Origin of the sequence: Pseudodesulfovibrio aespoeensis Aspo-2 (genome assembly GCF_000176915.2) — a bacterium.
Classification (GTDB): domain Bacteria; phylum Desulfobacterota; class Desulfovibrionia; order Desulfovibrionales; family Desulfovibrionaceae; genus Pseudodesulfovibrio; species Pseudodesulfovibrio aespoeensis.
Map to the genome: position 1 here is coordinate 3,425,997 of NC_014844.1, position 56,769 is coordinate 3,482,765.

General features: G+C 62.7%; 51 protein-coding genes, 2 tRNA genes and 1 pseudogene (1 of these 54 cut by a window edge). 24 read left to right on the forward strand and 30 right to left on the reverse strand.

Translation table 11 applies throughout. The features are described 5' to 3' along the window. On the reverse strand, window positions 1-213 hold the 5' end (the start) of the coding sequence (locus DAES_RS15860) for a DegT/DnrJ/EryC1/StrS family aminotransferase (protein WP_013516058.1). The gene continues 936 nt to the left of window position 1, outside the view; 213 of the gene's 1,149 nt are visible here — the first part of the coding sequence; the start codon lies at window positions 211-213; its stop codon lies off the left edge, out of view. Window positions 214-222: 9 nt separating this feature from the next. Next, on the reverse strand, window positions 223-840 hold the full coding sequence (locus tag DAES_RS15865) for an acetyltransferase (RefSeq protein WP_013516059.1): 618 nt from the start codon (window positions 838-840) through the stop codon (window positions 223-225). Between the two features lie 241 nt (window positions 841-1,081). Here DAES_RS15865 and DAES_RS15870 point away from each other — a divergent pair, with 241 nt between their 5' ends. Genes DAES_RS15870 through DAES_RS15880 form a run of 3 tightly spaced genes read left to right on the forward strand, consistent with a single transcriptional unit; the run spans window position 1,082 to window position 3,568 of the window. Further along, entirely contained in the window at window positions 1,082-2,008 is a 927-nt protein-coding gene (locus DAES_RS15870) for an ACP S-malonyltransferase (protein ID WP_013516060.1), read from the forward strand. A 16-nt stretch (window positions 2,009-2,024) separates the two neighbouring features. Further along, window positions 2,025-2,843, forward strand: a complete 819-nt coding sequence (gene aroE / locus DAES_RS15875) for a shikimate dehydrogenase (protein ID WP_013516061.1) — start codon at window positions 2,025-2,027, stop codon at window positions 2,841-2,843. A gap of 59 nt (window positions 2,844-2,902) precedes the next feature. After that, a complete protein-coding gene (locus DAES_RS15880) occupies window positions 2,903-3,568 on the forward strand; it encodes a peptidylprolyl isomerase (protein ID WP_013516062.1) in 666 nt (221 codons plus the stop codon). A gap of 60 nt (window positions 3,569-3,628) precedes the next feature. Here DAES_RS15880 and DAES_RS15885 read toward each other — a convergent pair whose 3' ends face one another. The 3 genes from DAES_RS15885 to DAES_RS15895 are packed head-to-tail and all read right to left on the reverse strand — an operon-like array spanning window position 3,629 to window position 6,773. Further along, the gene (locus DAES_RS15885; protein ID WP_013516063.1) at window positions 3,629-4,498 is read right to left on the reverse strand and encodes an HDOD domain-containing protein; all 870 of its coding nucleotides are present in this window, start codon (window positions 4,496-4,498) and stop codon (window positions 3,629-3,631) included. Then, window positions 4,495-4,971: a chemotaxis protein CheD gene (locus tag DAES_RS15890; RefSeq protein WP_013516064.1), complete on the reverse strand. Its 477-nt coding sequence runs from the start codon at window positions 4,969-4,971 to the stop codon at window positions 4,495-4,497. The genes DAES_RS15885 and DAES_RS15890 overlap by 4 nt, the downstream gene beginning before the upstream one ends. 35 nt (window positions 4,972-5,006) lie before the next feature. After that, window positions 5,007-6,773 carry an ABC transporter ATP-binding protein gene (locus tag DAES_RS15895; protein WP_013516065.1) on the reverse strand — a complete coding sequence of 589 codons (1,767 nt, stop codon included), beginning with the start codon at window positions 6,771-6,773 and terminating at the stop codon, window positions 5,007-5,009. A gap of 137 nt (window positions 6,774-6,910) precedes the next feature. Between DAES_RS15895 and DAES_RS15900 the strand changes: the two genes are divergently transcribed. From DAES_RS15900 to DAES_RS18075, 10 genes are all read left to right on the forward strand, one after another. After that, a complete protein-coding gene (locus DAES_RS15900; protein WP_013516066.1) occupies window positions 6,911-7,690 on the forward strand; it encodes a metallophosphoesterase family protein in 780 nt (259 codons plus the stop codon). Window positions 7,691-7,972: 282 nt separating this feature from the next. Continuing rightward, the gene (locus DAES_RS15905) at window positions 7,973-9,817 is read left to right on the forward strand and encodes an N-acetylmuramoyl-L-alanine amidase (RefSeq protein ID WP_013516067.1); all 1,845 of its coding nucleotides are present in this window, start codon (window positions 7,973-7,975) and stop codon (window positions 9,815-9,817) included. 249 nt (window positions 9,818-10,066) lie between these two features. Then, the gene (locus DAES_RS15910; RefSeq protein WP_013516068.1) at window positions 10,067-10,939 is read left to right on the forward strand and encodes a methylenetetrahydrofolate reductase; all 873 of its coding nucleotides are present in this window, start codon (window positions 10,067-10,069) and stop codon (window positions 10,937-10,939) included. Window positions 10,940-10,965: 26 nt separating this feature from the next. Beyond that, window positions 10,966-11,697, forward strand: a complete 732-nt coding sequence (locus DAES_RS15915; protein ID WP_013516069.1) for a metallophosphoesterase family protein — start codon at window positions 10,966-10,968, stop codon at window positions 11,695-11,697. 283 nt (window positions 11,698-11,980) lie between these two features. Beyond that, window positions 11,981-12,304: a c-type cytochrome gene (locus DAES_RS15920; protein WP_013516071.1), complete on the forward strand. Its 324-nt coding sequence runs from the start codon at window positions 11,981-11,983 to the stop codon at window positions 12,302-12,304. Window positions 12,305-12,449: 145 nt separating this feature from the next. Beyond that, entirely contained in the window at window positions 12,450-14,654 is a 2,205-nt protein-coding gene (locus tag DAES_RS15925; protein ID WP_013516072.1) for a molybdopterin-dependent oxidoreductase, read from the forward strand. After that, window positions 14,654-15,418 carry a 4Fe-4S dicluster domain-containing protein gene (locus tag DAES_RS15930; protein WP_013516073.1) on the forward strand — a complete coding sequence of 255 codons (765 nt, stop codon included), beginning with the start codon at window positions 14,654-14,656 and terminating at the stop codon, window positions 15,416-15,418. The genes DAES_RS15925 and DAES_RS15930 overlap by 1 nt, the downstream gene beginning before the upstream one ends. Next, window positions 15,411-16,127 carry a formate dehydrogenase subunit gamma gene (locus DAES_RS15935; RefSeq protein WP_013516074.1) on the forward strand — a complete coding sequence of 239 codons (717 nt, stop codon included), beginning with the start codon at window positions 15,411-15,413 and terminating at the stop codon, window positions 16,125-16,127. The genes DAES_RS15930 and DAES_RS15935 overlap by 8 nt, the downstream gene beginning before the upstream one ends. Before the next feature lie 95 nt (window positions 16,128-16,222). After that, window positions 16,223-17,320 carry a rhodanese-like domain-containing protein gene (locus DAES_RS15940; RefSeq protein WP_013516075.1) on the forward strand — a complete coding sequence of 366 codons (1,098 nt, stop codon included), beginning with the start codon at window positions 16,223-16,225 and terminating at the stop codon, window positions 17,318-17,320. Window positions 17,321-17,423: 103 nt separating this feature from the next. Beyond that, the gene (locus DAES_RS18075) at window positions 17,424-18,446 is read left to right on the forward strand and encodes a rhodanese-like domain-containing protein (protein ID WP_271121197.1); all 1,023 of its coding nucleotides are present in this window, start codon (window positions 17,424-17,426) and stop codon (window positions 18,444-18,446) included. Here DAES_RS18075 and DAES_RS17095 read toward each other — a convergent pair. Continuing rightward, window positions 18,443-19,096, reverse strand: coding sequence for a TorD/DmsD family molecular chaperone (locus DAES_RS17095; RefSeq protein WP_013516078.1), 654 nt, complete (start codon window positions 19,094-19,096; stop codon window positions 18,443-18,445). The two genes, DAES_RS18075 and DAES_RS17095, sit on opposite strands and share 4 nt — an antisense overlap. Before the next feature lie 151 nt (window positions 19,097-19,247). Here DAES_RS17095 and DAES_RS15960 point away from each other — a divergent pair, with 151 nt between their 5' ends. Further along, complete coding sequence (locus DAES_RS15960; protein ID WP_013516079.1) at window positions 19,248-19,559, forward strand: metal-sensitive transcriptional regulator; 312 nt, start codon at window positions 19,248-19,250, stop codon at window positions 19,557-19,559. Window positions 19,560-19,565: 6 nt separating this feature from the next. Here the strand turns inward: DAES_RS15960 and era are convergent, their stop codons facing one another. After that, on the reverse strand, window positions 19,566-20,474 hold the full coding sequence (gene era / locus DAES_RS15965) for a GTPase Era (RefSeq protein WP_013516080.1): 909 nt from the start codon (window positions 20,472-20,474) through the stop codon (window positions 19,566-19,568). A gap of 297 nt (window positions 20,475-20,771) precedes the next feature. Between era and DAES_RS18005 the strand changes: the two genes are divergently transcribed. Then, a complete protein-coding gene (locus tag DAES_RS18005) occupies window positions 20,772-23,507 on the forward strand; it encodes a S8 family serine peptidase (RefSeq protein WP_013516081.1) in 2,736 nt (911 codons plus the stop codon). Window positions 23,508-23,547: 40 nt separating this feature from the next. Here DAES_RS18005 and DAES_RS15980 read toward each other — a convergent pair whose 3' ends face one another. The 4 genes from DAES_RS15980 to DAES_RS15995 all read right to left on the reverse strand — a co-directional run bounded on the left by DAES_RS15980 (window position 23,548) and on the right by DAES_RS15995 (window position 26,246). Next, entirely contained in the window at window positions 23,548-24,939 is a 1,392-nt protein-coding gene (locus DAES_RS15980; protein ID WP_013516082.1) for a peptidase U32 family protein, read from the reverse strand. Window positions 24,940-25,123: 184 nt separating this feature from the next. Next, on the reverse strand, window positions 25,124-25,489 hold the full coding sequence (locus DAES_RS15985) for an Hsp20/alpha crystallin family protein (RefSeq protein ID WP_013516083.1): 366 nt from the start codon (window positions 25,487-25,489) through the stop codon (window positions 25,124-25,126). A gap of 13 nt (window positions 25,490-25,502) precedes the next feature. Then, window positions 25,503-25,916 carry an Hsp20/alpha crystallin family protein gene (locus DAES_RS15990; RefSeq protein WP_013516084.1) on the reverse strand — a complete coding sequence of 138 codons (414 nt, stop codon included), beginning with the start codon at window positions 25,914-25,916 and terminating at the stop codon, window positions 25,503-25,505. Between the two features lie 135 nt (window positions 25,917-26,051). Further along, a complete protein-coding gene (locus DAES_RS15995; protein ID WP_013516085.1) occupies window positions 26,052-26,246 on the reverse strand; it encodes a Trm112 family protein in 195 nt (64 codons plus the stop codon). A 139-nt stretch (window positions 26,247-26,385) separates the two neighbouring features. Between DAES_RS15995 and DAES_RS16000 the strand changes: the two genes are divergently transcribed. Further along, window positions 26,386-27,246: a PHP domain-containing protein gene (locus DAES_RS16000; RefSeq protein ID WP_013516086.1), complete on the forward strand. Its 861-nt coding sequence runs from the start codon at window positions 26,386-26,388 to the stop codon at window positions 27,244-27,246. A 614-nt stretch (window positions 27,247-27,860) separates the two neighbouring features. On the opposite strand, the gene DAES_RS16005 is transcribed toward DAES_RS16000, so the two are convergent. The 9 genes from DAES_RS16005 to DAES_RS16045 form a co-directional block, all read right to left on the reverse strand. After that, the gene (locus DAES_RS16005) at window positions 27,861-29,186 is read right to left on the reverse strand and encodes an HD domain-containing protein (RefSeq protein ID WP_013516087.1); all 1,326 of its coding nucleotides are present in this window, start codon (window positions 29,184-29,186) and stop codon (window positions 27,861-27,863) included. A 69-nt stretch (window positions 29,187-29,255) separates the two neighbouring features. Continuing rightward, window positions 29,256-30,539 (reverse strand): dihydroorotase, encoded by a 1,284-nt coding sequence (locus DAES_RS16010; protein WP_013516088.1) that lies wholly within the window; start codon window positions 30,537-30,539, stop codon window positions 29,256-29,258. Window positions 30,540-30,648: 109 nt separating this feature from the next. Continuing rightward, complete coding sequence (locus DAES_RS16015; RefSeq protein WP_013516089.1) at window positions 30,649-31,578, reverse strand: aspartate carbamoyltransferase catalytic subunit; 930 nt, start codon at window positions 31,576-31,578, stop codon at window positions 30,649-30,651. Then, window positions 31,575-32,732: an amidohydrolase family protein gene (locus DAES_RS16020; protein ID WP_013516090.1), complete on the reverse strand. Its 1,158-nt coding sequence runs from the start codon at window positions 32,730-32,732 to the stop codon at window positions 31,575-31,577. Before DAES_RS16020 ends, DAES_RS16015 begins: the two co-directional genes overlap by 4 nt. A gap of 164 nt (window positions 32,733-32,896) precedes the next feature. Beyond that, complete coding sequence (locus tag DAES_RS17100; protein WP_013516091.1) at window positions 32,897-33,760, reverse strand: hypothetical protein; 864 nt, start codon at window positions 33,758-33,760, stop codon at window positions 32,897-32,899. Between the two features lie 77 nt (window positions 33,761-33,837). Beyond that, the gene (locus DAES_RS16030; RefSeq protein ID WP_013516092.1) at window positions 33,838-34,038 is read right to left on the reverse strand and encodes a heavy-metal-associated domain-containing protein; all 201 of its coding nucleotides are present in this window, start codon (window positions 34,036-34,038) and stop codon (window positions 33,838-33,840) included. A 60-nt stretch (window positions 34,039-34,098) separates the two neighbouring features. Further along, the gene (locus DAES_RS16035) at window positions 34,099-34,761 is read right to left on the reverse strand and encodes a response regulator (RefSeq protein WP_013516093.1); all 663 of its coding nucleotides are present in this window, start codon (window positions 34,759-34,761) and stop codon (window positions 34,099-34,101) included. A 2-nt stretch (window positions 34,762-34,763) separates the two neighbouring features. Further along, the gene (locus DAES_RS17105) at window positions 34,764-37,553 is read right to left on the reverse strand and encodes a PAS domain S-box protein (protein ID WP_013516094.1); all 2,790 of its coding nucleotides are present in this window, start codon (window positions 37,551-37,553) and stop codon (window positions 34,764-34,766) included. Between the two features lie 180 nt (window positions 37,554-37,733). Further along, window positions 37,734-39,380 (reverse strand): alpha/beta hydrolase family protein, encoded by a 1,647-nt coding sequence (locus DAES_RS16045; RefSeq protein ID WP_013516095.1) that lies wholly within the window; start codon window positions 39,378-39,380, stop codon window positions 37,734-37,736. A 366-nt stretch (window positions 39,381-39,746) separates the two neighbouring features. Between DAES_RS16045 and DAES_RS16050 the strand changes: the two genes are divergently transcribed. After that, window positions 39,747-40,424 carry a CBS and ACT domain-containing protein gene (locus DAES_RS16050; protein ID WP_013516096.1) on the forward strand — a complete coding sequence of 226 codons (678 nt, stop codon included), beginning with the start codon at window positions 39,747-39,749 and terminating at the stop codon, window positions 40,422-40,424. Between the two features lie 69 nt (window positions 40,425-40,493). On the opposite strand, the gene DAES_RS16055 is transcribed toward DAES_RS16050, so the two are convergent. After that, the gene (locus DAES_RS16055; RefSeq protein ID WP_013516097.1) at window positions 40,494-40,862 is read right to left on the reverse strand and encodes a response regulator; all 369 of its coding nucleotides are present in this window, start codon (window positions 40,860-40,862) and stop codon (window positions 40,494-40,496) included. A gap of 34 nt (window positions 40,863-40,896) precedes the next feature. Beyond that, the gene (locus DAES_RS16060; protein WP_236608426.1) at window positions 40,897-41,868 is read right to left on the reverse strand and encodes a response regulator; all 972 of its coding nucleotides are present in this window, start codon (window positions 41,866-41,868) and stop codon (window positions 40,897-40,899) included. Between DAES_RS16060 and DAES_RS16065 the strand changes: the two genes are divergently transcribed. The 3 genes from DAES_RS16065 to DAES_RS16075 all read left to right on the forward strand — a co-directional run bounded on the left by DAES_RS16065 (window position 41,846) and on the right by DAES_RS16075 (window position 44,919). Further along, the gene (locus DAES_RS16065; RefSeq protein WP_013513076.1) at window positions 41,846-42,496 is read left to right on the forward strand and encodes an IS1595 family transposase; all 651 of its coding nucleotides are present in this window, start codon (window positions 41,846-41,848) and stop codon (window positions 42,494-42,496) included. The two genes, DAES_RS16060 and DAES_RS16065, sit on opposite strands and share 23 nt — an antisense overlap. Window positions 42,497-43,032: 536 nt before the next feature. Then, the gene (locus DAES_RS16070; protein WP_013516098.1) at window positions 43,033-43,329 is read left to right on the forward strand and encodes a hypothetical protein; all 297 of its coding nucleotides are present in this window, start codon (window positions 43,033-43,035) and stop codon (window positions 43,327-43,329) included. 522 nt (window positions 43,330-43,851) lie between these two features. Further along, window positions 43,852-44,919, forward strand: a complete 1,068-nt coding sequence (locus DAES_RS16075; protein WP_013516099.1) for a tyrosine-type recombinase/integrase — start codon at window positions 43,852-43,854, stop codon at window positions 44,917-44,919. Window positions 44,920-45,092: 173 nt separating this feature from the next. Here DAES_RS16075 and DAES_RS16080 read toward each other — a convergent pair whose 3' ends face one another. The 4 genes from DAES_RS16080 to DAES_RS16095 are packed head-to-tail and all read right to left on the reverse strand — an operon-like array spanning window position 45,093 to window position 48,239. Further along, on the reverse strand, window positions 45,093-45,650 hold the full coding sequence (locus DAES_RS16080; RefSeq protein WP_013516100.1) for an acyloxyacyl hydrolase: 558 nt from the start codon (window positions 45,648-45,650) through the stop codon (window positions 45,093-45,095). 56 nt (window positions 45,651-45,706) lie between these two features. Then, complete coding sequence (locus DAES_RS16085; protein WP_013516101.1) at window positions 45,707-46,201, reverse strand: hypothetical protein; 495 nt, start codon at window positions 46,199-46,201, stop codon at window positions 45,707-45,709. After that, the gene (locus DAES_RS16090; RefSeq protein WP_013516102.1) at window positions 46,202-47,488 is read right to left on the reverse strand and encodes a ChaN family lipoprotein; all 1,287 of its coding nucleotides are present in this window, start codon (window positions 47,486-47,488) and stop codon (window positions 46,202-46,204) included. It lies immediately after the preceding gene. A gap of 7 nt (window positions 47,489-47,495) precedes the next feature. After that, window positions 47,496-48,239, reverse strand: a complete 744-nt coding sequence (locus DAES_RS16095) for a DUF429 domain-containing protein (protein ID WP_013516103.1) — start codon at window positions 48,237-48,239, stop codon at window positions 47,496-47,498. Between the two features lie 146 nt (window positions 48,240-48,385). Here DAES_RS16095 and DAES_RS16100 point away from each other — a divergent pair, with 146 nt between their 5' ends. After that, a complete protein-coding gene (locus DAES_RS16100; RefSeq protein WP_013513773.1) occupies window positions 48,386-49,453 on the forward strand; it encodes an IS110 family RNA-guided transposase in 1,068 nt (355 codons plus the stop codon). A 219-nt stretch (window positions 49,454-49,672) separates the two neighbouring features. On the opposite strand, the gene DAES_RS16105 is transcribed toward DAES_RS16100, so the two are convergent. Beyond that, complete coding sequence (locus tag DAES_RS16105) at window positions 49,673-50,938, reverse strand: phenylacetate--CoA ligase family protein (RefSeq protein WP_013516104.1); 1,266 nt, start codon at window positions 50,936-50,938, stop codon at window positions 49,673-49,675. A gap of 192 nt (window positions 50,939-51,130) precedes the next feature. Here DAES_RS16105 and DAES_RS16110 point away from each other — a divergent pair. Next, a tRNA-Lys gene (locus DAES_RS16110) sits at window positions 51,131-51,206 on the forward strand. A gap of 7 nt (window positions 51,207-51,213) precedes the next feature. Continuing rightward, window positions 51,214-51,289 (forward strand) — tRNA-Glu (locus tag DAES_RS16115). Window positions 51,290-52,269: 980 nt separating this feature from the next. Here DAES_RS16115 and DAES_RS16120 read toward each other — a convergent pair. Further along, window positions 52,270-53,280 carry a tyrosine-type recombinase/integrase gene (locus DAES_RS16120; RefSeq protein WP_013516106.1) on the reverse strand — a complete coding sequence of 337 codons (1,011 nt, stop codon included), beginning with the start codon at window positions 53,278-53,280 and terminating at the stop codon, window positions 52,270-52,272. Window positions 53,281-53,563: 283 nt separating this feature from the next. Further along, window positions 53,564-54,328: a hypothetical protein gene (locus tag DAES_RS17720; RefSeq protein ID WP_013516107.1), complete on the reverse strand. Its 765-nt coding sequence runs from the start codon at window positions 54,326-54,328 to the stop codon at window positions 53,564-53,566. A 172-nt stretch (window positions 54,329-54,500) separates the two neighbouring features. Here DAES_RS17720 and DAES_RS17725 point away from each other — a divergent pair, with 172 nt between their 5' ends. Continuing rightward, on the forward strand, window positions 54,501-55,598 hold the full coding sequence (locus DAES_RS17725; RefSeq protein ID WP_013516108.1) for a hypothetical protein: 1,098 nt from the start codon (window positions 54,501-54,503) through the stop codon (window positions 55,596-55,598). A 63-nt stretch (window positions 55,599-55,661) separates the two neighbouring features. Here the strand turns inward: DAES_RS17725 and DAES_RS16130 are convergent. Beyond that, window positions 55,662-56,737: pseudogene (locus tag DAES_RS16130) on the reverse strand (IS3 family transposase); the annotation flags it as partial. Window positions 56,738-56,769 lie beyond the last annotated feature (32 nt).

Genomic DNA, 56,769 nt, shown 5'->3' on the forward strand with positions numbered 1-56,769 from the left:
GAGCAGGCGCAGCCCCAGATGGATGGCCGCCGTGCCGCTGGACACGGCCACACAATGGGCATGGCCGGTCAGCCTGGAGCACCCGGCCTCGAACTCGGCCAGCTGCGGCCCCAGGGGCGCGATGAAGTTGGACTCGAACGCCTGATGCACGAAACCGAGTTCCGAACCGCCCATGTGGGGCGGGGAGAGATATATTCTGTCGTTGGTCGCCATAGTGTCCTGCTAGGTTCTTTCGCGGGCCGGAACGCCGACCACGGATCTGCCTGCGCCCACGTCGCGGATGACCGCGGCTCCGGCACCCACCACGACCCACTGGCCCAAGGTCACGCCCGGAATGACGCACGCGCCAATGCCGATGAACGCGCCATTGCCCACGGTCACCCCGCCCGCCAGGTTCACGCCCGGCGCGATGTGCACGTGATCGCCCAGCACGCAGTGGTGGTCCACGGTGCAGCCGGTGTTGAGAATGGTGTTGCGCCCGATGGTCGCGCCCGGATTGACCACCACGCCCGCACAGACCATGCAGCCCGGCCCCATGGCCACACCCGGCGCAATGACCGCCGAGGGATGGATGGCCGACACCAGGGTCTCGCCCTGGGCTGTCAGCCTCTCGGCCACCTCCATGCGCACCCGGTTGTCGCCGATGGCCACCACCACCCCGTCATGCGCGATGGTCGCGATGGCGGCTTCATCCCCCAAGCGGGGCAAACCCACAAGATCGACCTGACCCGGCGGGGGTTCCGGGGCGATATAGCCGAGGACGGACACGCCCGCGCACGCCGCAAGAATGTCGGCCACAACAGAGGCATGTCCGCCGCCGCCGAGAATCAACACTTTCATGGCTGTCGCCGTTGCGTCCTGCGGGCACGCTGGATTGTCTTGATTTTCAAAGGTGTATCCATCCCCATCTCCTACCCCGTTGTGATTTTTACTGTCAACCCACAGCGTCACACCGCTTTCTGGAACAGGCCCGCCTTGACGCGTCTTGCCTGGCCGGGATATCCCGGTTGCCAGCGGATGATCCGGTCGACCCAGCCAGTTGGGCATGCGGGTCACCCTCGTCCACCACAAGGAGACGACAATGAACAGGACAGCGATACTTTTTCCGGGGCAGGGCTCCCAGGAGCAGGGCATGGGCCGCGATGTGGCCGAGAGCCGCGACGAGGCCATGGACCTGTGGCTTTTTGCCGAGCGGGAGTCCGGGCTTCCACTGCGTGAAATCTACTGGGACGGCGGCAGTGGCGACATGGCCGACACCCGCGCCCTGCAACCGGCCCTGACCGTGGTCAACCTCTCCCTGTGGCTGGCCGCCAGGGACCGGCTGACCCCGGTGGCCGCAGCCGGGCACAGCCTGGGCGAATTCGCGGCCCTGGCTGCCAGCGGCGCGCTGGACGGACGCGACGCCATCCGGGCCGTCTGCCTGCGCGGCAGGCTCATGGCCGAGGCCGGGGGCGAGGGCCACGGCATGGCCGCCGTGGTCAAGCTCGACCAGACCGAGGTGGAGCGGATCGTGGACCAGGCCGCCAGCGACACGGGCCGGGAGCTGCGCATCGCCAACTACAATTCGCCCGGCCAGTTCGTCATCAGCGGCGAGCGCGAGCCGCTGGAGGCCGCGGCCGCGCTGGTCAAAGAGGCCAAGGGACGGGCCATCCCCTTGGCCGTGTCCGGCGCGTTCCACAGCCCGCTCATCCGCGAGGCCGCCGACGAGTTCGCCGCCTTTCTGGCCGGACTGACCTGGAAAAGCCCGACCTTTCTGGTTCACCACAACGCCACGGCCCTGCCCGAGCCGGACCCGGCAGGCATCGCCCTGGTCATGCAGCGGCAGATGACATCCTCGGTCCTCTGGATCCAGACCATCCAAACCATGTGGCTGGCCGGGGTGCGCCACTTTGCCGAGGTCGGCCCCAAGAACGTCCTGACCAAGCTGCTCGCGCCCAATCTCAAGGACATGACCGAGGCATGGACCTCGACCACCATCGGCAGCCTGGAACAGGCCGCATCCCTGTGAGCCGGGAGACGCGACCGTGACCGCCCGATACGGCATCATCGGCTGGCCCCTGGGCCACACCATGAGCCCGACCCTGCACAACTGGGGGTTCGGCCAGATCGGCCTCGACGCCGTGTACAAGGCATGGCCCCTGGAGCCGGAAGGCGTGGCCGACTTCATCCGCCGCGTGCGAACCGAGCCGATCATGGGCGCAAGCGTGACCATCCCCCACAAGCGGGCGGTCATGCCGCTTCTGGACCGGCTGACCGACCGCGCCAGGACCGTGGGCGCGGTCAACACCCTGTACTGGGACGGCGATCAGCTCTGCGGCGAGAACACTGACGTGACCGGCCTCGTGGCCCCGCTCAGGCAGCTGGGCCAGCTGCCCGGATCGGCCCTGGTCCTGGGCGCGGGCGGCGCGGCCAGGGCCGCGGTTATCGGATTCCGGGAGCTCGGCGTCCCGGACATCAGGATCGCCAACCGCACGCCGGACAAGGCGCGCGCAATCGCCAGCGAGCTTTCGGTGCGCGCCGTGGCCTGGGAGGCGCGCATGGACCAGGGCGCGGGCATCGTCTGCAACACCACGCCCCTTGGCATGTCCGGCGATCTGGCACAGGCCACCCCGTGGGACGCGGACCGGTTCGAGCCGGGCATGATCGCCTACGACATCGTCTACAACCCCCTGCGCACCCGTTTCCTGCGCGAGGCCGGGGCCGCCGGGTGCCGGACCGTGTCGGGTCTGGAGATGTTCCTGCACCAGGGGCTGGCCCAGTTCCAGCTGTGGACCGGCCATGCCCTGGACGAGGGAGGGGCCAGGGAACTCCTGCTTGCCATTCTCGACAGGCCGGACCGTTGATTTGACGGGCGGTTTTGGGTAGGCTCTGCTTTCAAAAGACAAGAAAAAGGTGATTACCCATGAGAAAAATCGAGATTTTTATCGGCACACTGCTCCTGACCTGTCTGCTCGGCCTGCCCTGGGGCACGGCCTGGGCCCAGGGTGGAGGCCCCAACCCGGTGGTGGTCTTTGACACGAGCATGGGGCGGTTCATGGTCATGCTCTACCCGGGCGAGGCCCCGGAGACGGTCAAGAATTTCCTGCGCTATGTGGACGAGGGCTTCTACGACGGCACCCTCTTCCACCGCGTGGTCACGGACAAGGACTTCAAGCGCAACAACGTGGCCGGGCACAACCCCATCCCCTACAACATCATCCAGGGCGGCGGCTTCGAGATGGGCATGCGCATGAAACAGACCCACCCGCCCATCGCCAACGAGGCGATCAAGGCCATGGTCAACCAGAAGGGCACCATTGCCATGGCCCGCGGCAATGCCCCGGACTCGGCCACGGCCCAGTTCTTCATCAACATCAAGGACAACCCCTCCTTTGACTACAAGACGATCCCGGACCGCATTGATCCGGACAAGGTCATCATCAAGGAAGGCTACTGCGCCTTTGGCAGGGTGATCAGGGGGATGGACGTGGTCGAGGAGATCAGCCAGGTGGAGACCGCCACCCTGGCCCCGCACGAGAACGTGCCCGTCAAGCCGGTGGTCATCATCAAGGCCTACAGGCCGCAATAGTCCGACCGACAGTCAGGTTGCCAAGACCGGGAGGGTGTCCGCCTTCCCGGTCTTTTACATTCACACGGGGCAGGCATCCTCGGCGCACTCAAGGAACAGGCTCCAGACCGTGCGCAGTTCGACCACGACATTGGCGCTGACCCTGTCCACTATCTCCGCCGTCAGCCCGAGGCGCTGGATGACGGCTGCGGACGGGACGTAGTTGAGACCGTCCACGCCGAGCCCCACGCCGATCATCTTGGCCAGGGCATTGCCGATGTGGACCAGATCGAGGACCACGCCCGGCTCCGGAGATTCGTCGGGCCGCAGGTGGTGGCAGACGACCTCGGTGATATCAAGAGGCAATCCCCAGGACTGGAGCAGGATGCCGCCCAACTCGGCGTGGTTGATGCCGAGCACGGCGTCCTCGGCCTGGTCGAAGCTCAGCCCTTGCTCCATGGCCAGGGCCAGGATGGGTTTGGCATTAATTTTTACATAGGTGCCCAGCAGGATCTTGCCGATGCCCGAGAGCAGCCCGGCGGTGAAGGTGTGCTCCGGAGCGTCCAGGCCGAGCACCCGGCCCAGCTCCCTGGCCGCCATGGCCACGGCCACCGAATGTTGCAGGTGCATGCTCGGCGCCAAATCGTAGCCGTCGATCCTGTGCACAAAGGAGGGGGCCACGCCCGTGGAGATGATGAACTGGAGCACCTGCAGGGTGCCCAGACGGCGGATGGCCTCGCGGGCCGTGAGCATGGGCTTGCCGCCGCCGAAGAAGGAGGCGTTGACGATCTTGAGCAGGTTTGCTGTCAGGCCGGGATCATGCTCGATGATCAGGGCCAGTTCCGCCATGTCCGCGTCCGGGTCGCACAGCATTGCCGCCGCCTTGGTGGCGCAGCAGGGGATGGCGACGACCCGCGAGACTGTGGACAGAATCTCTTCGCGTCTGGTCATATGTCTTTCTCCTCTCCCAGGGAACGGACCACAACACGGCCCGTATCCAGATGCAAAAACATGGTTCGGGGAATGGTGCCGCCGACATTGGAGGCGGACAGGGTGACAGAGTTGCGGTCGAGCAGCTTGTCCAGGGCTTCGAAGTTGCGCGCCCCGGTGTTGAAGAGGTTGTCACCGCGCATGTTTGCTCCCCCGGCGGCCTTGAAGATGATGCGCCGCTTCTCGGCCCCCCGGTCCATGAGCTTGCGGACCATCATGGCCACCCCGGTGTTGACGAACATGTAGGGGTTGGCGCGCGCCTTGTCCCTGGCCGCCCCGGCGTGGGGGAGCAGGCAATGGACCATCGCGCCTATGCCGGCCTTGGGGTCGTAGACCGTGACGCCAAGGCAGGAGCCCAGGGAATAGGTGACAATGACGTCCTCCCGGTCCGCCGAGAGCTTCATGTCGGATATGTTGACGATATGCAGGGCCATGTTTGGTCCAGGCGCTCACAGGCGCGCGGCAGGGCCTACCGGATGGAGTCGTCGAACTGCATCTGGTAGAGACGGTTATAGAGCGGGCAGGATGCGAGCAGATCCTTGTGGGAGCCCGTGGCAACGACTTTGCCCTGTTCCATGACCACGATGACATCGGCGGTGAAAATGGTGGACAGCCGGTGCGCGATGACCAGGGAGGTGCGGCCCTGCATCAGGTTTTCCAACGCGTCCTGGACCACCCGCTCGGATTCGGTGTCCAGCGCGCTGGTGGCTTCGTCGAGGATGAGCAGGGAGGGATTCTTCATGATGGCCCGGGCAATGGTCAGCCGCTGCTTCTGGCCGCCGGAGATCTTGACCCCGCCCTCGCCCACCACGGTGTCATAGCCTTGGGGCATGGCCATGATGAAGTCATGGGCATAGGCGCTGCGGGCCGCGCACTCCACCTCTTCCATCGCATACTCGTCGCGGGCATAGGCGATGTTCTCGCGCATGGACAGGTTGAAGAGAAAGGTGTCCTGGGAGACGAGCCCAAGGCCCCGGCGCAGGCTGTTCAGGGTGTAGTCGCCAAGGGGCGTCCCGTTGAGCAGGATGCGCCCCTGCTGGGGGTCGTAGAAGCGGGGGATGAGGTTGACCAGCGTGGTCTTGCCCGAGCCGCTGGGGCCGACGATGGCCACGCGCTGCCCGGCCTTGATGGTCAGGGACACCCCGTTGATGGCGGGCGACGCTGTGCCGGGGTAGGAAAAGTGGATATCCTCGAGCCGCAACTCGTCAAAGGTGCCGTCAAAGACGACGTCCCCCTCGTCCTCGACCTGAATCTCCGGGGAGTCGAAGATGTCGAAGACCCGCTCCGCGCCGGCCAGACCGGCCTGGATCTGGTGGTTGGACATGTTGATCTTCTTGATCGGCTCGTAGAGCTGGACCAGACAGAGCAGGAAGGCGGTCAGGTCGCCAGGGGTGATGATGCCCTCCACCACGCGGCTGCCGCCGACCCATAGAACCGTGGCCCCGGCCCCGGCAGCCACTAAATCCATGACCCGTGACGAGCTCTCGTTGTAGAAAATCTGCCGGATGACGATCTTGGTCAGTTTTTCGTTTTCCACGTTGAAGCGCAGCCCCTCGCGCACCTCGTTGGCAAAGGCCTTGATCACCTTGATGCCCGAGAACCCCTCTTCAAGGATGACGTTGACCCCGGACAGTTCGGCCTGGATCTTGCGCCCGTACTTGCGCACCTTTTTTCCGAAAAAGACGATGGGGTACAGGGCCAGGGGCATGACCACCAGACTCCAGAAGGCCAGGGAGGCGTCGAGATAGATGACCGTGCCGATCAGGCCGATGAGGGTGAATATCTGGCGCACGAACATGATGATGCTCGGCAGGCTCTGGCGCACGGCCACCACGTCGTTGATGATCCGGCTCATGAGCATGCCTATCTCGCTCTCGGCGAAAAACGGCATGGGCAGGCGCACGATCTTGTTGAACAGGTCGCGGCGCATGTCTTTGAGCACCAGGATGCCGGTGGCGTTCATGATGTATGTCTGGACGAACTGGAACACGCCCTTGAGAACGATCAGGATGACAAAGCCGAAGATGCACATTTTGAGCACGCTCAAGTCTTTGGCCACCAACACGTCGTCGGTGACGTATTTGGTCAGCCAGGCCAGGGCCGGGGCGATGGGCGCGTAGAGGAGCATGGCGATGACGGCGAAAACCACCCGCCCCTTGTAGGGGGCGAAATAGCCGATGCTGCGCTTGAGCAGGTGGGCATTCCCGAGATAATGCAGGTTGGTGGAACGGGCCAAGGCGTCTCCTCGTGGCGTTGGATGCAAGGCTTGGCGAAACGGATGCGCCGCCACGCTTCCTTTATATCTTTGATGACCGCGAGTAAAGCCCTGCCGCAGGACTTGCGCCCGGGCCGTTTTTTTCCGACAATGCAATCATGAGCATGCCTGAAAGCGGACAATACCCCCTGGCCGTGCTGGCCGATATCCACGGCAATGCCGACGCCCTGGCAGCGGTGCTGCTGGACGCGAGGCAACGCGGCGCGGTCCGGTTCGTCAACCTGGGCGACACCTTCTACGGCCCGCTCGACCCTGCCGAAACATGGCGGATGCTGCGGGCCATGCCCATGGAGGCCGTGCTCGGCAACCAGGACCGCATCCTGCTCGACCCGGACGGGCCCATGGCCGGGATGCCCGCCTTCCGGGCCGCGCGTGAGGCACTGGGCGGCGAGGGGCTGGCCTGGCTGGCCGCGCTCCCGGCCACGCTGGTCACGGCCACCACGCGGGTCACGGACAGGAGCATCTTCCTGTGCCACGGCACGCCCGCCAGCGACACCGCCTACCTGCTGGAGGACGTGGCCACCGGAAGGCCGGTGCAGCGCGACAGGGTAGCCATCGAGACCGACCTGACCCTTGTCCCGCCCGGCTGCACCCTGGTCCTGGCCGGACACAGCCACCACCAGGGCATGGCAGTGTGCGGGCGGATCACGGTGGTCAATCCCGGCAGCGTCGGCCTGCCCGCCTACGACGACGATGCACCGCCCCACGCCATGGCCTCGGGCTCGCCACACGCCCGGTACGCTCTGCTGTCGCCCTCGCCCTCAGGCTGGGACGTGCTGCTAACGGCTGTGCCTTACGACTGGGAGCGCGCTGCCCGACTGGCGCAGGCCAATGGCCGCAGCGACTGGGCGCGCTGGCTGGCGACTGGCCTGGCCTGACCCTTCCGGAAGCGCGAAAGCCTCTTCATCCCACCGGGATTTCAGACGGTTACGGCAATCCAGGAGACCAACGACTGGCACCATGTCCACGCTGCGCCGGGTGTGGGTGGGCAACCGGCGACCGGCACGATGCCGTTTTTTCCACAGAAACCGCATTCTTCTCTGGACTTTTTTTAGATTTTTCTGAAAACTACCAAAACACTGTGGTTCCCAAGCCCCTTCAGCGCATTCAGAAACGTGCACGCTGCGGGTGGACAGATACCGCCGCCACGGTCAGGACTTATGATACCGCGTTTTGGCAGACACACTCTTTTCCTTTTGCCCGCACTGCTGGTGCTGGCCGCGATTTTGGCGTGGCCGTCTTCGGGCGTGGCCGCTTCGGCCTCGTCCCTGTTCACCCTGGGCCATGCCGAGTTCCACACCCTGATCAAGGATCCGCGCAAGGCCAAGTACCGGGCCAACTGGGAAAAGGTGGAGCAGCGGTTCAGCCAATGCCTGCGGGCAGACCCTGACGGGCCGAACGCACCCAAGGCCCTCTACTACATAGGCCGCGTCCACGAGGAGCTTGGGGTGCAAAGCGGCTCCGGTGCCGACTTTCGCCGCGCCATAGATTACTTTGGCCGGGTGGTCAGCCGCTATCCCCGCCACGGATGGGCCGACGACTGCCTGTACCGCCGCGCCGACATCAATGCCCGACGGCTCAAGGAGACCGAGGCCGCGCGCCTCGATCTGGCCAGGATACTGGTGGAATACCCGCGCTCGGACATGTACGCCAAGGCCGATGCCGCCCTGCGCAAGCTCGGCGGATATGACAAGGCCGTGGCCAAGATGTCTGGCAAGTCGGTGCAGAAATCCCTGGACGAGGTGGCCCGCCGGGTGGCGGAAACGCCCCAGCCGGCCAAGCCGGAAACCGTCGTCGACGCCGACGGGGACAAGCGCATCGTACCCAGCGACCCGTCCGGCCTCGCCCACCTCGACATGGTCCGCTACCGCTCCAGCGACGAATACACCCGCGTGGTGCTCGAACTCGACAGCCGGGTCACCTACCGCTATCAGGTGCTCGACCCCAACCCCGAAGTGGGGCGGCCCCACCGGCTCTACATAGACCTCCAGAACTCGCGGCTGGGCCACGATGTGACTGCGGCCACCACGGTCTCCGACGGCATCCTGCGCTCCATCCGCACCGGCCAGTACGACAAGGACACTACCCGCGTGGTTCTCGATTTCCTGTCCATGCAGGAATACAAGGTCTTTCCCCTGGACAATCCCTTCCGCATTGTCGTCGATGTCTACTCGCCCGATCCGGAAGCGGCCCAGGCCCAGGCCGAGGCCAAGGCGGCCAGGGCGGTGCAAAAGGCCCAGGCCAAAAAGGGCACCACCAAGATATCCTATCGCACGCCGAGCGGCAGCAAGCAGATGGTCGGCGACCTGCTGGAGCAGCTCGGGCTCACGGTCAGGACCATCATGATCGACCCCGGCCACGGCGGCAAGGACCCCGGAGCCGTGGCCAACGGCCTCAAGGAAAAGGACATCAACCTGCGCTTTTCCTTCATCCTCGGCAAGATGCTGGAGGAAAAGGGCTTTGCCGTGCATTACACCCGGACCACGGACATTTTCATCCCCCTTGAACAGCGCACGGCCATGGCCAACGTCAAGAAGGCGGACCTCTTCCTCTCCATCCACTGCAACGCCAACCACAGCGCCAAGGTCAGCGGCATCGAGACCTACAGCCTCAACCTGGCCAAGACCAACGATGCGGTGCGCATCGCGGCCCGGGAAAACGCCGTGGACCCGCGCGCCATCTCCGACCTCCAGTTCATCCTCACGGACCTGATGGTCAACTCCAAGATCAAGGAAAGCCGCGATCTGGCCACGGACGTGCAGGACAACACCCTGGCCCATGTGCGCCGCAAGTGGCAGGTCAAAAGCAACGGCGTGCGCGAGGCCCCCTTCTACGTGCTCATGGGTGCCAAGATGCCGTCCATCCTCGTGGAGATCGGCTACATCACCAACAAGAACGAGGCCAAGCTGCTCAAGTCCGACCCCTACCTGGAATATCTGGCCAGGGGCGTGGTGGACGGCGTGATGGCCTACAAGGGCAAGATCGAACGCTACGCCATGCGCTGAGCCGCCATACTGCATGCCACCTTCATCAGGCCGCTCCCCACGAGCGGCTTTTTTCGTGGCCGATCTCTAAAAACACAGCCGCCCATCTGGCCCGCACAGGGCGCACGCCGAGCCCGTACCCCTTCGCCATCCTTCTCCCGGTTTCTGGCCCGGCTTGTCTCTTGACACTTGGCCGAGGACGCTGTAGCCATACATCAATATATCCGTATATGAGGATTTAGTGATTTATTGCCACCCAAGGAGGGCGTCGTGCGTATTCCCGATCTGATCGGTTCCCTGTCCAGGCCGTTTGTCTCCATCGAGCTGCTGCCGCCGCGCCGCGAGGCGGAGCTGGCCGGGTTCGGCCAGGCGGTGCAGGCCCTCAAGGGCATGAAGCCGCTGTTCGCGGCCGTGACCTGTGGTGCGGGCGGGCGCGGGGCCGTTGGCACCCTGGAGACGGCGCGCGACCTGGCCGAGGACCACGGGTTCACGGTCATGCCGCACCTGACCTGTGTGCATGTGCCGCCCGCGGCCCTGCCCGGCCAGTTGGACGCGCTGCGTACCTGCGGCATCCGGAACGTGCTGGCCGTGCGCGGCGATTTTCCGGCAGGCATGGAGCCTGTGTCCAAGGGCTTCCGCCACGCCTCGGATCTGGTGGCCAGGGTGCGCCAGCTGGCCCCGGACATGGCCGTGGGCGTGGCCGCCTACCCGGACGGCCACCCGGATTCGCGCTCCATCCTCGAAGACATCGGGTTCCTGCGCTTCAAGCTCGACCAGGGCGCGAGCTTTGCCGTGACCCAGCTCTTCTTCGACAACCGCCGCTATTTCGACATGGTGGACCGGCTGGCTGCCATGGGCTGCACCAAGCCGATCATCCCGAGCATCCTGCCCATCCGCAGCCTGGGCCAGATCAAGCGGGTCATGGAGCTGTGCGACGCGCCCGTGCCGGGCACACTGCTGGCCGACATCGAGGCAGCCCACGCCAAGGATGGCGACGCGGGCGTGCGCCGGTATGGCGTGGCCCAGGCCGCGTCCCAACTGTCCGAGCTGCTGGAGCAGGGCGCGCCGGGTGTCCACCTCTATCCCTTCAACCGGGCCGACATGTGCCTGGAGGTGGTACAGCGGGCCGGGCTGTTGCCCTGAACCGGGCATGCGTATATCGTGGGTGCATGCCGCGCCTCGCCATCATGTCCGACCCCCACGCCAATCTGGAGGCGTTGACCCAGGTGCTGCACGACATCGCCGGGCAGGGCGCGGATGAGACTTACTGCCTGGGCGACGCCATCGGCTACGGCCCACAGCCCCAGGAATGCTGCGACCTGCTGCGCGAGGCCCAAGTGACAACGCTCATGGGCAACCACGAGCAGGGGCTGATCAACATCCACTACCTGCGGGACTTCAACCAGCCCGCTGCCGACGCCCTGCGCCGCACCCGCGAGATGCTCGACGAGGCCACCTATCACTGGCTCGTCTCGCGGCCCAAGGCCCTGGTGGCCCACGGTTGCCGCATGGTCCACGGCACCCCGCCCGACTCGATCACGGAATACATCTGGAAACACGAGACGGCCATGGATGCGGTCTTTTCCCGGTATCCCGAGGCTGTCTGCTTTGTGGGCCACACCCACGACCTGATGCGCTTCACCCATGGGGTTGGCGTCGGGGCCAGCCGCAAGTTGCCGCTGTTGCCGGGCGAGACTGCCCTTGAGCCGGGCCTGCGCCACCTGATCAACGTGGGTGCAGTGGGCCAGCCCCGGGACGGCGACAACCGCGCCAAATACGTGCTCCACGACACCGACGCCAGAACCGTGACCCTGCGCCGCGTCCCCTACGACATCGCCAGGACCGCCGCGCTGATCGCGGCCAGGGGCTTTTCCAAGGCCTTTGCCGACAGGCTCTGGTAACGATACCCCCCAGGGGGTATCACCGAAGACTCAAAAAAATTGACGACCTCCGTGACAGGCGTGCTCATGTGCGCCTGTTTTCTTTTCTATTATGGCTGGTTATAAATCATACCTCCGGCGTCGATTTATTTGCCAACCCCCTTGACACCTATACCCGGTATGGGTATGTATTGAGCAAAGGAAACCATTCCGGGCGAAGTTATAATAGCCCCGGCCCGGCTGGGTGGTATGTGTTTGATGGTGGGGCTGCATTTTGTTGAACAACCTGATCACTGGAGGGAATATGAACCGCACAGCAATGACGATAGTCGCGTCCGCCCTGGTCGTTATGATGACCGTGTCCATGGCCTTTGCCCTGGGCGACGGCAATGGCCGCAAGGGCAAGTTTCTCTACCGCAAGAACTGCCGCTCCTGTCACGACGGGAAGAGCGCGGCGGACCTGAGCCCGGCGGACCGGACCCAGGCCGAGTGGAAGGCCACCTTTGCCGACATGGGCAAGATCAAGTGCAGCGACGGCTGGACCATCAGCAAGGAAGAGCTCAACGACATCTACACCTACCTGTACGAGTACGCCAAGGATTCTCCGTCCCCGGCCAAGTGCAGCTAAGACACCCCGCCCGCGACGCCGCTTTTTGTGCGGCGCGCTGACAACGGCCATGCCGTCCCCGCCTCGCCCCCCGGGGCGGGGACGGCAGCCAAAAAAGGCGAACCGCGTCGCTGTCGCGACCCCTACGCCAGGAGGCAGATCCCCAATGCCGGACTCCACCACCACGCTCTCCCGCCGCGACTTCTTCAAGGCCTCCGGCCTGATGGCGGCTGCCGCCGTGGGCGGCCCGGCCCTGCTGGGCGGCCTGCGCAAGGCCCATGCAGCCACCATGACCCCTTCCATGGCTCCGGCCCGGGACTCGAAGTTCTCGGTCTGCGACATGTGCTTCAACAAGTGCGGGCTGATCGCCCGCGTCGAGAACGGCGTGGTCGCCAAACTCGATCCCAACCCCAAGTTTCTCAAGTCGCGCGGCATGTTGTGTGCGCGCGGCAATGCGGGCATCAGCCACGTCTATGACCCGGACCGGCTCAAGCACCCCCTGCTGCGCAAGGGCGAGCGGGGCGAGGGCAAGTGGCAGCGCATCCCGTGGGACGAGGCCCTGGACATGGCCGCCCAGAAGATGGCCGAGGTGCGCGAAAAGTACCTGCCCTGCGGCCACCTCTTCTCAGCCGGGACCGACATGCACTCCCTGTTCGTGGGGCGGCTGGCCGAGGTCTACGGCTCGTTCAACATCACCTCCCACGAATCCCTGTGTCTGGTTTCGGGCAACCGAGCCTTTCTCGACACCTTTGGCGAGGAACCCTTTGCCGACGTGCTCCACTCCAAGTACGTGATCATGGCCGGGGCCAACCGCTTCGAGGCGCTGGTCACCCCGGACTCCATGGACCTGATGACCGCCATGCGCGAGCACGGCTGCAAGCTGGTGACGCTCGACCCGCGCTACACCAAGACCGCGGCCCTGTCCGACGAGTGGTATCCCATCAAGCCCGGCACGGACATGGCCTTCATGCTCGCCCTGGCCCACGTCATCATCGGCGAGGGGCTTTACGACCCCCAGTGGATCGCGGAGAAGACCTACGGCATGGAACAGCTCATGGAGCACGTCAAACAGTACACCCCGGAATTCGCCGCCGCAGAGTGCGGGGTTCCGGCCTCGGACATCGCCCGCATCGCCCGCGAGCTGGCCGCGGCAGCCCCGGCCTCCATGGTCTATCCGGGTCGCCGCAGCTCGGACTACGAGAACTCCACCCAGATCCGCCGCTCGTTCGCCATCGTCAACGGGCTGCTGGGCAACTGGGACCGCCCCGGCGGACTGCTGGCCGCCCGTGCCGTCGGGCTGCGGGGCGTGCCCTACGACGCGCCCTGGTACGACGAGAACCACGAGGACCGCATCGAGGCGGGCAAGGTGCCCATGATGTTCGAGCACGAGGGCAGCTTCATGGTCACGCGCGACTCGGTGCTGGCCGACGACCCGTATCCCATCCGGGGCTGGTTCATCTACAAGACCAACCCCATGGCCACCGCACCGGACCGCAAGAAGACCATCGAGATGATGCACAAGATGGATTTCGTCACCGTGGTGGACATCGCCATGTCCGACACGGCCTGGTACGCGGACCTGGTCCTGCCCTCCCAGAGCTATCTGGAGCGCATCGACCCCTGCTCCGGCCTCCAGGGCTCGTCCGCCTGCGCCTGCGTGGTCAAGCGCGACCCGGTCATCGAGCCGCTCTACGAATCGCGCTCGATCTTCGACATCCTCAAGGGCATCGCCGGTCGGCTCGACCTTGGCGAATACTTTGACTTCACCATCGAGGAATTCCGCGAAAAGCAGCTGGCCGGGCTGCCCGGCGCCGAAGGGATCATGGACCGCGACGGCGTCTACTACAATCCGAGCAAGGTCTACGGCATCTATGAAGGCATGGTCTACAAGACCCTGTCCCAGAAGGTGGAGCTGTACAACCAGCGCTACGAGCAGATGGGCATCGACCCCCTGCCCCGCTACACCCCGCCGACTGAGCCGCCCAGGAACCAGTTCCGGCTGGTCATCGGGCGCAACGCCATGGTCACCCAGGGATCCACCACCAACAACGCCCTGCTGCACGAATTCGTGCCTACCAACACCCTGTGGATCAACCCCGGCCCTGCCGCACAGCTGGGCATCGCTGACAATGATCTGGTGGAGGTGTCGAGCGCGGTGGGCCGCCAGTCGCTGCGGGCCGAGGTCACGGACAAGATCCGCGAGGACACGGTCTACATGCTGACCGGGTTCAACACCCTGTCCACCCAGCAGAAGCTGGCCCACGGCAACGGCGCGAGCATCGCCGAGATACTCGATGGCCGCTACGACACCGTGACCGGCAACGCGGCCCTGCACCAGACATTTGTGACCGTAACAAGGAAGGTGGCATGATGGCACGGCAACTGGCAATGGTCATCGACGCGGCCAAGTGCATAGACTGCAAGGCCTGCGTGGCTTCCTGCAAGGTGGCCAACCACACGCCCGAGGGCCAGTGGCGCAACTGGATCAAGCATGAGGACGCCTCGCCCTCTCCGGGCGCGGGCACAAGCAAGACACGCTTCCAGCCCGGCGCGTGCATGCACTGCGACAACCCCACCTGCGTGGCCGCCTGCCCCACCGGGGCCACCTACAAAGACCCGGAAACCGGCGAAGTGGTCATTGACGACGGGCTGTGCATCGGCTGCGGCAACTGCATCCCGGCCTGCCCCTACCACGCCCGGTTCCGCAACGCCCAGAAGCGCAAGGCGGACAAGTGCAACTACTGTCCGGAGCGTCGGGCCGCCGGGCTCTCGCCCGCCTGCGTGGACACCTGCCCGACCAAGGCGCGCGTGTTCGGCGACATCAACGACCACCAGAGCGAGGCCGGACGGCTCTATCTGGCCAACAAAGACCGGCTGACCAGGGTGACTGCCCTGACCGACACCAAGCCCAACATGTTCTACCTCGGCGACCCCGGCCCCGGCGCCTGGGGCGGCGAGGCCGTGGTGCCCGCCTCCATGGTAGCCATGAAGCAGTCGGCCCCGTTCATCAAGGGCATCGTGGCCCTGTCGGGCCTCGGCGTGCTGGTCATGCTCGGCCGCCAGCTGCTGGTCGGGAGTGGCGACAAATCCTCGGATTCCGATCATTCCAGCGGCAAGGAGGATTCCGATGCCTAGGACGCACAAGCGGCACGACCGCTCCGACATCTTCATCCATTGGTTCAATGCGGCCTGCTGGCTGCTGCTCCTGCTCACCGGCGTGGGGCTGATCCAGAACCCGGCCATCGACCCCTTTGGCTCCGGATACCCGCAGGCCCTGCGCTCGCTGGTGGGCGGCGGAGCCGCCCTGCTTGCCCTCCACGAGGGCATCGGGGTGCTGTGGATACTCGGCTTTGTCTTCTATCTGATTGTCAACTTCAAGGGAGCCAGGTTCTTCCTGGCCGAAATATTCTCGGTCAGCCCGGCCCGCGACATGGCCTGGATGGTCAGGAAGATGGTTCTGATGACCCTGGGCCCCAAGGCGCTCAAGGGAGTGGGCATGGACCCGGAGCTGCCCGACCAGGGCTACTACAACATGGGTCAGAAGGCGTTCGCCCAGGCCAGCGTGGTCGGCGGCGTGGTCATCGCTGCGACCGGCGTGATCATGCTCCTGTCCGACCGCACCTTTGGCGCGGACTCGACCGGGCTGGTCGGCTGGGCCGTGACCCTGCACTTCATCGCCGTGGGACTGGTCTTCGCCGGGCTGCTGGTCCACATCTACATGGCGGCCATCTCGCCCGAGGAGCGCCCTGGCTTCAAGTCCATGTTCACCGGCGTGGTGCCCGACGGCTACGCCAAGCACCACCACCGGCTGTGGTGGGAAAAGATCAGGAACGACGGCGAGTGACGCCGCCGGAACGGATATGAGGGAAGGAAACGCCCCGCCCGACAGCGAGGGGCTGGCGGGCCGGACAAACGACACATCAATGAAGGGAGTGTACCATGCACAAGACACGCATTCTGATAGCCATGCTGCTGGCCCTGGCCCTGGCAGCGGCCACCCCGGCCCTGGCCGAGGAGGGCGCCAAGCCCAAGTTCAAGGAATTCCATTCCATCGTGGATTACGCCTTTGTGGCCAAGCATGCCAAGATGCCCAAGCCCAAGGACGTGATGATCATCGACTCGCGGCCCTACAAGCCCACCTTTGTGGCCGGATACATCCCCACGGCGGTATCCATCCCCACCAGCCAGTTTGAGAAGATGACCGACCAGCTGCCCGCGAACAAGGCGGCCACGCTGATCTTCTACTGCGGCGGGTTCGACTGCCCGCTCTCGCACAAGGCGGCCTTCATGGCCGAGGCGCTGGGCTACACCAACGTCCATGTCTACGCTGCCGGGTATCCGGACTGGAAGAAGAAGGCCCCCTACCATTCCATCGGGGTGGAGACGGTCATGGAGATGATGACCAAGGGCGAGAAGTACATCCTGGTGGACGCCCGCCCGGCCAAGCTCTTCCTGGAAGGGTCCATCCCGTCCTCCATCTCCATCCCTGAGCGGGAGTTCGCGGACAAGCGGGGCATGCTGCCCGTGGGCAAGGACGAGGTCTCCCTGGTCTACTACTGCGGCGGGTATGACTGCGTGCTCTCCCACAAGTCGGCCATCAAGGCCCGCGCGCTGGGCTACAAGAACGTCCTGGTGGCCGAGGCCGGATACCCCGCATGGCAGAAGCTCTATGGCTCCGCGGGCGGCGTGGCCGTCAAGGCGGGCGAGGCCGAGGGAGCCATCGACCTTGAGCAGTTCAAGGCCATCCTCAAGGACAAGCCCGAATCCATCATGCTCATCGACGTGCGCGACCGCGAGGAGTTTGCCGTCAGCCACTTCCCCACTGCGGTCAACATGACCGTGGACATGGTCGAGAAGCAGGCCGCCCAGATGCCCGTGGACAAGCCCATCGTCTTTGTCTGTGCCACGGGCGCGCGCTCGGGCGAGGCATACTACCTGCTCAAGGACCTGCGCCCCGAGATCAAGGATGTCTACTACCTTGAGGCGACCATCAAGTTCGGCGACAACAACAGTTACGAGATCACACCCAACAAGTAGCCATTGACCACTGCGGGGCCGGGAAGGCACAACCCCTGTCACCTCCTCCATCCCGGCCCCGCGCCCTCCCTGCCATGCCAGGGAGGGGAGGAGCGCGCGGAAGATGAAGCCCCTTTCTATGGCCATCTGGCTGCTCATCGCCCTGCTTCCCGCCCTGTTCCCCGACGCCCGCGCGGACGCCGACACAGACGGGGACGAAGCACTCTGGTGGTCCGCCGCCCAGGCCGAGAGCGAGCGCGACGGCTACAAGCTCATCGACACCGACCAGTTGCTCATGCTGATCAACTCCGGCCAGCCCCCCCTGATCATCGATGTCCGGGCCGACTACGAGTTTGAGGCCGGACATGTGACCGGGGCCGCGAATCTCGAATTCGACCTGGGCGACCGGGGTGACCTGGACACGGCCAAGCGCACGGCCTTCGCAGCCCTGGCCGGGCCGGACAAATCGCGGCCCATCGTCTTCTATTGCCGCAGCTTCAGGTGACTGCGCAGCGGCATTGCAGCGCGCTGGGCAGCGCGCATGGGGTATGAGAAGGTGTACAGACACCCAGGCGGATTCCACGAGTGGGAGGCGGCCCATCCGGAGCTGGTGGTCGGAACCGTGCCCGAACAGCGCGCCCTGGCGCCGGGCGATTCCTTCCCGGATTGCCGTCTGGCGCTGTTGAGCGGCGACCACGACCGCGAGTATCTGGACCTGCCCGCCGACGCCAAGTGGCTCGCCCTTGCCGACCTGAGGGCGCGCTTCGTGCTCATCCAGCTCTACAACACCATGTGCCACGAGTGCGTGCGCGAGACCAAGATGCTCAGCCGGTTCTTCGAGCGGGTGGAGGCCGACCCGGTCCTGGCAGGCCGGCTCAAGATCATCGGGGTGGGGATATACGACACCAACCTCAAGGTGGTGAAGTTCCGGAAGCATTACGACGTGCTCTACCCGCTGTTCGCGGATCAGCACGGGGAGATCTTCGGCTGCCTGGGCCAGGCCCAGGTGCCGCTGGCCTACCTGCTGCGGGCCAGGGGCGACGGAACCTGGAACATCGAGCTGATCAAGCGGGGGTATTTCGAGCCGGACGAAACCTTCCTGAACACACTCCGGGATGCGGTCATCCGCTCGGACTGCACCGACTAGGTGTGGGCCGGGATATCTCCGGGGTTTCGATCAAGGATATCAAGGACATCGAGCAGCAGCCCGGCGCTGGCTGCGTAGATCGGATGCGGACGGCCACTTTCAAGAGCCCTGGCGAACCGGCCCACCCAGGGGCGCATGACCTCGCGGGCAAAGGCGAGCCCGCTGGCCTCTGACTGGCCCTCGTTCTGCGCCCAGGCCGTGGCCAGCAGGTGGTAGAGGTATTCGAGCTCCACGGCCAGATGGTCGGGCGGCTCGTTTGCCGGGCCATGGATTTCCAGCCCGGCATCGGCCAGCCGCTGGCGCATGGCCAGGGCGCTTTGGCCCATGACACGCGGCGCGGTGCCCAGGTGGCACGATTCGTAGAGCGGGGCGGCCACCCCGCCGCTGGCCGCGATGAACAGGCGGACGTATTCGGTTTCCAGGTCAGCCAGGCCATCAGGAGCGCCGGGAGCCGCGTCTTGCAGATTGTCGAGGATGGCCGTAAGGTGCGCGAACCGGGACGGGACCTGCCCCTTGAGCTCGGGCAGTCCGGCCTCGAAAAGGGCCTGCCAGCCCGCCTGCGACGGGCCGCGAAACACGGCCACCACAAGCTCGATGGCATTGAGCAGAAAGACCTGCTCGGCTTGATTGGTGATGGTAAAACCGGCCATGGCGGACACCCCTCTGTTGTCTGTGCACATACCCTACGAGAGTAGGGTAATTCAGCCGGACACGCAATGTCGGCGGCCGCGAAACGAGTGATCACGAAACAAGCCAACGGTCTGCCGACAGCAGGCCGCAGTGACGGGCAAGGAGAACGCCATGAACGCGAATGCGAGCACGAGCGAGAAGGAGCAGGAGCAGATCAAGCACAATGTCCTCTCGCGCATGAAGCGTATCGAAGGACAGGTGCGAGGCATCCAGCGCATGATCGAGGATGGCAAGGAATGCGAAGACATTCTGGTCCAGGTGCGCGCTGTGCGCTCGGCGCTCCAGTCGGCCAACAAGCTCATCCTCAAACGGTACATGCTGCGCTGCTACAACGAGGCCGTGCTGGAAAGCCACGACGGCCACGACGAGCATGAAGCCCTGGAAAAGTTCATCAAGGTGCTGACCGGATTCCTGGAGGGCTAGCCTTCCCTATTCGCCAAGGCCCATGGCGCGCAGGAAGCCGGGATCCTCGGTCCAGCCGTCGCGCACCTTGACCCACAGCTCCAGGTGGACCTTGGTCTCCAACAGCTCGGCGATCTCCAGGCGCGCCTCGGAGCCGATCTTCTTGAGATTCGCGCCCTGCTTGCCGATGATCATGCCCTTGTGGTTCTTCTGGGCCGTGTAGATGACCGCGTTGATCACGGTCATGCCCTCGCGCGAGGTCTCGTCCCAGGCCTCGATCTCCACGGCGGTGGTGTAGGGCAGTTCCTGACGCAGGGTGTAGAACAGCTTCTCCCTGATGATCTCCGAGGCCATGAACCGGACCGGGGCCGTGGATATCTGGTCTTCCGGGAACATGGCCGGGCCTTCGGGAATAAAGTCGAGGATGCGCTTGAGGAGCACGTCCGTGCCCTGGCCCCTGAGGGCGGAAACCGGAATGAACTCCGCCGCGGGCCACAGCTCGGCCGCACGGGCCAGCACAGGCAGCATGCCCGCCTTGTCCTTGATCCGGTCGATCTTGTTGACGGCCACCAGCACAGGCCTGCCGGTCTCGGCCACGGGCTTGACCAGCGGCTTGATCTCCTTGTCCATCATGTACGGCTTGGCCGCATACAGGGACGCGTCGAGCAGGACCACCACCACGTCAGCCCCGGCCAGGGCGCTCCAGGCCGCCTCCAGCAGAAAGCGGTTCATCTTGCCGCGCAGCTGGTGGATGCCCGGCGTGTCGAGAAACACCACCTGGGCCTCGTCCGTGGACAGGATGCCGCTGATGCGGTTGCGCGTGGTCTGGGGCCTGGGCGACACAATGGCCACCTTCTGCCCCAATAGCTGGTTCATCAGGGTGCTCTTGCCCGCGTTGGGGGGGCCGATGAGAGCCACGGTTCCGAATTTGTGCATGTCAGTGCCTCTGGTCTTGGGCCTGGCCCGTTGCTGTGGCGGCCCGCTGGCCGTGCCATGGCCTAGCGGCCTTTGCGGGAAAAGACAACCGGAAAGACGTGGGGCAAACCATCGCCGCCGCCAGGACAACGCTAGCAGCAAGGGCGGCCACCGGCAACCGGGTACCCGCGTAAAGCGGGCGGTCAGGTTGCTTTCCGACCAAGTAGCGCATATCCGCGCCTTGTTTTTTCCGATGGCATGGACTACTCTCAGCTCACTGGATTTTCCCTGAAACCACGAACGCACAGGCTGCCACCAATGCCCGATCACAACGACCAGCCCTCCCCCCAGCTATTCGGCTCTCCGGCAGCCCAACCCAGGGATATGCTGGCCCAGCTCGACCAGCCTTCCCAGTTCCAGCCGGGCAGCATGCCGCCGCCCGGATACCAGGACCCCGACGACGGGAATGCGCCCGATTCCGGCGACGCCCCCGCCCCTGGAGGCGCACCCGGGACAGGCGACAACGGGTTGAGCGGCCAAGGGATGGACGGCGAGGGAGCAGGGACAGACTCCGGAGACCAGGACGCGCCGGGCGGGCTGCTTCCCGGCCAGGGGACGGCGGGATTCGGCGACCTGACGAATTTATACGGGACCGGTCTGGGCAGCGACTTTGGCGGCGGCCCCCTGTTCGGCGGCGGTCTGGGCGGCGGTCTGGGCAGCGGGTTCGGCGGCGGCCTGGGCAGCGATCTGGGCTCCATGCCCGGCGGCAATCTCTTTGGCGGCGGGTTCGCCTTTGGGGGCGGCGCTCCCGGCCCACTGCTCGACATCCCGTACACGCCGCCAAGCCTGGGCAGCCCCTTTGGCCCGGCACCGGGCACGGGCCAGCATTCCGGATTCGCTGACGAGGACGACTATCCGGACGACAACAAGGACGACCCGGTGGTCAGCCCGTTCGACCCGCTCTTCTCCCAGCAGTGGTACATCAGGAACACCACGGGCGGCGTGGACCTCAACGTGGTCAAGGCCTGGGAGGACTACACCGGTGCAGGCATCCGCGTGGCCGTGTGCGACGACGGCATCGACTACAACCACCCGGACCTCCAGCCCAATTATCTCAAAGATCAGGGTTACAACCAGACCACTGGGGAAGACGGCTACCCCGCTGTCGGCCAAAACCACGGCACCGCCGTCTCCGGATTCATCGCCGCGGCCAAAAACGGCTTCGGCATCCAGGGCATCGCTTATGACGCCAAAATCGCCTCCTTTGTCGATGGCACCGCCGAAGGCATGCTGGCGCCGGTCATGCTGCGCCAGACCTCCTTCGACATCTCCCAGAACAGCTGGACCCTGTCTCCCTTTGCCAACGCGACAACGGTGGCGGCTTCAGTGCAGACCCTGGCCGAAGTTGGACGCGGCGGGCTGGGCACGGTGGTGGTTTTCGCGGGTTCCAACGAGCGCGACCAGGATATCATGTCCACCTACTACAACACCAACAACACCCCCTACGCCTTTTCTGTGGGTGCCGTGGACAGCACCGGAAAGTACGCCTGGTTCAGTTGCGCCGGGCCCAACCTGCTGGTCACCGCACCGGGCCAGGACGTGCTGACCACGGACAGGACGCCCCCGGCAGGCAGCGACCCCAACTCCTATTTCCATTCGGGAGACGGGACGTCCTATTCCTCGCCCATGGTCAGCGGCGTCATCGCTCTGATGCTCGAAGCCAACGCCAACCTGGGCTACCGCGACGTGCAGACTATCCTCGCCGCCACTGCGGTGCGTACCTTGGGCATGGTCTCCGCCGAGGGCAAGCCCTGGGACTGGCAGATCAACAGCGCGGAAAACTGGAATGGCGGCGGCATGCACGCCAGCCACGACTACGGCTTCGGCCTCGTGGACGCCGCTGCGGCCGTGCGCCTGGCCGAATCCTGGGACAACGGCGCGCACACCGTAGCCAATCAGGCGCAGCAGACTGCCTCGGCAACCCCCAACCTGACCATACCGGACAACACCGGGGCCAGCCTCACCTCCTCGGTCACCATCGCGGGCGACATTGTCGTGCAGCAGGCCGTGGTCACCGTGAACATCACCCACCCCCGCTTCGACGACCTCGAAATCACCCTGACTTCGCCCGACGGCACGTACAGTGTGCTCATGTATCACCCCAGCATTGAGGGTATCGCCCAGGAGCTGGGGGTCGGCACCACGGAATATCTGGCCGCCAAGAAGTTCACCTTCAACACCACCGACAACACATGGTCCTTCATGACCGTGACCCCGTTTGGCGAGTTCGGCGAGGGCAACTGGGTGCTGACGGTCAAGGACACGGTTTCCGGCGACATCGACGACATCTGCAACTTCAACGGCTGGACCCTGACCCTGTACGGCGACAATCCCTCGGCGGACGACTACTACATCTATACCGACGAATATGCCGACATGGTGGCCGCAGACGTGTCCAGGGCCACCCTGGAGGACGGCGGCGGCACCGACACCATCAACGCCTCTGCCGTGACCGGAAACAGCATCGTCAACCTGACGCCCGGCTCGGTCAGCACCCTGGCGGGCACCTCCCTGACCATTGCGGCGGGCACCACCATCGAGCATGCCCACACCGGCGACGGCAACGACATCCTCACCGGCAACGATGCCAACAACAACCTCTTTGGCTGGCGCGGCAACGACGCCATCTCGGGCGGCGCAGGCAACGACCTGCTTTACGGCGGCACGGGCAGCGACACCCTGACCGGCGGCACGGGCAACGACACCTTCTATTATGGCTTGCCCGGTGAAGGCGGCGACCACATCATGGATTTCAGCAGCTTCGACGATGTCTTCCACTTCGCCTTTGCCGCCTTCGGCCAGTCGGCCGCAGGCACCCTGGCCGCAGAATACTTCTTCAATTCCGCCAGCTCCATCAATGTCTCGGATGCCTGTTTCTACTTTGAGGCAGACACCCTCTGGTACGACGCCGACGGCATGAACGACGACACCGCCGTGCAGATAGCCCTGGTCATGGGCGACGCCGTGCAGGTGAGCGATATCGTCTTCGTGTAAGCCGGGCGGGCAGGATGGGGGAGGCCTCCGGCGGTAAGGGTCAGTCCAGGACGTCCAGGTTCCAGGGTTGGCGGATGAACATGCCAGGGCGAATCTCCGGGTGGTCGCAGATGAGCAGGGCGCGCTGGCCTGGGTGGGAGACAGTCAGGCCGATGCCCAGATCGTTCTCCACGCCATAGTCCTCGGAGGAGATGCGCGGGCGGATCAGGCCGGGGATGAGCAATTCCATGTCCTGGTCGGTCTGCCAGCGGGCCTTGGTCTGGATGTGCCATCTGCCGTCGCCAGCCTGCGACAGCACCCGCGCCAGCACGGGCCGTTTCTCGCCCTCGTCGGGCGGCAGGGCGATGGCCCCGCGTCGGTCCGGGTCGAAAAAGCCGGTGGTCAGGGGGCGCGAGGCCGCATTGACCAGCTCCGAGAGGTATTTCTCCGGCATGAATTTGCCCTTGGCAATGTCGCGCAGGGCCGTGCCGTAGGCATCCACCACCTGGGCCAGATAGGCCGAGCTCTTGGTCCGCCCCTCCAGCTTCACCGAGGCCACGCGCATGCGCGAGAACCACTCCAGATAATGCAGCAGACACAGATCCTGGGCCGCGAAAAACGCGGACCAGCCGCCGGTCTCGTGGGCCAGGGTCAGGGCCGGGTCCGCCGGGGTTTCAGGGCGCGCCTCTTCATCGCCCAGCGGCTCGAAGGAAAACTCGTCGTCCGCGCACTCGAAGGTGAACTCCTCGCCCGTGCCGTACTCGCGCACCTCCCAGAGCGGCTCGCCGGGCCGGGTGCGCTCTTCGAAGGTCACGGCCAGGGGGCGGTATTCATAGCGACACGGATGGGAGCACTCGCCCAGGTTGCCGGGCCGGTTGTTGAGCAGGGCCGAAAGATAGCAGCGGCCCGACACGGCCATGCACATGGCTCCATGCACGAATATCTCCACCTCCATGTTCGGCATCTGCTTGCGGGTGATGGCCAGCATCTCCAGAAGCTCCTGGGCACGCAGCTCGCGGGCCACATTGACCCGACTGGCCCCGCACTCGCGCCAGAAGCGCACAGCCTCGGAGTTGGAGGTGTTGGCCTGGGTGGAGACATGGACCGGTACCTCGGGCAGCTCGCGGCGCAAGAGCCGGATAACGCCCGGATCAGCGGCGATGATCCCGTCAGGCTTCAGCTCGCCAAGCATCTCGATATACCGGCGCACCGCAGGCATCATGCTCTCGCGCGGATACACGTTGAGGGTGAAGTACGCCTTGACCCTGGCCGCGCGGGCCTTGGCCAGCCCTTCGGCAAGCTCGCTCTCCGAGAATCCTCCGGCCCCGGCGCGCAGGTTCAGGCTGCCGCCGCCCAGATAGACCGCGTTGGCCCCGTACAAAATGGCGGTTTCGAGCTTTTCCATGTCCCCGGCAGGGGCGAGCAGTTCTGGCGTGTGGATGGTGGCGGGCATGCTTCCTCTCACGGACAAAATCATTTGAAATGCGGCACAGCGGGCATCACGATACAGCAAAGCGCATGCCCGCGCCAGATGCAATGTGTCGGCTCGGCGCGCCGCCCCACAAGCGGCAGGCCCCCAGACCGTCTGGTCCGGGGGCCTGCCTGTGGGGGTCAAGGCAATGGCTCTGAAACAATTCTTACGCGCTGACGATCTCGATCTTCCTGGGCTGGACCTTCTCCACCTTGGGTAGATGCAGCTCCAGCACGCCGCCTGAGAGGTTCGCCTTGATCTTGTCGCGGTCGATGATGTCGCTCACGGAGATGGCGCGGACATACTCGCACTCGCCAAACTGCATCTCGGCAAAGTGCTCGTCCTGGCCGTGGGCCAGGGTGGTCCGCCCCTGCACGGTCAACTCGTCGTCCTGCAGGTCTATGGCCAAATCCTCCCGCTTCACGCCGGGCAGATCCATGTAGATGTAAAATCCGTCCTCGCGCTCCAGGATGTCCGTGGCGGGCCGGTAGCGGGCCAGGCTCCTGTCTTCCTTTTTCACGATCTCGCTCATGTCCGCACCTCCCTTACGCTATTTCGATGTTGATGGAACGGGGCCTGACATCCTCGGCCTTGGGCAGGGTCACAGTCAGCACGCCGTCGGCCATCACGGCCTTGACCTTGTCCCGGTCCACCGGGACAGCGATGTTGACAACCCTGTGGAAAACGCCGCTCTGACGCTCCTGACGATAGTATTTTCCCTGGGGCGCGCTCCGCTCGCCCTTGAGCACCAGGGTCTTGTCCGACAAGGTCAGTTCCACGTCCGCAAGTTCGACTCCGGGCAGCTCGGCGCGCACATAGATGTTCGCGTCGTCGTTGCTCAGGTTGAGCGGAGGGTAGGCCAGACGGCGTTCATCCCCCATCGGGGATTTGAAGAACTCCTCGAACACCCGGTCAAAGCGCGAGGGAAAATTGTACAGGGTATTGAAATCGATAACCATGGGATACACCTCCTTGCTTCGTTGTTTCAGGAGAAATAACCATGGTTCTTTTCCCGTCAAGCCTGCCTGTGGAAAAATAACGCTCCGCCGCGGATGACCGAGGCGGAGCGCTTGCAAACATGGCTGTTCCGAGTGTCAGGGCTGGCTGGAACCGGTCCACGCCTCTTCGGATACCGCCTGATCAACCAGCATGATGGGGATGTCGTCCCTGACCGGGTAGACCACCCGGCAGGCAGGACAAAAAAGCCCGTCCCCAGCCGGGAGCAGCGTCACGCTCCCCGTGCACTTCGGGCAGGCCAGGATGTCTGTGAGTTCCTTGTCGAGCGCCATGGGTTCCTCCTTGCGGTCTGCCCGTCATCTACACGCATCGCTCCGGGCTGGCAACACGCCCTTTACCTGACCGCCCCCCGCCTGCTACCATCGCGCCGGGCAATGACGCCCCGAACAGCACACCACAGGACCAGCCGCCATGAGCATTGACCTGCATACCCACTCCACCGCCTCGGACGGCACCCTGTCGCCCACCGAACTGGTCCGCCTTGCCAGGGAGATCGGCCTGGACGCCATCGCCCTGACCGATCACGACACCCTGGGCGGCCTCGACGAAGCCGTTGAGGCGGGCAAGACCTGTGGCATCGAAGTCATCCGGGGCTGCGAACTCAGCCTCGAATCGCCGCGCGGCGCAGGCTGGATGCACGTGGTCGCCCTCTGGGTGCCCGAACAGGCCGACGAACTCCAGGCCGCCTTTGAATGGGTCATCGAAGGCCGACTGATCCGCAACCACGAGATCGTCAACAAACTGCGGACCCTTGGCGTGAACATCACCTACGAGGCCGTGGCCGCACGCGCGGGCGGCACCATAGGCCGACCCCATTTTGCCCAGGAAATGCTCGCCCTGGGCGTGGTCTCGTCCATGGACGAAGCCTTCAAGGTCTGGCTGGGCGACAATGGCCGCGCCTACGTGCCCAAACGAAAACTCAAACCCGCCCAGGCCCTGGGCATCCTCAAGCGGGCCGGAGCCACTAGCATTCTGGCACACCCCTTCATGCTCGGACTCGATCTGCCCAACACCGAAGCCCTGGTCCGCGAACTCATGACCCACGGACTCGACGGCATCGAAGTCCACTATCCCGAACACGACGACGCCACCACCAAGACCTTCAAACTCCTGGCCGAACGCCTCGGCCTGCTCATCAGCGGCGGCTCCGACTTCCACGGCAGCGTCAAACCAAAAATCTCCCTGGGCACAGGCAAAGGCGGACTGCACGTTCCCACCGCCCTGCTCCACGCCATGAAAGCACACCGCCACGCCCAAGGACTGCCCTGCTGAACCCCCACGCCCCTAATGCCTCCGGCGGCCAGGGCGCTGCCCTGGACCCGCCAAGGGCCTAAGGCCCCTGGACCCCAAGCGAGCCTCCGGCGGGAAGAGCCGCGTGAAACAGCGATGGCCTGCCCACCCTCCGGGATGGACAGGCCATCGCTGTTTCACGCTGCAGGGTTAAATTCAGAAGAATCCTTTGATCTTGTCTTATGTCCTGCCCAGCCACACCAACCCCAACCTCCCTTCGCCAGCCCCGCAATGGGCAGGAGCGTCGTGGCACCAGTTGCATCGGCCTGCGGCAGGGCGAAACCCGGCGGGAGCGGAGTCTTCGACCGCTCCCAACTGTTTCGCCAGCAGGTCGATGTTACTGGTGTCCGACGCGGGAGACCCGATCACAGACTCTTAAAAAGTGGTTTTTGCTTACTTTTGGCCGCTTTGGCCCAAAAGTAAGTCGCGACGGAGGAGCGAAATCCTCACCCAACTCCCCATTCCGCCGAAGGCGGCTTCCTTATCTCTCCCCTTCCTCTTCCTCTCCCTCTCCTCTTTCCGCTGATCCGACCCAAAAAGAAAAACGCCCGCCCCGGAATATCCGGAGCGGGCGCGACAATCCAGCCGACTCCCCTCTACAATTCGTCCCGGTACCTGAGCACAAACGCCTCGGCCTGCTCCATCGAGCTGACATCATTGGCGATCTGCGCCTTCAGCAGGGCCTCTCGGATCACCCCGATGATGGGCCCGGGCTTGAGCCCGGTGATGATCATGATCTTGTTGCCGTCGAGCAGCGGCTCGATCTCGTCTTCCGGGATATCGGCGCGCTCGGCCATCTTGAGGTTATGGTTGAACTCCCGCCAGGAGCCGCCCCTGGCCTTGATATCCGCCCGGACCATCTCCATGATGCGCGGATACTCGTCCAGCGAACGCAACCGGCGGATGCCCTTGTCCGTGAGCATGAAATGAGGCCGCATGTGGTTCTTGACCAGATCGCAGATCAGCTCGATGTCCTGCTCCTCAAAGCGCAGCCGCTTGAGGATCTTGCGCGTCACCTTGGCGCCCACCCGGTGGTGCTGCAGGAAGTTCCAACGGCCCTCGTAGAACTCCGCCGTGTAGAGCTTGCCCACGTCGTGAAAGAGGCAGGCCACGGTGCCGAACCAATCATAGGGCAACTCTTCGGGGTAGGCCTTCATCGAGGCCAGGGTGTGCTCAAGCACGGTTTCCAAGGCGTCGCTGTCGGCGTTCCTGATCTGCTGGACCCGCGACAGGGCCGCGATCTCCGGGATCAGGCCGTGCAGGAGCATGGAATCAAACAGCAGGCGGAAGAAGCGGTGCATGGACTCGGCCTCGACCTTGCGCCACTCGTCGAGAAAATCGCTCATGGGCACGTAGTCGAGCACGCGCCGGACATTGCGCACGATGGCGATCCAGGAGTTGGCCTCGATGTCCTTGTCGAAGTTGGCGGCAAAACGCAGAGCGCGGTAGGCCAGGGAGTAGTCCTTCTTGAGCGCCTGATCGGGCACGCCCTTGAAGCGGATGAAACCCTCGGAGAAGTCCGCGAAATCCGCGTACAGGTCCTTGGCCTTGGGGATGAACGGGCAGACCGCCGAGAGCGGGATGTCGCCGCGCTTCTCAAGCCTGCGCAGCAGCCTCGGCGTCATGGTCGAGACGGCCTCCTCGGTATAGGAGGCGTCGTCCACATCCGCAGGGTAAAAGAAATAGGTCACGCCGCCCTCGTTCAGGGTGCCCAGCGTGCCCTTGTCCCTGGATTCCACGATGGAGGGGAAATACTTCTGCAGCTCGGAGAATCCGGCCTCGGTGCAGATGTCGAGCTCGCGCTCGCTGCCGGTCTGGTCCAGGGTCAGGGCCTGAAGCCGGACATTGACCACATAAGCGTCGTAGCCGTTGCGCATGATGGTTTTGCAAAAGCCCACGGCGTCCTTGAAAGGCTGACTCATATATCTCCTCACGAAATGCTTGCTTGATGGGACCACCTGTCCGCGCAACCTCTGGTTCCGCAGCCAAGCCTATACAATCTTTTTGCCCTGAATGAAATGGGTTTTTACCCGCCCCTTCAGGACAGCCCCGGCAAGCGGCGTGTTCTTGCCCTTGGAGTGCAGAGTGGCTGGCCCAACCGTCCACTCCTCGTCCGGGTCAAACAGGAAGAAATCCGCTGGATCGCCCGGCGCAAAGGTGTTCACCGGCAGGCCGAATATCCCGCACGGCCCGGTGGTCCAGGCGCGCAGGAAGGTCTCGCGTGAGAGTTTGCCCTCGGCCACCAAGGTCCAGGTCGTGGACAGGGCGGTGTCCAGGCCGGTGATGCCGCACGGGGCCACGTCGAACTCGGTCTCCTTTTCGTGGGCCGCGTGGGGTGCGTGGTCCGTGGCCAGGATGTCGATGGTGCCGTCGGCCAGCGCGTCGAAGAGCGCCTGCTGGTCATCGGACGTGCGCAGCGGCGGGTTGACCTTGGCGTTGGTGTCGTATTCGGTGGCCTCGGCCCCCAGGTAGGCTTCGGTCAGAATCAGGTAATGCGGCGCGGTCTCTGCCGTGACCCTGACCCCACGCGCTTTGGCAAAGCGGATGAGGTCCACGGACTTACGGCAGGAGATATGGGCCAGATGGATGGGCAGGTCCAAGTACTGGGCCAGCAGGATGTCGCGGGCCACCTGGAGCGCCTCGGCCACGTCAGGCTGGGCGGGCAGACCCAGGCGGCTCGACACCGCGCCCTCGTTGACGCCCGCGCCAACGCCCAGGTAGGGGTCCTCGCAGTGGTCGATGACCATCTTGCCCCAGTCCGAGGCGTATTCCATGGCCCGGCGGAACAGCTCCGTGGACTTGATTGGCACGCCATCGTTGGAAAAGGCCACGCACCCGGCCTTGGCCAGCTCGGCCATGGGGGCCAGCTCCTCGCCCGCAAGCCCCTTGGTCAGCGCGCCGATGGGAAACAGGCGCGGCCCCTTGGGCCACGACCGGCGGGCTTTTTCGAGCATCAGCTCGGTCACGGAGTCGTCGTCGTTGACCGGTTTGGTGTTGGCCATGCACATGATGTTGGAGAACCCGCCCCAGGCTGCGGCGCGCAGCCCGGACTCGATGTCCTCCTTGTACTCGAAGCCCGGCTCGCGCAGGTGCACGTGGGCATCGGTCATGGACGGCATGAGCGTCAGGCCAAACGCCTCCTCCACCACCGCGTCCCCCGGCTCAAGCGTCTTGGCCGAGGGCGTCACCTCGACAATCTTGCCCCGGCCCACGAACACGTCCACGTCCCTGCCGTCGAGCTTCGCCCTGCGGACGATCAAATCAATCCTGGCCATCTTCATTTCTCCATCGCCTTGAGTCTCAGCCAATCACTGCATTGTCGCAAGGCTGTTCAAATGTGTTCGAGTGCAGCAAAACGACAATCGTGCATTTTTCAACACCTTGCTACATTTCGCCCTTGCGGGTCATGTAGAGAAAGAGCAGGGCCATGCGCACCACCACGCCGCTTGAGACCTGATCGAGGATCAGGGAGTCGGCGCAGTCGGCCAGCTCGGAATTGATCTCTACCCCCCGGTTGATGGGGCCTGGGTGCAATATCTTGACCTCGGGCCGGGCCAGCTCCACATGGCGCGGGCCAAGGCCGTAGGTGCGCGCGTACTCGCGCAGGTCGGGCAGCAGGCCGTCCTGCTGGCGCTCCAGTTGCAGGCGCAGGCACATGACCGCGTCCACGCCGCGCACCGCCTCGTTCAGGTCCGAATACACCGTCACCGGCCAGGAGCGGGCCGCCGGCGGCAGCAGGGTGCGCGGGGCGCACAGGCGCACCCTGGCCCCCAGCATGGTGAGCAGGAGGACGTTGGACCGGGCCACACGGCTGTGGGCGATGTCGCCGAGGATGAGGATCGTCTTGCCCGCCACCTCGCCCCATTCCTGGTGCAGGGTGAAGCTGTCGAGCAGCGCCTGGGTGGGGTGGGCGTGCCGCCCGTCGCCCGCGTTGATGACCGAACACTCCACCCGCCGGGACAGGAACCTGGCCGCGCCGCTGCACCAATGGCGCATGACGATGGCGTCCGGGGCCATGGCCTGGAGCGTCAGGGCCGTGTCCTTGAGGGTCTCGCCCTTGATCAGGCTGGACGAGCTCTTGGTCAGGGAGAAGGTGTCTGCCGAGAGCCGCTTGCCCGCCACATCAAAACTCGTCTTGGTGCGCGTGCTCGGCTCGGCAAAGAACAGGATCACGCTACGCCCCTTGAGGGTGGGCACCTTCTTGACGGGCCGCTCCTGCAATTCCTGAAACCGCCCTGCGGTCTCGAAGATTGCCATGACCTCGGGCCGCGACAGCTGGGACACGTCCAGCAGATCCTTGTGTAGCCACTTCATATACTCTCATGCCTCCGGCGCTGGTGAAAATGGTCGATGATGGTCGCAGGGACAGTGGAAAACAAGGCTGCCCGGCCCGGCTCGATGGTCCCCAGCCGATCAGCCGCGCCCAGGATGCGGGCCGGGGTCCGGGTGATCATGGCCAGGAGGTCGGTCAGGGACAGATCGCCCTCGAACCCCCCGGCGAAATAGGCGGCCTCGGCATAGAGGTCGAGATCGTGGTTGGAGGCCAGGGAGTCGGTGCCCAGGCACACGGGCGCGCCCGAGGCGACCCATTTCTCCCACGGGGCGCGGTCGCCGCCGATATAGTGATTGGAGCGGGGGCACAGACAGACCGTGGCCCCGGACCCGCGCACGGTTTCAATGTCCTGGTCCGTGACCTTGACGCAGTGCACGGCCAGAGTCGTGGCGTCGAGCAATCCGAGGTCAACGGCGTGCTGCACCGGGCGTTTCCTGGGCGGGGTGAAGTCGAGCAACCGGCCCCGGTTGCGGAGCAGGTCCAGGAACGCGCTCGGCTCCCCGGCCATGATGGCGGCCTCGTCGTCGTGCTCGGCCAGATGGAGCGAAAAGGGCAGGTTGCGCGTCCCGGCTTCGGCCTTGGCCGCGCACAGCACGTTGCGATGGGTGGTGTAGAGGGAGTGCCCGGCGACAGACAGGATACCTCGGCCGTACCCGGCCTGGGGGATGAAGCTCTTTTTGGGCACCGCCTCGCCGATGGCCTCGGCAAAGACCACGAAAAAAAGGCCGGAAGCTTCGAGCGTTCCGGCCATCTCCTTTGCAAAGCGGGTGGCGATGTCTCCGACCATGACGGTCCCGGTTCGTTTCAGCTCGCAAAGGGCCGTGTCGAGCAGCGCGGGGTCGAGGTCGAAGATGGGCCGGGTCAGCAGGTCCTCGACCCAGGCCACGAATCCCCGGCCCTGGGGGCAGAGGCCGCGCAGGTGGGCCAGTTCGAGATGGGAATGGGCGTTGACCAGACCTGGCGCGATGGTGACATCGCCCAGGTCGGTGACAGGTCCGCAGTGGGTCGGGGCAAGGTGGCGGTAGGTGCCGAGCTCGATGACAATCCCCTGGCTGACGACGATGGCCGCGTCGTCGATGACAGGCGCGCCGGGGATCATGGTCGCGGCCTTGGCCGCACGAAACAATTCAGACATTCGCTGTTCCGGCTTCCCCCTGGTCAGGGCTGTTTGGCTGGTGACGTGTCCGCGCACGGACTGAAACTAGTGAGTACCGTTTTTTGCCGTCATGGTCCAGGGAAATCGGGCCGCAAGGCGTCTTCGGCCAGAAAGGGACAGGCGCAGGACCGAAGGGGGCCGGGCTATACAGCCATGTCCATGAATTGCGGGGAGGCGGCCTGGATGTCGGCGTAGGCAGCCATGGCCGCCTGGGTCAGGGCGCGCGGCGCGCCCGCCTGCGAAAGACCGAATTCCTCTCTGAGCTGGCTGGCCAGATCCTGGAGCCCGGCTGTTTCCTCAAGGCTCTGCTTGAGGGCGTCGAGGAGCTGGGCCGTGGGGTCCGGGGCATTGCTGTCCCCTGCCGCAGCCTGCGCGGCGCGCAAAAAGGAACGGGCGGACATGGACTGGCCGGAGTCGGTTTCGCCGCTCTGGGCAGCGTGAAATATTTCGCTCTGGCCGTTGTCGAAATAGGCGTTGAGTTGCTCGTTGACGCCCGAGTTGAAGCGGGCAATGGCCTGATCCCCGGAAGCGATGCCCTGGGTGCGGTCGATGAACCGGAGCACATCGAGCAGCCCTTCTCCCAGCGTCTCCTCGCTCACCCCGCCGCTGGTGGCGGCCAGGAGCATGCCCGAGGCCGCAGCCCCGGTCTCGTCGCCGAAGCTGCCACGCACCCAGTCCAGAGTTGAAGCCAGGGAGTCGCGCAGCCCGCTCGCGTCCATGGCCTGCCCGTTTGCATCGACCGGCGCACTGTCCATGCGCCGGACGATCTCGTTGGCCACGGTCAGTCCAAGGGTCTGGGAGCCGGATTCCGGCAGGGAGCCGGGCTGGACGCCCGAGTCCGGGACCGACAGGCCGTCTGCCAGCCGGGAGCCGACGCCCTCTGAGGGCAGGGGCTGGGCCGGGGTCGCAAACCTCGACCCGGCGGGGCTTTTGCCCGTCTGCACCTGCTGCATGGCGCCGAGGCTCATATGGCTTGCCTGGATGATCATGCCCGTCTTATCGGCCATGGCCGGGATTACTTTACTGCCCGGCAGGCCGAAAGGACGGACTTTTTTCCAGGCGCGGCCCGCTCATGGGGGGGGGATTACAGACCGACCACCTCGAAGCCGATCCGGCCGATGGCCCGCTTGATCTCCGCCGTGTCGATGGGGGCGGATTCCTCGAAGGTCACGTTGCCTGAGGACAGGTCAACCTGGACGTTTTTCGCGCCCAGGGCTTCCAGGACCTCGGTCACGGATTTGGCGCAGTGCTGGCAGCTCATTCCCTTTACTTTGACAACAGGCATGGCGGTCTCCTTTTTTTGATCTCGGGTCGGGCGTTGACTGCCCGGCCCGCATTTGAGCCGCTATATGGCCCAGGTGTCAAGGTCGATGAGTCCGAGCCGGGCCGCGTAACGGATCAGTTCCACCGTGCTGTGCAGGCCGAGCTTCTTCATCAGGTTGGTGCGGTGGTTTTCCACGGTCTTGGGGCTGATGAAGAGCTTGGCGGCCACCTCCCTGGCGGTCATGCCCTCGGCCAGCATGCGCAGCACCTCCTGCTCGCGCGCGGTCAGGGTGGTGTAGGGGTCGCGGCCGCTCCCCTGGCCGTCCTTGGCCTGCATCAGCTTGTAGACCACCTCCTGGGACAGGGCGTCGTCCAGGAACAGCTCGCCCCGGGCCACGGCGTCGAGCCCCCGGATGAGGTTCCCGGCGGCGGACTCCTTGATCATGTAGCCCGAGGCCCCGGCCCTGAAGGCCTCGACAATGTAGTCGGCCTCGGAATGCATGGAGATGATGATGAACCGGGTCTCGGGCAGGGTCTGCTTGAGTTCGCGGATCATCTGGATGCCGTTCTTGCCGGGCATGGAGATGTCCACCAGCATGATGGCGGGCCTGTGCCGCTTGCCCAGGCGGATGCCGTCCGCGCCGTTGCCAGCCTCGCAGACCACGGTGTATTTCTCATCGCGGCTGACGATGGTCTTGAGCCCTTCCCTGAACAGGGGATGGTCGTCGACGATCATGAGTTCCATGCCTAGGCGCTCCTTTTGAGGGTGTCGAGTGGGATTTTGAAGACGATGCGGGTGCCGGTCCCAACACGGGACTGGATTTCCATGACGCCGCAGACGAGCCGGGCGCGCTCTTCCATGCTGCGCAACCCCATGCGGTTCTCGGCCAGGGCCTCGGCCATGCGCCTGTCCACGTCAAACCCCTGGCCGTTGTCCTCGATGCGCACGAGCAGCTCGGGATGGCTCTTGACCATGCGCACCGCCACCCGGCTGGCCCGGGCGTGCCGGGCCGTGTTGTTCAGGGCTTCCTGCACCATGCGGTAGAGGTTGATCTCGGCGTCGAAGCTGAGGGGGACGTCGTCCATGCCCACGGCCTGGAAGCGGACCTCCAGCCCGGTGCGCCGGGCCGTTTCGGCGCAGTGGTTCTCCAGGGCGAGGAGCAGGCCGAGCTGATCGAGCGCGGGCGGGCGCAGGCCATAGGCGATCTCGCGCACGGCGGCGATGGCCCCGCGCACCACCTCGGTCACGGCCTCGCCGCGCTGGCGCAGCACCTCGTCCACCCAGGCGCAGCCGTCGAACAGGGTCTCCATGTTCAGGACAATGGACGAAAGATCCTGGGCCACCTTGTCGTGCAGGTCGCGGGCGATGCGCTGACGCTCGTTCTCCTGGGCGTGGATGAGCTGCTGGGTCAGGGAGAGGATGCGCTCCTGGGCCAGCCTGCGCTCCTCGGCCTCGGCCATGAGCCGGGTGTTGGCCTCGGAGAGTTCGGCGGTGCGCAGCCTGACCCGGTTCTCCACCTCGGCGTGGGCGGCCCGCAGCTCCTCTTCGAGCAGTTTGTGGCCGGTCACGTCGGCCAGGATCTCCAGGTGGGCCTGCTGGCCGTTCCACATGATGGGCTTGATGCTCAGGGTGACCCACTTGATCCCGCCGTCGCCGGTAACCACGCGGAAAGGGGCAAAGGCCACGGCCTTGCGGCCCCCCAGGTGGATGGCCACCTGCTCGCGGATTCCGGGCATGTCGTCGGGATGGATCAGTTGCAGCGGATTGAGGGCCTGCAACTCCTGGCGGGCGTAGCCGAAGACGTGGGTCATGGCGTCGTTGATGAACAGGATGGACTGGCCCTGGATGACGGCCACGCCCTCCTGGGCGTTTTCCACCAGGGCGCGGTAGCGTCCCTCGGATTCCATCAGGGCCTGCTCGGCCCGCTTCCTGGGGGTCACGTCGAGCAGGGAGACAATGACCCGCGACAGGGTCTGCCTGTGTTCGGGCGGCACGGAAAAGTGGACCATGACCCAGATGATCTGGCCGTCCAGGGTGCGGTGGGTGATCTCGCCGCAGTATTCATGGCCGCCCGAGGCGAGCACGATCATCTCCTCGGTGAAGGCGTTCATGGAGCTTTCGGTCAGGACCTTGTCGAGGTTGCCGAGCAGGTCCCCCCGGCTTTCGGCCCTGAGCAGTTGCAGGGTGGCCTTGTTGACCGCGACCACGTCCACCAGGGCGGCGCAGCGGGCCAGATCTTCCGGGTGGGCGCTGAAATGGGCGCGGAAATCCGTCACCCCGCGCGCCTTGAGGGTGTCGAAATGCGCCTTGAGCCGGGTCAGGTCCTCCTCCCACAGCGAAATGGGCGAATCCTCGAACAGGGCGCGGAACCGGGCCTCGCTCTTCCTGAGGGCCTCCACCGTGTGCATGTATTCGGTGGCGTCGCTGGCCATGCCCTCGATGGCGATGGGGTTGCCCTGCGTGTCCTTGTGCATGACCACGCGCTGGCGCGCCCAGCGCACCTCGCCCGACTTGTGGATGAACTGAAAGACGTATTCGGACCTGACCACGCCCCGGCACAGCTCGGCCCAGGTCTTCCGGAAATAGTCATGCCAGTCAGGGTGGATGAGCTCGCGGACAAAGAGCGGCTGCGCCTGGTACTCGGCCAGGGGGTATCCCGAGAATTTCTCCACCGAGGGGCTCAGGTAGTCGTAGGTGCCCTCCGGGATGGCCATGCGGAAGAAAATGTCGCTGGTGGAGGAGGAGATGAAGTTGAGGCTCTTCTGGGCCACGGCCAGCATCTCCTGGGCCTCGTGCCGCCGGGTGATGTCCGAGAGGATGCCTTCCAGGGCCGTGGCGGTGCCGTCGGCCTCCCTGTCCAGGGTCACGCGCTGGTTGATCCAGCGCAGGGAGCCGTCCTTGTGGATCAGGGGGAATTCGTATTCGTCGCGGCACACGCCGTCGAGCATCTCGCGCCACCACAGGTCGAAGACCCCGGCCCATTCGCCCGGCATGAGCCGGTCAAAAAGCCCCGGAATCTCGTAGAATTCCTGCGGGGAATAGCCCGTGATGCTCTGCACCGCCGGACTGATGTAGTCGAACCGCCTGTCTGCCACGCGCAGCCGGAAGAGGCAGTCGCGGGTGTTTTCGGTCAGAAAGTGGAGGTGGCGCTCGCTCTGGGTCAGGGCGTTGCGCAGCCGCAGACTGGCCGAGGCGTCGCGCATGATGGAGATGACGTGGGTCAGGCGGCCCGCGTCGTCCAGCACCGGGTCAAATCGGCCCCAGACCGGGCAGAGCCGGCCACTGGCCGTGCGGATGGCGTATTCCCCCTCCCAGCTTTGGCCCGCGCGGACCATGGGGCGAACGGTCTGGTCGAGCAGCGACTGGGTCTTGCCGGGCAGGATGTCCTCGGCCCTGCCCCCGACGATCTCGGCCAGGGAATACCCGTAGAAACCCGTGAAGGCCTGGTTGGCGAAGATGGGTCGCAGATTCTTGTCGCGGATGGCCATGGCCACACCGGACGCGCTGAGAACCTGCGCGAAGAGGTGCGGGTTCATCTCCTGCCCTGAAGCGGGCGGGGAGGGACTTGGTGCGGGCGGGATTTGCTTCACGCGTGTTCAGCCGTCAGGGGTGGATGGACCGGGACTCGTGCCGAAATATACCCATAGCCCATTCGTTGGGGGATGTGAAGGCGAACCCGTTGCAACATGGGGTTGTTTCGATGCCCTGCGGATCAATCAGGGCTGCCGGGGCAGGCCGGTTATCCACGATGCGCCCAGGCGGGCGTGTTCCTCGGTCACCTGCTCGACCCAGCCGGAGAGTTCGCTCTGGGCGGCCTGCACCTCGCGGCTCGCCTTGAGCGGGGCCATGACTATGGTGAAGGCGCGCCTGTCCGTGCCGTGCAGCCCATGATCGCGCAGCCCTTCGAGCATGGCTACGAAGGATTGCCAGCGGCCCAGGCTGCGCCCCGTGATCAGCCACAGCACGGGCATGTCCAGAGCGGCCAGTTCCTGGCGTCCGGGCAGCCCGTCCGGCCCCACGGTATCGTCGAGCAGGCAGACCACATAGGCGGGCCTGACCGCGTCCGATCCGGCTTCGGTCTTCTTCCGGGAGATGGCCTGAAGGGCGGCCCGGAGGGCGGCGTTCGCACCAGGGCCGTTGCCCCAGATGCCCACCCGCGCACGGTCGATCTGGTCAAGCCCGGCGAAATGGTTCACAGCGGCCACGGTCTCCGCCACCTGCCGGGCCAAAGGCTGGACCACGGGCTGGGAGACCGGGAGCCCCTCCGGATCGTTGCAGCCGCTCGGCACAAAGGAGAAGACCGCCAGCCCGGAAACGGACAGGGAGCGCGTGAAGCCCTGGATCAACCCCTCGTCCACGCATTTCCCGCCATAGGCCAGGACCACGCCGGGATGCCCCGTGCCCGTGGGCGGCAGGGTGGTGCGCCCGGCACGCTCCTCCGTGCTTTCCTCCCTGCTCCCCTTTTCTTCACCCGGAACAGGAAAGCGCACGTCGCTCTCGCGCACATGGACCTTGACCGGAAAGTGGGCCAGACGGTCGTCGTCGGTCATCAGGATGAACCGCTCGATGCGGTCGTCCTTGGCCAGGAAGGTCACGGTGCCTGCCACCGGCTCGTCCGCGTCCAGGGACGGCCCGATGGTGTAGACGTATTTGCCGAATTCCTTGAGGCGGCGCAGGGTCTTGTTCTTGGAGTCGTAGATCAGGAAGCGTCCGTATTTGGTGTCGCGGGCGTCGATGATGGAGATGACCCGGTCGTCGCGCGTCCTGAACTGGCCGGAGAATTCCGTGGCCTCGTAGGAGTAGTGGTCGGCCATCATGGATCGGCCAAAACGGGCCTCGTGGCCCCGGTGGGCGATGATGTCGTGGCGGCTCACCTCGATGGGCGGCGCCTTGTCCTCCCGGACTTGCGCCGGGTCCGCGGGCTTGGCCAGCGACTCCTCTCTGGGCGACTCTTCGAGGGGCGGCCCTTCCTTGACCGGGCTGATCTCGACGGCCCCGGATTCCGGCACCACCTCGGCGGCTGGTTCGGGCGCGGCCAGAGGCTCGGGCGGCGGCGCGTCGTCGAGCAGAATGGTCTTGTCCATGGGCAGGGCCGGGGGGAGCGGCGCGTTTGTCATTTCCGACTCGGGAATTTCAGGCTCGACCACTTCAGGCTCGACCACGTCAGGCTCGGGCACAGGGGGCGGAGGCAGGGGCACGGGAAGGGGCGCGAAGAGTGCTTCGGGCTCGGCCTGCGCGATCCGGGTCAGGTCCAGCTCCATCAGCTCGCGCAGGTCCGGCTGGGCCAGATGCATGGTCTGGACCAACACCACGACAAGGGCCGTGTGCAGGAGAAGGGAGAGGAGCCAGCTGAACGCGCGCATGTCGGTTCCGGGTTGTCGCCTTGTGCCCCGCCCCGCCGGACAGTGGGCCGGCACCAGGGGGTGGAGCCGGAGCAAGACGTGTTCATGAAGACGCCGGTCGGACACGATGATCCCGGCCATGCTCAACCAATACGCCCCGCCCAGCCATATGGCAAGAAAAGGCTGCGTAACCGGCTGTCTTTTCAGACGGTTGAGGTCTGCAATTCGGCCCGCCGGGGGGGCGCTGACCAGTGCGGAAGCCTTGGCCTGTGCCGTGTCGTTGCATTTTCGACCACGAACGACTAAACTTGTGTTCATGTGCGTCGTTCAGGCGTCATTCGGGCGTCACAGAGAGCAGGACGCGGGACGGACACAAGGGAGGGAGCTATGCTGGTCAGAGATTGGATGACGGTCAACGTCATGACCCTTGGGGTCAATTCGTCGGTCATGGACGCGGCAGACATCCTGCGCCAGAAGGACATCCGCCAGTTCCCGGTCGTTGACGGCCAGGGCGTGCTGGTGGGCATCGTGTCCGACCGCGACATCCGGGACGCCATGCCGTCCAAGTTCATCCCCGGCGACTGTACCGATGGCCGCGAGGGCGGCCTGAACACCCTGACCGCAGGCGACATCATGACCCCCGGCCCGCTGACCGTGGCCCCGGACACGGCCATCAACGCCGTGGCCGAGATCCTGGTCAGGCACAAGATCGGCGGGCTGCCCGTGGTTGAAGGTGGGAAACTGGTGGGTATCATAACCCAGGCGGACGTGATGCGCTTTTTGTGCGCGGCCTCCGGGTCGCTGCGCTCCGGCACCCAGCTCGCCTTCCGGCTTGAGGCGCGCCCCGGCCCCCTGGCCGCGCTCCTGACCGACATGCGCGAGTTGGGGCTGACCTTCACCAGCGTGTTCACGGCCAACGACATCAAGCAGCCGGGCAACCGCAACGCCTACATCCGCGTGGAGGGGCTGGGCGGCAGGTCCGTGGAACAACTGGTGGAACTGTTCCAGAAGAAATACGTCGTGCTTTTCTACGTCAACGAGGGCGTCACCGTGGACGTGGCTTAGGCAGGCCCGCAGGAAGCCAGACAGCGAGGCCGCATCCCCTTCCGGGGGGTGCGGCCTCGCTGGTTCCGGTCAGTCGGCCAGGGCCTTCTTGACCGAGTCCACCAGCTTGCGGGTGTCGATGGGTTTGGTAAAGGTGTCCACCACGTCAAAGACCTTGGCCAGCTCGACAATGGCTTCGGGGTTGAAGGCCTCGCCCCCGGAGATGGCGATGAACTTGTGCGAGCTGTCGGACTTGATCAGCTCGCCCATGACCTGGAGGCCGCCCTTCTTGGGCAGGAAGATGTCAATGATGCTCAGGTCGATGGTCCTGTCCTTGAACATGCGCAGCGCCTCTTCGCCGTCCCCCGCCTCGATCACCGCGAACCCCTCGGCCTCCAGCACAGATTTGAGCAGCTCCCGGATCATGGGGGCGTCGTCAACTATCAGTATGGTCTTCATCTTCGCACTCCTCGCGTTGATGGTCGTGTCAATGTCATTTTCGGCCTGCCGCCTGCTTCAGGAACTCTAGCGCGGAAAACGCCTCGGATTCAAGTGTCTTATACTCTCGCGCGGCAGATGCGGCGTCCTTTTGCCGACAGAAGAACTCCACCTGCTCGGCCTGGGCCCCGGCCCGACGCACACCCACGGTGCGCGCCGACCCCTTGATGGAATGGGCCAGCCGCATGGCGTTTTCCCAGTCCCCTGCCTTGATGCTTTGCCCCAGTTCGGCCAGCTCGCCGGGCGTGTCGCGCACAAAGATCGCGTCCATGCGTCCGAGCAGGTCGGCCCTGCCGCCGAGCATGTCCAGAGCCCCTTCCCGGTCAAAGGCGTCGCAGCTGTTGCCACCCTTTTCCCTGTTCACGCAGTCCGCGCCCGCCGGGCCGGGGTTGCCGATGCCGCCCTCAGGAGCGTCTTCCCTGGCTGGGTGGCTTGCCCGGTCGCGGGAGACCACCTCGGCCACGGTCGAATAAAAGGTGTCGATCTTGATGGGCTTGGGTATGTAATCGTTCATCCCCGCCGCCAGGAAACGCTCCCGGTCGCCCTTGAGGGCGTGGGCGGTCAGGGCCACGATGGGGACCGACGGATCAAGAGCGCCCGAGCCGGGATCGCGGATGGCCCTGGTGGCCGTGATGCCGTCCATGATCGGCATCTGCACGTCCATGAGCACCAGGTCGAACAACTCGCGCTTGACCGCCTCCAGGGCCTGGGCTCCGTTTTCCACAGCCACAGCCGTGTAGCCTTGCTCGGTCAGCAGGTCCAGGGCCAGCCTGCGGTTGAGGGCGTTGTCGTCGGCCAGCAGCACCTTGAGCCCAGACAGGGGGGGGGCTGGCTCGGCCCCGGCCCGCCCGCTGCGGATGGCCGCCGGATCGCCCACCGCGAACTGGCCGATGAAAAAGAATGGGGGCTGTACCAGATAACTCCTCTGGGTTATCAGTATGGCAATGCGAAAAAGTCGTTTGAGCAAGGACAAGCAGCTTCGTTTAATCGAACATTTTGTTGCCGGCACGACAGCTCGTTGTGCTGCTGATCTGGTTGGTGTGAACGTCAAAACAGCCGCCTATTACTTTCACCGGCTCCGGGAAATCATAGCGGAAGAAGAGTCCTGTGAAGGGATGGATTTTGGCGAATTTGAGGTCGATGAAAGCTACTTCGGTGGCAAGCGAAAGGGCAAAAGAGGACGTGGGGCGGCTGGTAAGGTTCCTGTTTTTGGAATCCTTAAAAGGGGTGGGAAGGTATATACACAGGTGATTCCTGATGCAAAAGGTAAAACCTTGCTTCCCATTATTCAGGAAAGAATCCAGCCAGACAGTGTGGTTTACTCGGACTGCTGGTATGGCTACAATGTCCTCGATGTGTCAGCATTCAAACACTTCCGAATCAACCACTCGAAGCTGTTTGCAGATAGCCACAACCACATCAATGGAATCGAGAATTTTTGGAACCAGGCCAAACGCCATATGAGGAAATTCAACGGCATTCCAACCAAGCATTTTTCTCTGTTTTTAAAGGAATGCGAGTGGCGTTTTAATAACAGCAATCCGCGAAGTCAGTTTAAACAGCTGAAACAGTGGGTTAGAAGGTATATGGGCTAGTTATCTGGCACAGCCCCATATCCTTTTGCCGGAGCTTGCGCGTTGGTCTGGGGGCGTCATATGGTAGGGCATATCCGTTGGATAATTTCGTAATCAAAAGGAGGTATGACGCAACCAAGGCGCGTTCATAAGTTTTGACGAAGTCTAAACTGATGAACGCTTAAAGTGGCACTAACATGCCGTAACACCGAGCACTTCGCTGCCGTTCATTTCCAAACGGCACAGTTTCACATCCAAACGCCAGGCTGGAACACAGCACCCCCGCCGGACAAACGGTAGATGTCTAGAAATCTGCCGTTGTCGAAATTCCCCCACGGCCACCGCTTTGTGCGCAGGACGAACGAGCCTGCGTGATGGTACCCCTTATTGACTGGATTTTCAGGATTTTTCTTCTGTGGGAAACGGACATTGATTTGTCTCGTGTCGGTTGTTGTGTGGCGCATTCGCGCCATAGGCAGGTCATTCCCCGGCAAACGGGGAAGGTCCGACCTGCTTTGTCCCGGGGCGCTGCCCCGAACTTCAGGAAGGAGATCCATATGAAGTGCGCGAACAGGGCAACCCTGTCCGGCCCCAAATCGAAACAGTACAGGACCCACCAAAACGCCAAGGCCTTTGCCAGGCGGCTTCGCCGTGCGGGCTTGGGTGTTCGCAAATGGACCAATATCACGAGCACGCATTTTGCGGCAGTTGCCCGGCAAATGGAAGACGATGGCAGGGGTGACGGGTGCATCGCCGAAGTTTTTCCGGCGGCCCGTGACGACATCAAAGTCACTGCCGGCCATTCCCCCACCCGCCGTGACGTGTCCGATGCCTGCCTTGGCAACAGCCATTGACAGAACCCCGCTTCGGCGGGGTTTCCTTTCGGGCGTGAGGTCGCCAAATGAGGTCCGCTACCTGGGAACGAGTATCGATTTCGTCAGATGAGGTTGCGAGGCGCAGCGGTTGAGATTGACTCGTTCATTCAATCCGGCAGCGCTCTGGCATCAGACCGATGGCGCCGGTCTCTGCACCAAAAATGGTGCTCAAGAGCGAGGAGGCCCGAGTGCCACCGGGAAAAATGTCACTTTCTGAAATTTTCCCCCTTGCCGAGCTTGCGTTTTCATATTCCGGGAGTGTCAAACTGACCTGTGGGGCGACAATCCATGTCGGCTCACGGCGGACAGGGCGAGAGATTCAATGAAAAGACCGGGGAAGAATCGTGGGCTTTGACAACGAAGCGAAACCGAGCATACTCACCGTAAAGGATGTCGCAGACTATCTGGGCAAAAGCGTGGACTGGGTCTACGACCATGCCGAAGACATCGGCGGCGTCAAACGCGGTGGGTCATGGTTCTTCCCTTCCCGGAGGGACATTTATGACCATCTATTCCAAAGCCGGAAAAGGGTTCCGGTACGACTTCATGGTGAAGGGCAAGCGCTACACCAAGGCGTGGTTTCGGACAAAACGCGAAGCGCAGGCGGCGCAGGCGCAAAGAAAAAAGGAGGTGGCGAAGGCAGACAAGATGGCCGAAAGGAACGACATGGGCTTGCTTGACATGCTCAACAGGCGACTTGACACATTGCAGGAGCGCTCGTTTTCGACCCAGTATTACAAGAACACCCGCTACGCCGCCCAGCGGTTGCTCAAGCACTTCGGCGATGTGCCGTGCAGCACCATTACCAGCAGAATGGCTGACGATTACTTGCTGTCCCGGTCCAGGTCGTCGACGCCCCTGGCGGCCAATGCCGACCTGCTGCTCCTGCGGGCGACATTCGCCTGGGCCATGAAAAGGGGACAGCGGTTCATCGCCGACAACCCCTTTGCCGGGCTGGAATCGTTTCCAAGCCATTTGGCCGAGAAGAAGAGGCGGACACCGGATTCCCAGACTCTGGACCGGATCATCGCGGCGGCCAAACCTGAAGACCAACCATACCTGTGGGTGATCCGCGAGACCCTGGCCCGAAGCGTCGAGGTGCATCGGTTGAAATGGAAGCGGGTCAACTTCGAGGACCGGTACGTGGAGTTGAAGACCTTCAAGAACAAGGACCGAAAGCCCGTGCTCCGGCAGGTGCCGATGACCGACAAGCTGTACGAGGTGCTCAGTGAACTGTATGCCAGGCGCGACCCAGAAAAGGAATGGGTGTTCTGGTGCCGCAGCTACAGCCACAAGCTGAAACGGATGGTGGACGGGCCCTACACCAAGGGCCGCTACACCATGCTCAAGACGGCGTGCAGGAAGGCCGGTGTCGGCTACTATTCGTTCCATCGCTTCCGGGCATCGGGTGCTTCGGTGATGGACAACAACGGCGCGCTCATCTCGGGCATTCAGCATCTGCTGGGGCATGCCGACCGACGGAGCACCGAGATCTATCTGGAAAAGCTGCGGAACGTGGAACGGGACGCCATGGCAATCTATGAAGCGCAAAGCCGCCGGGTTGCCTGACGGATTCACACACGGTAGTCACACACAAAGATCAACGGGCTGCGACCAATCGGTCGCAACCCGTTGAAAACAGAAGGCAAGAGCCGATAGTCCCACACAAGGTGGCGGCTATTTCCAAAAGTTTTCCCCCCGGAATCTCTCACCCCAACCCCAACCCCAACCACTCCGCGTCCTTAGAAGCGGTAGCCGAGGCGGAGGCCGGCGTTGTCCATGCCTTCGTTGGGATTGGCGATGTAGGCGTTGGACATGTGTTCAAACTGCAGGGAGATATTGATTTTTTCGGTGATGTTGTAGCCCAGGGCCGCGCCGAGGCGGAAGAGCACGGGCGAGCCCAGGGATTTGCGATTGGAGTCGTCGGTGTCGAGCTTGCCGTTATGGGCGGCCAGACCAAGATTGGCGTCCACAAAGAAGTCAGCGGGCAGGTCGTATTCCCAGGTCAGGCCGGAATAGAGGAAGGAGGTCTTGCCATCGGTGTTGATGGTGGCGCCCAGGTGCGGGCGCGGCGACCAGACGGTTTCGAGAAACGAAGGCGAGACAAAGAGCACCTCGCCGTTGATGTCCGCGCCGTTTTCGCGGTGGAAGCTCCAGAAGCTGATGTCGTGGGCATAGACACCCCCCCGGACCTCGGAGATCACCTGATCCGGGTCGGCAGCGTGCGATCGGGTCGGTGCCGCAAGGGCCACGGCCAGAAGCGCGGCCAGGGTCAGCAGCATGGACAAGATTTTTTTCATGACAGCCTCCTTCGGGATTCCAACTGTATGACGGGTACGCCGGGAGTGCACTCCTGTCAAGGATTGGGGGGAAAGCAAAAGGCGTCGAGCATGGCTGGCTGATCGGTCGGCGGTGCGCTGACCCAGTAGACGAGGTCTGCGCTGTACCAGATGAGATGGACCTGCCCCATGCCGTGAAACCGGTAGACGGCCACGCCCTTGTGATCGAGGCGGGCCGGGTTCTTGAAGGGCGATTTGGGGTTCTCGTACATCATGTGGACCATCTGCCCGGTCTGCCGCCGGGCCTCGGCCTCGGACAAGACGCGCGACACCCAGACCTCTGCCGGGCGATCCGCGGAGCCGGACCGGGCATAGCGGGCCACGAGGCTCTCTTCGGCGGGCAGGGGCTTGCCGTGCAGCGTGTCCACCTCGGCCTGGGCAGCAAGGCCGGTGACAAGCTCGATACGAACCAGATCGGCCACGGTCTGGGGCATGGTCGGCAGCGTCCCGCCAGCCCAGCCCATGGCCGGGATCAGGAGGACGGCCAGGAGGAGCGCAAGCATCTGTTTCATCTATCTTCCCCTTCCGGTTTCAGGTTTGGTTTGGGACGAGTCCGAAGATTTCGGCATCTGAGTTCCCTCAGCCGTGGCAGAGCTCTTCGGCATGGTCTTCCCGGCCTTGGTGCCGAGCTTGCCCAGGTCCGCCTTGAACGTCTGACCGCCGCGCCAGACTGTGAACACCAGCGGCTCGTCCGCCTCATGGACCTTGAACCCGGCCATGTGCAGGTCCATGAGCCGGTCCAGGGGCACGCCCGTGGCTTCGAGCAGGGTGTCGCCGGGCCGCAGCCCGGCCACGTCGGCCCGGGATCCGCGCGTGACCGACTCCACCAGCAGGCCGCCCCGGCCCGTGGCCGTCAGGGTCGCGCCCATTTTGGATTCATAGGTTTCCGGGCAGAAAATGAAGGCGTCGCCCGAACCGCTGTCGAATTCGTCGCCGCGCCAGGGCATGATCAGCAGGACCTTGGCGCCCGGATCGAACTGCCGGATGCGCCGGGCAATGCCCCAGCCGTTTTCCACATGGCCGCCGCCCGCCACCACCAGCACGGGCCAGTCGTATTGCCGGTGCATGGCCACGGCCACCTCGGCCATCTTGGAATCCCAGATGGCCTGGACCAGGAAGAACCGCTCGCGCCGGGTGGCCTCGTCGAGCGGCAGCTCGCGGGCGTCGCGCGCCAGGTGCTGTTCAAGGACCATGTCCAGGAACGGGGCCTGGGCGTTGGCCACGGGCACGATCTCGGCAGGGAGCCAGGCGCGCTCGTCCTGGGTCAGGGCGTCCAGGCCTTCGCGCGCGATCTTGCGGGTCACTGCCGAGGGCACGTTGAGCCCGGCCACGGGCAGGCTGTGCCGCCGGATGGTCTCGAAGTGACCGCGAAAGAGCGCGTAGGGATATCCCCAGCGCTCGCTCCACTTGAGCTCCGCCTCCAGACCGTCCACATCCACCTGCCCTGCGGCGAACCGGTCCAGGGCGGGCTGCATGTCCACGGCCACCATCTCCAGCCCGACCACGGGCGGCGCGCTGGATTCGGCCAGCCCGGCCAGCAGCCGCTGCTGCACTGTGTGATCACAGGCATTCCGATGGTCCTCGCCCACGAGGATGTAGTCCTTGCCCTCGGCCAGCTTGAGCACCTCGGCAAAGGAGAGCCGCTCGCCCACGCCGGACACGAACTCGCCGGACCGGGGCAGGAAGGTCACCCCAAGGGGCGGGTGCGCGACCTTGGCCGTACACGCCCCAAGGGCCATGGCCAGAACCAGCAGCAGGGCCAGACGCGGCGCGGTCGGCCAGAAAAGTCGCATGTGCATGGAATCCTCAGCAATTGTTGAAATCGTGATACCAGATGGCCATGGGCAGCCCGGTCCCGTCGCGCTCCGGCGGATCGGGCATGGGCGTGGGACGCCCCTGGCAGCAAGCGGCGCTCGCGGCCAGGATCATGGCGTCGAGCATGTCGTCGGTGGCCACCGCGGTGCGCGGATACCGGCCACGGGCGTCCGCGAGCATGGCCTGCGCGTCGGCAATCCGCTGTTCGACCAGCCGCAGCCGCTCAAGCCCGCCCAGGAACTCCTTCTTGGAATAGACCATGGGCGCGCCCCCGGCCAGGGAAAAACAGACCTCGGGATGCGCCTCGAAGACTCTGCCCCGCGCCTCTGGCGTGGCGAGCAAGAAAGCGTCCACCTCAAGAATCTTTGGCACAATACAAAGGGATTGCTCAGAAAGTGACTTACCGGAAAGCTTTCGGTTGGCATCCCGTGCCGCAGCCTTGCGTACAGCCGAAGGCGTGTCCTCGCGCCCCATGGCCAGGGCCGCCTGCCGGGCCGGGACATTGAACACGCTCGCCCCTCGCGGGCCGAGCCGCTGCCGGGCCAGGCCGTCGGCCAGCCGCGTTCCCTGGTCTGGAAGCCCCACCGGGATGTCCGCAAAGAGGACCGCCGCGTCCGAATGGTCGCGCCAGACAGCGGCCATGTCCGGATACAGGGCGCACTCCCAGCGCGCGCCGTCCCCGGTCCAGACCGCGAACCAGCCACCCCGGCATCCGTCGATTCCCACGCCTTTCATGCCCTGCCCATACACCGGGCCGGGACCATCAGGCAATCGCACGCCGACAATTGCACAACGGACGCGGGCACGACCCAAATACCATGCTGGCCTTACCTGAGGTAGTCTGAGTTTGAACGACAACTTAGAACCGCAGGAGGCACAGCATGGCAAAGTATTCAGTATCACGAATCAGCGATTTTCTGGAAGCGTTTGAAGGCCGGGAGATTCACGTCGGCGTGGACGTTCACAAACTCAGTTATCATGTGGCGGTGCGTCGCGAGGATGGGGCTTGTGAGACATGGGTAGCGCCTGCCAAGCCATATGATTTGGTCCTGGCGTTGCTCGAATTGGGGCAGCCAATAGCACAGGTCACTTATGAATCCGGCCCAACGGGTTTTGGGCTATGTCGGGCCATGGAAGAGGCTGGCATAGATTGCTGCGTGGTTGCCCCGAGCAAGGTTCCCCGTGCTGTGGTTGCGGGGTCAAAGACAGATCGGTTGGACTGTATCAAACTGGCCGACTATGCCGCCAAGGGCATGCTTAAGGGGATCGCCGTGCCTACTCCTGCCGAGGAAGGAGAGCGCAGCCTGATTCGCCGCAGGTCGCAGATTGTCGACAACATCCGCCGCGCCAAGTTACGGATCAAGTCGTTGCTGCTTTACGTCGGCGCGGAGGAGCCGCCAGGGCTATCGCAGTGGTCCGGGCAAGCCGTTGGGAGACTGTCGACTCTTCAAATCGAGCCTGCCGCCAAGTTGACGCTGGACAGCCTGTTGCGCGAGTTGTCTTGGCAGAAGGTGGAGCTAAAAGAGATCGAGGCGACTCTGTCCATGATCATGGTAAAACGGCATGAAGAGGCTATGAAGCGGCTGCGGACGGTCCCCGGCGTCGGCCCGACGGTCGCCACCACGTTTTTGCTGGAGGTCTTTCGTCCGGAGCGTTTTCAGTGTCATGAACAGGTCGTGTCGTATCTCGGTCTTGCGCCGACGGTTCGCCAAAGTGGTGAGCGATCATCACGCGGCCGACTTGTTCCTGTCGGACAAAAACGATTGCGAAGCCTCCTGGTCGAATCCGCTTGGATATGGCAGGCAAAAGTTCCTAAAATCAAAGAACGTTACAACCAGCTTGTCGCAAAAACAGGAGTGCCGCAAAAAGCCATTGCAGCCATAGCTCGCCTCCTGGCAATCGTTTTATGGCGTTTGAGTCTTTCGGGCCGTTGTTATCAAAGTTCATAACCTGAATCACCAATCTGCGCGGGCGTTTTTCGGCTGTTTAGACAGCGTGAACCAAATGGCGCAATAATGATTTTGTACCGAACGAATGGTACTTGGTGCCAGAGAGCACGAATAGGAAAAGGCTATACACAGATTCCCTTGACGGTGGGCCACATAGGAAAAAACCCGGCCCGCACAGATGCGCGGGCCGGGTGAAGGTGTGGTGAAAACGCCGGGCGGCTAGTCCCAGGTGCGGTTGTCCTCAATGGGCCTGATCTGCGGGGGCAGGGTGCCGGGGGCCAGCACCTTGAGGATGGGCCGCAGCTTGATCTTCTCGCGGAAGAGATGGAGCATCTCGTCCTCCTGGTTGAACTGGCCCGCCTCAATGGACAAAACCATCTCGTCAATGCCGCCGGGATTGGTGACCTCGATCTGCCACCGCTTGACCTCCTCGAACCGGGCCATGACCTGCTCCACCTGATGGGGGTAGACGAACATGCCCTTGATGCGGGCGGTGGTGTCCACCCGGCCCACGATGTTGCCCAGGCGCGGGCTGGTGCGGCCGCAGGCGCAGGGCGCGCGGTCGAGATAGCCCAGGTCGCCGGTGGCCAGCCTGATGAGCGGATAGGTCTTGTTGAAGGCCGTGACCACGATCTCGCCCACCTCGCCGTCCTTGAGCGGGATGCCGGTATCAGGATGGCAGATCTCGACATAGGCGCGGTTGGAGAGGTGCAGCCCGTTCTTGTGGAAGCATTCGTAGCCGATGCAGCCCACATCCGCCGTGCCGTAGCCCTGGCGCATGATGCAGTCGAACTTCTTCTCCAGGGTGGAGCGCATCTTTTCCGAGAATTTTTCGCCTGTGACAAAGGCCACTTCCATGAACAGGTCCTTGCGCAGGGAGAGCCCCATCTCCTCGGCCTTCTGGGCCAGGTGCATCAGGTAGCTCGGGGTGCCCACATAGCCTGTCACCCGCAGCTTCTGCATGATCTCGATCTGCGAGTTGGTGTTGCCGGGGCCAGCCGGGATCACCGCGCAGGAGAGGTTGCGCAGCGGCTCCTCGAACATCAGGCCCGCCGGGGCCAGATGGTAGTTGAAGGTGATCTGGGTCAGGTCGCCGGAGCGGAAGCCAGCGGCGTAGAACCCTTCGGTCCAGCCCCAGTAGTCCTCGCTGCGGTCCTCGGGGTCAAATATGGGGCCAGGAGAGAGGAAGACGCGCTGCAACTCGCCCAAGTCCTTGGTCAAGAGCCCGCCCAGACGCGGCCCCATGGATTGCAGGAAGATCAGTTCCTTCTTCTTGATGATGGGAATATGCTTGAGATCGGCCAGGGAGCGAAACTTCTCCACATTGAACTGGGAGCGGTCAAAGCGTTTTTTCACATCCTCCGAATAGCGGTAGGCATAGCTCAGGAGCTCCTTGAGCTGGAGCTGGCAATACTGCCTGCGTTCGGACTCGTCGAGAACCTCGCGGCGGGAGTAGATCCCTTCTGTGCGGTCTTTTCTGGTCATATGTCTGCTCCTGTGTGGGCTTTAGTCAATTTCGACGGGAGCGGGACTATACCACCTCAAAACATTTTTGCAAGAAAAAAATGCAATGTTCTGTTATACCATCAGGTTACAGATGGCTTGCCGCCCCGCCCGCGACTGCGTTTTCCCCTTGACACCCGAAATGCAAATAGATAGACATACCTTCCTTGGCGCGGGTCGTTAACTCAGTTGGTAGAGTATCTGCCTTTTAAGCAGAGAGTCACTGGTTCGAGCCCAGTACGACCCACCAATCATGCGTCCTCATCGTCTAGTGGCCTAGGACTCCGGCCTCTCACGCCGGCAACAGGGGTTCAAACCCCCTTGGGGACGCCAAGTAAATACAACGGGTTACAGTGAAAGCTGTAACCCGTTTTTTGGGTTGTGTGTAAAATTTCGTGTAAATTGATGTTGAAAAGCCCGGAAGGTTGGTGTCGTTGGAGCTTTTTAACTAGATCTCAGGGGCTGCAAAATGCTACGTATGGCTTGTATCCACTCACCAGAGTTAGGGGTTGTGTGCGCACATGGAACGAAACCGCAGTGTCATATTGGTCTGCCTCATATTGGTAGTCTTAATCTCTAATGCCAACGCACAAGAAGAAAAGAAAAGATCTCGTTATTGCCAAATTGCCAGTTACGTTTTTTTGGGAGTGATGGAAAATTTGGAAAAGGCAGACCCTAATTATCGTGTAGGGGAAGTCATCTGTCGAGCAGGCGGTGGATCAATCTGTACCTCCTATACGTCAATTGGTGAGGGCATCTGCCGTGCTGGTGGCGGGTCTCTTTGCACCTCATACACCTCAGTCGGCGAAGGAATATGCCGAGCCGGAGAAGGGGCGTTGTGCACTTCATATACGTCAATTGGTGAGGGCATCTGCCGTGCTGGTGGCGGGTCTCTTTGCACCTCATACACCTCAGTCGGCGAAGGAATATGCCGAGCCGGAGAAGGGGCGTTGTGCACCTCGTACACGTCGGTAGGCGAAGGGATTTGCCGGGCGGGTGGAGGGTCTATATGCACGCCATACACCACTCTCGGCGAAGGAATATGCCAAGCTCTTGGAGGGACTATGTGCACTTCGGTTACAGCGAGCGAGGGTATATGCCGAGCCGCTGGAATTGCCGGATGCAGTGGTCTGGAAATCGCAGAGGCATTGTGCGTGGCGGGGGGTGGATCTAATTGCTCAGGGGTTTCTTTTCTATCGATACTTGCATTCTCAATTGAACTCTGTGGGCCTGACATTTTGTACAAAGTCAAAGTCGAATAGGCTCGATTATCACAATCAAACCAAAAGCCCCCAAGGCGTCAACATTCCTGGCTAGCTTTCAGGTTGGCCGAACACGTCTTCCAAGACGTTTTTAGTGATGCCCAGCCGGTGGATATACCGGGTTGTGGTCATCGAGTTCGTGTGCCGCAGGATATCTCGAATATTGGGGATATCTACTCCCTTCTGAGCCATTTTGGAGGCCAGCAGGTGCCGTATTCCATGGAAGGTGAAGTGTTTCACCCCAGCCCGCTTGCACAGGATTTTCATTAAATGCTGTCGCCACTTGTATGGCGTACCATCTGAGCGACAGAACACATGCTCGCTAATCCGTTGTTCATAATGCTTTTGCAATGCATCGTGAAGTCGACTGGTAAGCCAAAGCCAGTCAAACTCAAGCGAGCCGTTAGCTCTTTTTCTGGTCCAAAGGCGTATCATGCCTGTGTCCAGGTTTATGTCGTCCCAAGTCAGCCTCAGTAACTCACTACGCCTTGCGCCGGTATGCAGGAGTGTCAAGAGGAACACTTGGTCCTTTGGCCGAGCCACTTCATACACTTTCCAAAAGTCCGATTCTGGCGGCATGTAGCGGGCTTGCTGATCTGACGGGAATCTGTCCACCGCAACGAATGGGTTGTCCCGAGGCATGCCAAGATACTTCGTACCCCAGGTCCATGCGGCGGCGAGGTTCTTACGGTCCTTGTTAGCGGCGTTGCCGCTCACATCTTGAGCGCGTAGCGTCAGAATCTTTAAGCAAGCTGTCACGGTCAAATCGGTCACAGGGGTAGTGTTCGGTATAGCTTCGAAGAGCCGGTTGAACGCTGGGACCTTTTCCTCCAAATATGTCTTGGGTGTATGTCGCTGCTTCGAGTATTCTAGGTATTCCACGCTCCATTCAAGTAGTGAGACGGAGACCAAGTTCGGCTGCACGGCGCTCCAGCTCCCTTCGGTCTGTTGGGCTTCCCACCGTTTTGCTTCGGACTTGCTCTTGAACATCTTGTTTTTGCGCTTGCCGTTGATCATTTTGGTTGCCCGGTACTTGCCGGACGTCTTGTCGAAGTATGGCATCCTGACTCCTTACTCGCTGCAATATTTCATTTTCAAAGAACAACAGCTTCCCTCCTCGGCAAGCCTGGAAGCCGCCGAGTTTGTGCTTGTAGCGATAGACGAAGCCAGTCGAAACCTTCAGAAGTTTCGACACTTCGCGGGCGCTAAGCACCTTTAGAGAAGCATCAATTTGCATGGATCACTCGCCAACCTGTTGGTGTCATGGGATTACGACACCAACATATTTAGGCCGGGAGTGATGAGAAACTGAGGAAAGGGCCTTTCCTCACTGAAATGGATGTAGTTAAGTGTTGCGAACTGGTTTTTCCCAGTCGTGAGTAAAGCCCTTCAAGTAGCTTTTCACCCTTTCCAGGAACTCTGCCGTTTCATCGGCCACACTGGTATTCTCGCACAAAAAGTCATGTTGGAACGTATATAGCCCGTTGGAAACCAAATAATGTATATCTCGCTTGTTTCGTCCCTGCCGAGAATATTCATATTGTTCTATAAAGTTGTGGTAGCAGACAGATTTTGAGAAGAAGTTCCTGATTCTCTCGCTCTGTGTTCCTTCATGGCGACTATTGTCAGGATTAGTATATGAGTAAGCAGCGCAAAGATGAAGTACAGGGTTATAATTTTTCATACATTTATCATAAGTCCTTGTAGAAAATGACTGTTGCTTTCCTTTTTTTGAATTCTCTCTACCTTTAAACCCTTCTTTCAACAAGTAGAATGCCTTGTTCAAACTAGGGTCATTTGCTTCTATTAAAGTCATTGCATTCAAAAATCGAATAATCTCACCAGTTCTTCTTGCATATGTTTTTCTAGACAAAATTTCATCATTGATCGAGTTCCTAGCGATAAGAATTTTTCTATAGCGAGCAGCAAGCTCACAGTTGCTTGCTTTGCCGAAATGCTTGTTTGTTCTATCAGGGTTGCCAAACGCATATTTAAGCATCCTGAAATGAAATATATTTTTCTGCATTTCAGCATCGTATGGTGCAAGCATGTAGCTAAACGCCAAATACCACTTGAACAAAAGCCTTTTCTCATTAACAGGAATAACCATGGCGCACCTCTTTGTGTTAAAATCTGAGCAGTTAAGACAAAAAGCATTATCTTCGCTAGGGAAACGCCACTGCCTCTGTGCACAAAGTCCGACAAGTGGGCGAAGCTAAAGCCATATGGTCAGCGGAAGTGGTTCGCTGACAATTCTTCAATCCAGTTAGGAGGATACTATTATGGCTAAGAAAAAATCTCAAACCAAAATGGTCAACACGATCATGAGCCAAGCAGAACTTGTTCTCGACCCACACGGGGCTACCTATGTCTGCTGGGGCGAAGGCCACGAAAAGCAAGTGCAGCCTCTGGAGGCAAAGGAAGTCACGCACTTCATCAGCCGGTTCTATGTTGATGGGAAAAAGAAATTCCCTAGTGATCACATTATCGCCGGTGTAAAGAAGGAGCTTGCCTTCTACGCCACAGAACGAGGTCAATTTCGGAACATTGCCACACGAGTAGGTCACCACGATGGGGCGGTCTACTTTGACTTAGGCAAGCCGGGAGTCATGAGGATTTCAAAGGACAGAATCAAACTCGTCGAAGAGTCAGACATTCTCTTCATTAAACCCTCTAACGCACTCTCTCTGCCAAAGCCTGATCCGACGGCAAAAAACGACGATGTAAAGAAACTCGCTAGGTTTTTAAATTTCAGCACCGAGGACAGAACCTTGATCCTTGCTTGGTTAATGTCATTATTCATGCACCAAGGAACCCTCCCCTTGCTGTCAGTGTCCGGGAAACAGGGGTCGGCGAAAAGCACAGCTCTAAAAACACTCAAGCAAACGGTAGACCCCTGCGAAGCTCCTTTAATTGGATTGCCAAGAACTGAGGAGGCTCTATTCATAGTGAGCACTTCATACAAATTGATGGCCATAGATAATGTTTCAAAAATCAGCGGTGGAATGTCTGATGCCATGTGCCAACTTGCCAGCAGCGGAAGCCACACTGGCAGAAAGCTGTATACGAACTCAGAGCTAGTCGTGATTAAAGGAAGAGCCCTGATAGGAATCAACGGGATTGGTGTTGAAATTACTCGACCAGACCTTCTAAGCAGAACAATCCTGGTTGATGCCCTTCCATTAGATGGGAGGCATGTCACGGAGAGTCAACTCAATAGATTGTTCACTAAAAACCACCCAGCCATACTCGGATCGATAATCAAGGGAGTACAGACTGCACTGAAAAGGCATGATTCAATTACATCTAACAGCACACACAGGATGGCAGACCTGATCAACTGGAGCATTTGTAAAGTCCCCTTTCATAGGGCCAGTTAACGGTAGAGACTCCCGACAGTTTTCGGGGGGGTTGCCCAGAGGGCAGGGGGTACCCCCTGCCCTCTGGGCAGCAAAATTTATCGGCGACATATTCCCCAGGGATTCATGAGGACGTCCCTCGTTGTACTCACGGATAAAGTCCTCCGTAATGGCCCGAACTTCGCTCAGGCTGTTGAACACGTACAAATCAAGCACTTCTTCTCTGTAGGTCCGGTTGAACCGCTCGATGTATGAGTTCTGGGTGGGCTTGCCAGGCTGAATGAACTCCAGATTCACGCCATGCGATTCTGCCCAGGCCGCCATGACAGTCCCCGAGAACTCCGGACCATTGTCCATTCGCAACCTTTCGGGATAGCAGCCACGCTCTTCGGCGACCCGATCCAGCACCCTTACCACTCTTCCTGCTGGCATATTGGTATCGATTTCCACGGCCAAGGCCTCACGGTTGTAATCATCTACAGCGTTGAAAGTCCTGAAGACGCGACCGCTGTAAAGGGTGTCCCGCATGAAATCGATCGACCAGCAATGGTTTGGCGCAAGCGGCTGGGCCACTGCCGTCCGAGAGGCTTGCGGAAGCCGCTTCTTGGCCTTGCGCTTCAGGTTCATTTTCAAGAGGCAGTAAACCCTCCAAACCTTCTTGTGGTTCCAGGGCTTGCCCTGCTGTCGAAGGACGTTGAAAAGTTTACTGAAGCCCCATGTAGGCTTTTTCTCGGCCAGTTCAGTCAAGGCTGCGATGACATCGCTATCGTCCCGCGGGTGCGGCTTGTAGGCGTAGTAGCTCCTACTGATGCCCATGGCCGCGCAGGCCTTGCGCGAGCTCAGCTCAAACGCGTTGACCATGTGCGTGACAACTTCCTTGCGTTGAACTGGCCTCAGAGTTTTTTTTCGATTACATCCTTGAGCGCCATGTTTTCCAGGCTGAGGTCGGCGAACATCTGCTTGAGCTTACGGTTCTCCGCTTCGAGATCCTTCATCCGTTGGATATCGGATGCCTCCATGCCGCCATACTTTGACTTCCACTTGTAGTACGTGGCGCTGCTCACGCCGTGCTCGCGGCAGACATCGACGACAGTCCGTCCGCCTTCCACTGCCTTCAGGATCTTGACGATCTGGTACTCACTGAACTTCGATTTACGCATACAAAACTCCTGTCCCATTTTGGGCCAGAAGT

Bases quoted from the DNA above. Each gene is read 5' to 3' on its own strand.
- DAES_RS15865 (WP_013516059.1), bottom strand. From the start codon at position 840: ATGAAAGTGTTGATTCTCGGCGGCGGCGGACATGCCTCTGTTGTGGCC.
- DAES_RS15870 (WP_013516060.1), top strand. From the start codon at position 1,082: ATGAACAGGACAGCGATACTTTTTCCGGGGCAGGGCTCCCAGGAGCAG.
- DAES_RS15880 (WP_013516062.1), top strand. From the start codon at position 2,903: ATGAGAAAAATCGAGATTTTTATCGGCACACTGCTCCTGACCTGTCTG.
- DAES_RS15885 (WP_013516063.1), bottom strand. From the start codon at position 4,498: ATGACCAGACGCGAAGAGATTCTGTCCACAGTCTCGCGGGTCGTCGCC.
- DAES_RS15890 (WP_013516064.1), bottom strand. From the start codon at position 4,971: ATGGCCCTGCATATCGTCAACATATCCGACATGAAGCTCTCGGCGGAC.
- DAES_RS15900 (WP_013516066.1), top strand. From the start codon at position 6,911: ATGAGCATGCCTGAAAGCGGACAATACCCCCTGGCCGTGCTGGCCGAT.
- DAES_RS15905 (WP_013516067.1), top strand. From the start codon at position 7,973: ATGATACCGCGTTTTGGCAGACACACTCTTTTCCTTTTGCCCGCACTG.
- DAES_RS15915 (WP_013516069.1), top strand. From the start codon at position 10,966: ATGCCGCGCCTCGCCATCATGTCCGACCCCCACGCCAATCTGGAGGCG.
- DAES_RS15920 (WP_013516071.1), top strand. From the start codon at position 11,981: ATGAACCGCACAGCAATGACGATAGTCGCGTCCGCCCTGGTCGTTATG.
- DAES_RS15925 (WP_013516072.1), top strand. From the start codon at position 12,450: ATGCCGGACTCCACCACCACGCTCTCCCGCCGCGACTTCTTCAAGGCC.
- DAES_RS15930 (WP_013516073.1), top strand. From the start codon at position 14,654: ATGGCACGGCAACTGGCAATGGTCATCGACGCGGCCAAGTGCATAGAC.
- DAES_RS15935 (WP_013516074.1), top strand. From the start codon at position 15,411: ATGCCTAGGACGCACAAGCGGCACGACCGCTCCGACATCTTCATCCAT.
- DAES_RS15940 (WP_013516075.1), top strand. From the start codon at position 16,223: ATGCACAAGACACGCATTCTGATAGCCATGCTGCTGGCCCTGGCCCTG.
- DAES_RS17095 (WP_013516078.1), bottom strand. From the start codon at position 19,096: ATGGCCGGTTTTACCATCACCAATCAAGCCGAGCAGGTCTTTCTGCTC.
- DAES_RS15960 (WP_013516079.1), top strand. From the start codon at position 19,248: ATGAACGCGAATGCGAGCACGAGCGAGAAGGAGCAGGAGCAGATCAAG.
- era (WP_013516080.1), bottom strand. From the start codon at position 20,474: ATGCACAAATTCGGAACCGTGGCTCTCATCGGCCCCCCCAACGCGGGC.
- DAES_RS18005 (WP_013516081.1), top strand. From the start codon at position 20,772: ATGCCCGATCACAACGACCAGCCCTCCCCCCAGCTATTCGGCTCTCCG.
- DAES_RS15980 (WP_013516082.1), bottom strand. From the start codon at position 24,939: ATGCCCGCCACCATCCACACGCCAGAACTGCTCGCCCCTGCCGGGGAC.
- DAES_RS15985 (WP_013516083.1), bottom strand. From the start codon at position 25,489: ATGAGCGAGATCGTGAAAAAGGAAGACAGGAGCCTGGCCCGCTACCGG.
- DAES_RS15990 (WP_013516084.1), bottom strand. From the start codon at position 25,916: ATGGTTATCGATTTCAATACCCTGTACAATTTTCCCTCGCGCTTTGAC.
- DAES_RS15995 (WP_013516085.1), bottom strand. From the start codon at position 26,246: ATGGCGCTCGACAAGGAACTCACAGACATCCTGGCCTGCCCGAAGTGC.
- DAES_RS16000 (WP_013516086.1), top strand. From the start codon at position 26,386: ATGAGCATTGACCTGCATACCCACTCCACCGCCTCGGACGGCACCCTG.
- DAES_RS16005 (WP_013516087.1), bottom strand. From the start codon at position 29,186: ATGAGTCAGCCTTTCAAGGACGCCGTGGGCTTTTGCAAAACCATCATG.
- DAES_RS16010 (WP_013516088.1), bottom strand. From the start codon at position 30,539: ATGGCCAGGATTGATTTGATCGTCCGCAGGGCGAAGCTCGACGGCAGG.
- DAES_RS16015 (WP_013516089.1), bottom strand. From the start codon at position 31,578: ATGAAGTGGCTACACAAGGATCTGCTGGACGTGTCCCAGCTGTCGCGG.
- DAES_RS16020 (WP_013516090.1), bottom strand. From the start codon at position 32,732: ATGTCTGAATTGTTTCGTGCGGCCAAGGCCGCGACCATGATCCCCGGC.
- DAES_RS17100 (WP_013516091.1), bottom strand. From the start codon at position 33,760: ATGGCCGATAAGACGGGCATGATCATCCAGGCAAGCCATATGAGCCTC.
- DAES_RS16030 (WP_013516092.1), bottom strand. From the start codon at position 34,038: ATGCCTGTTGTCAAAGTAAAGGGAATGAGCTGCCAGCACTGCGCCAAA.
- DAES_RS16035 (WP_013516093.1), bottom strand. From the start codon at position 34,761: ATGGAACTCATGATCGTCGACGACCATCCCCTGTTCAGGGAAGGGCTC.
- DAES_RS17105 (WP_013516094.1), bottom strand. From the start codon at position 37,553: ATGAACCCGCACCTCTTCGCGCAGGTTCTCAGCGCGTCCGGTGTGGCC.
- DAES_RS16045 (WP_013516095.1), bottom strand. From the start codon at position 39,380: ATGCGCGCGTTCAGCTGGCTCCTCTCCCTTCTCCTGCACACGGCCCTT.
- DAES_RS16050 (WP_013516096.1), top strand. From the start codon at position 39,747: ATGCTGGTCAGAGATTGGATGACGGTCAACGTCATGACCCTTGGGGTC.
- DAES_RS16055 (WP_013516097.1), bottom strand. From the start codon at position 40,862: ATGAAGACCATACTGATAGTTGACGACGCCCCCATGATCCGGGAGCTG.
- DAES_RS16065 (WP_013513076.1), top strand. From the start codon at position 41,846: ATGCGAAAAAGTCGTTTGAGCAAGGACAAGCAGCTTCGTTTAATCGAA.
- DAES_RS16070 (WP_013516098.1), top strand. From the start codon at position 43,033: ATGAAGTGCGCGAACAGGGCAACCCTGTCCGGCCCCAAATCGAAACAG.
- DAES_RS16075 (WP_013516099.1), top strand. From the start codon at position 43,852: ATGACCATCTATTCCAAAGCCGGAAAAGGGTTCCGGTACGACTTCATG.
- DAES_RS16080 (WP_013516100.1), bottom strand. From the start codon at position 45,650: ATGAAAAAAATCTTGTCCATGCTGCTGACCCTGGCCGCGCTTCTGGCC.
- DAES_RS16085 (WP_013516101.1), bottom strand. From the start codon at position 46,201: ATGAAACAGATGCTTGCGCTCCTCCTGGCCGTCCTCCTGATCCCGGCC.
- DAES_RS16090 (WP_013516102.1), bottom strand. From the start codon at position 47,488: ATGCACATGCGACTTTTCTGGCCGACCGCGCCGCGTCTGGCCCTGCTG.
- DAES_RS16095 (WP_013516103.1), bottom strand. From the start codon at position 48,239: ATGAAAGGCGTGGGAATCGACGGATGCCGGGGTGGCTGGTTCGCGGTC.
- DAES_RS16100 (WP_013513773.1), top strand. From the start codon at position 48,386: ATGGCAAAGTATTCAGTATCACGAATCAGCGATTTTCTGGAAGCGTTT.
- DAES_RS16105 (WP_013516104.1), bottom strand. From the start codon at position 50,938: ATGACCAGAAAAGACCGCACAGAAGGGATCTACTCCCGCCGCGAGGTT.
- DAES_RS16120 (WP_013516106.1), bottom strand. From the start codon at position 53,280: ATGCCATACTTCGACAAGACGTCCGGCAAGTACCGGGCAACCAAAATG.
- DAES_RS17720 (WP_013516107.1), bottom strand. From the start codon at position 54,328: ATGGTTATTCCTGTTAATGAGAAAAGGCTTTTGTTCAAGTGGTATTTG.
- DAES_RS17725 (WP_013516108.1), top strand. From the start codon at position 54,501: ATGGCTAAGAAAAAATCTCAAACCAAAATGGTCAACACGATCATGAGC.